This is a genomic window from Halomonas halophila (assembly GCF_030406665.1).
Taxonomy (GTDB): domain Bacteria; phylum Pseudomonadota; class Gammaproteobacteria; order Pseudomonadales; family Halomonadaceae; genus Halomonas; species Halomonas halophila.
The window spans coordinates 1686390-1741832 of record NZ_CP129121.1; the positions used below are offsets into that span (position 1 = coordinate 1686390).

Sequence of the window (55443 nt, forward strand, 5' to 3'; positions counted from 1 at the left end):
GCTTCTCGATGTTGCCGAGCAGACCATGCTCGTCGACGCACACCAGCGATACGGCCTGGCCGTCGTGACCGGCGCGACCGGTGCGGCCGATGCGGTGCACGTAATCTTCGGCCACGTTGGGCAGCTCGAAGTTGACCACGTGGGGCAGCTCGTCGATGTCCAGGCCGCGGGCGGCGATGTCGGTGGCCACGAGCACCTGCAGGTCGCCGGACTTGAAGGCGGTCAGCGCGCGGGTGCGGGCCGACTGGCTCTTGTTGCCGTGGATCGCCATGGCCGAGATGTCACGCTTGTCGAGGTGCTCGGCCAGGCGGTTGGCGCCGTGCTTGGTACGGGTGAAGACCAGCACCTGGAACCACTGGCGGCTGCTGATCAGGTGGGTGAGCAGATCACGCTTGCGTTCGCGGTCGACCCGGTAGACGGCCTGGTCCACGGTCTCGGCGGGAGTGTTGCGGCGCGCCACCTCGATCAGCGTCGGATCGTCGAGCAGCTTGTTGGCCAGCGCCTGGATCTCTTTGGAGAAGGTCGCCGAGAACAGCAGGTTCTGGCGCTGCTCGGGGAGCAGCTTCAGCACCTTCTTGATGTCGTGGATGAAGCCCATGTCGAGCATGCGGTCGGCTTCGTCCAGCACCAGGATCTCGACCCCGGAGAGGTCGACGTGGCCCTGCTGCTGCAGGTCGAGCAGACGGCCGGGGGTGGCCACCAGAATGTCCAGGCCCGGGCGGATGGCATCCACCTGGGGCTGCTGGCCGACGCCGCCGAAGATCACGTGGGAGGTCAGCGGCAGGTGTTGTCCGTAGTCGCGCACGCTGTCGCCGACCTGGGCGGCCAGCTCGCGGGTCGGGGTCAGCACCAGGGCGCGCACGCCGCGCTTGGCCGGGCGACGGCCGTCCTTGAGGCGCTGCAGCATGGGCAGGGTGAAGCCGGCAGTCTTGCCGGTACCGGTCTGGGCGCTGCCCAGCAGGTCGCCGCCGCCGAGGACGGCGGGGATGGCCTGGCTCTGGATAGGAGTCGGGGTGGTATAGCCCTGGGCGTCGATGGCGCGCAGCAGCTCGGGGCACAGGCCAAGGTCGGAAAAGGTCATGCAGTCTCCGCGGCAACGTCCCGCCCGATCCGTCGCGCGGGGCGGTCGGATCGAGGCGGAACGAGGGAATGAGGTGAATCGCGGCGGCGGGAGGCGGCCGCGAGAGGCGTCAGTATGCCATAGCGCTGAAAGCGGCGCAGCCGGCGCGGGGGCGTGTCAGGGTGTCGCGCGGCGCTGCTGGCGCGCGACCGCCGACGCGATCTGCTCGGCGGCGGCGTCCCAGCTGCGGCCCAGGGCCCGGACCAGGGCGGGGTAGCCGTCCTCGGCCAGGGGCGTGGTGACGCGGAAGGTCGCCGCATCCAGCAGCGACTGATCGGCGTCGAGCAGCTGCCAGCGTCCGGCTGCCAGGGCCTGGCCGTCGGGGCGCCCCTGGAAGCGGTCCACCGTGACCCTCAGCTGCAGCGGGTCGGTGGAGATGCCGGCCTCGGTGTCGAGCAGCACTCGGGTATCGGGCAAGGCACCGGTCAGGCGATCGCGCAGGCCGCGCTCGAGCTGACGGCCCAGCGGCTCGGCCCAGCGGTGGCCGCCGGCCTCGCGCAGGGTGATATCGTCGAGCTGAACGACGATGCCCTCGGCGTCCAGCAACGGCGCCAGGCGTAGCGGCCGCAGCACCAGAGCATGCGTGGCGTTCGACCCGGCGGCGGCCGGCGCGTCGGCATCGGGCAGGGTGTAGCGGGTCGCCGGTGTGCCCCCCAGGGCACAGCCGGTGAGCCAGAGCAGGGCCAGCAGGGCCAGCAGGGCGCGCGGCGCGGTCATGGTGAACTCCTGTCGGTCGGGGCGCGGGGCATGGGATCGTCGGCGTCCAGGCTGTCGAACAGCAGGGCGCCGGGATTGTCGCCGAGGCGGCGGGCGGCCGGCTGGAGGTCTCGCAGCAGGCGCTCGAGCTGGTCCAGGGTCTCGGTGATATCCCGGTAGGCGGGAGCCCCGGGGGAGACGCCCTCGAGGGTGCCGCGCAGCGCCGACAGGGTGCTGTTGAGTTCGCCGGGCAGGGCGCGGGTCTCGGGATCGTCGAGCAGCGACTGGACGCCGGCGGTGAGCTGACGTACCTGCTCCAGGGTGGCTTCCGACGTGGCCAGGTTGGTCTCCAGGCCCGCGAGGATCGGTTCGAGCTCCAGGTCGTTGAACTTGTCGAGCAGCGCGGTGACCTGGGCCTGGATCTGTGCCAGCCCGCCGGAAGTGGTGGGGAAGACGGTGCGCTCGGCGAAGGTCTCGGGGGTGTAGTCGTCGGCTCGCTCGGCGTCCAGGCCGAGGTCGACGAACAGCGCCCCGGTGAGCAGGTTGCCGCTCTTGAGCGAGGCCCGCAGGCCGCGCTGGAACAGCCGTTCGAAACGCGCTCGCCACTCGTCCATGTCGAGGGTCTGGCTGTCGATGCCGAGCCGCTGGGGTTCGATACGGATCAGCACCGGGATGGCCAGGCGGGCATCGCGCTCGGGCTGGGGCGATGTGAAGTTCCAGGGCACGCTGGCCACGGTACCGATGCGCACGCCGCGGAATTCCACCGGGGCGCCCCGGGACAGGCCGCGCACCGTGTCCTCGATGAGCAGCACGTACTCCAGGTAGCGGTCGAAGGTGCCCTCGCGCGCGCTGTCCTCGTCGGCGTAGAGGGTGAAGGTGCTGTCGGGCTCGGCCTGAAGGCCACGCGGCAGGTCCTCCGGGACGCCGAAGGTGACGCCGCCGCTGACCATGGCCTCCAGCGAGTCGAGCCTGACGCGCACGCCCTCGGAGTCGAGCCGCAGGTCGACGCCGCTGGAGCCCCAGAAGCGGGTGTTGTCGGTGACCAGTCGGTGATAGGGGCTCTCGATGAAGATGCGGTGGCGCATGCGCCGGGTCTCGACGTCGAACTCGGACTCCTCGACCCGGCCCACGGTGAAGCCCTGGTAGGTCACCGGATCGCCGACGGTGAGGCCGTTGCCCGCCTCGCTGAGCAGGTTGATGCGCAGCCCCTCGGCCCCGGGGGGTGCCACCGGCGGCTGTTCGCTGACCGTGAACCGCTCCGCCTCCTCCTCGCTCTGGCCGGGTTCGAGCTGCAGGTAGGCCCCTGACAGCACGGTATTGAGCCCGCTGATGCCCTCGCGACCGATGCGAGGCTTGACCACCCAGAAAGTACTGTCCTCGACCAGCATTGGCGCAGCCTCGGGCGTCATGCGAGCGGTCAGCACCACCTCGGACAGGTCCTCGGACAGGTTCACCGAGGTCACCTGGCCGATCTCGACGTTGCGGGTCTTGATCAGGGTGCTGCCGGCCTCGATGCCGTCGGCGCTCTCCATGGTCAGGGTGATCAGGGGCCCGCGGCTCAGGTAGCTGTCGTAGACCAGCCAGGCACCGATCAGCAGCGCCACGATGGGCACGATCCAGATCGGCGACAGCGGTGCCTGGCGGGTGGCCCGGGCGCGGTGCTCGTTATCGGGCGCGGCGTCAGGGGGCGTGTCGTTCATTGCGGGGCTTCCTCATCCGCTGTGGAAGTGGGCGTGTCCCAGATCAACCGGGGGTCGAAGCTCATGGCGGCGAGCATGGTGAGCACCACCACGCCGCCGAAGGCCACGGCCGCGGGGCCGGGCTCGACCGCCATCAGGTTGCCGGCGCGGATCAGCGCCACCAGGATCGCGACCACGAAGATGTCGACCATCGACCAGCGGCCGATGAACTCGGTCAGGCGATACATGCGGGTACGCGTCAGGGAGCGGTCGCCGCGGGCGCGCGGCGCCACCAGGCATAGCCAGACCAGCGCCAGCAGCTTGCCGATGGGCACGATCACGCTGGCGACCAGGATCACCAGGGCCACCGGCCAGGAGCCCATCTCGATCAGCTCGACGATGCCGCCGATGATGGTGCTGGGGCTGGCCCGCCCCAGGCTGACGGTGGTCATGATCGGATAGACGTTGGCCGGCACGTAGAGCACCGCCGCCGCGGCCAGCAGCGCCCAGGTACGTTGCAGGCTGTGGGGGCGGCGCGCATGCAGCGGCTCGCCGCAGCGCCGGCACTGGCCATGGCCGGCGGCATCCAGACGGCCCACCAGGCCGCAGGTGTGACAGCCGGTGAGTCCCTGGGGGGCGGCGGGGCGGCCGGTCTGGCTGCCCTCCGGCGCCGGCGGTTCGCCGGCCAGCGCGAACCACAGCCAGTCGCGGTCCACGGACTGGTTGGTCGCCAGCAGCAGCAGCGCGAAGGCGCCGAAGGCCCAGAAGGCCGGCCCGAGCGCGATCTGGGCGAGCCCGACGATCTTGATCAGGCTGACCAGGGTGCCGATCAGGAACACGTCGGCCATCATCCAGGGCTGCAGGTGGGCCAGGGCACGAGCCGCGCTGCGGCTGGCCGGCAGCGGCCTGCCGCCCAGCAGGCCGATCTGCAGCCACACCACGGCCAGCAGGTAGAGGACCGGCAGCACCAGGATGGTCAGCAGCACCACCATGGCTACCAGGGGAGCATGGTGCGCGATCAGGTCGGTGGCGGTCTGGGGCAGGTCGATGCCGTGGCCCACGCCGCGCACGCTGAACGCCAGGAAAGGGAAGGACGCGGCGATCGCCAGGCATGCCAGCGCGGCGATCGCCAGCGCCAGGCTGCGCTGGGCCGGATAACGATGGCGGCGCACCTCGGCGTGGCCGCAGCGAGGGCATACCGCCTGCTCGCCGGAATGCAGCGGCGGCAGCGCCATCAGCCAGTCGCATTCGTGGCAGGCGCGCAGGCGTCGCCGGGTGGCGCGGGCCTCCGGCGGCATGCGGTCGACGTAGGGCGCCTGGGTGGGCAGGGCGAGTTGGCGAAAGGCCGGCCTTGGCACGGCGATGGCGTCCTCCTGACGATCCAGCGGCTTGACCTGAAGTGTGTCACGTTGACGCGGGGGGCACCATAGTCAACCATGCGCGTCTCATTTGTTCCGATGGAGACACCATGATGCTTCCCGCCCTGGCGGTGGTGGCAGGCCTGATCCTGCTGGTCTGGAGCGCCGAGCGCTTCGTTGACGGCGCGGCGGCCACGTCCGCCCGACTCGGTCTATCCCCCTTGCTGATCGGCATGCTGGTGATCGGCTTCGGCACCTCGGCACCGGAGCTGGTGGTCTCGGCCATCGCCGCCGGGCAGGGCAATCCCGGCCTGGCGCTGGGCAACGCCTTCGGCTCGAACATCGCCAATATCGGCCTGATCCTGGGCCTGGTGGCGCTGATCGCACCGCTGGCGGTGCATTCCGGCATGGTGCGGCGCGAGCTGCCGGTGCTGGGCGGCGCGACGGCATTGTCGGCGGTATTGCTGCTGGGTGGCGTGGTGCGCCTCGAGGGCGCGCTGCTGCTGCTGGTGCTGGTGGCCTTCATGGCCTACAGCGTGATTCGCGGCCTGCGCGATGGCACCGATCCGCTGTCGGCGGACACCGAGGCCGAGCTGGCCACGCATCCGATGTCGCTGAAGGCCGCCCTGGGGTGGACGCTGCTGGGTCTGGTGCTGCTGGTGGCCAGCTCGCGGCTGCTGGTGTGGGGCGCGGTGGACATCGCCCAGAGTCTCGGCGTCAGCGACCTGGTGATCGGCCTGACGGTGGTGGCGGTGGGCACCTCGCTGCCCGAACTGGCGTCGGCGATCAGTGCCCTGCGTCGAGGCGAGCATGACCTGGTGCTGGGCAACGTGGTGGGCTCCAACCTCTTCAATACCCTCGGCGTGGTCGGGCTGGCCGCGGTGATCGCGCCGATCGAGACGGGGCGCGAGGTGCTGCTGCGCGACTGGAGCATGATGGCGGCGATGACCATGCTGATGCTGGTCTTCGCCCTGGGGCGCCGCGGTCGCCAGGGGCGCATCAACCGCCTCGAGGGTGGCGTGCTGCTGGCCATGTACGTGGCTTATATCGGCTTCATGGTGCATCTGGTGGTAGACGCCGGCGGCGCATGATGCACTGCGACATCGCGACACACACGAGCGACATCTCGGCGCGATAAGATGACTTCGTTGCCTGTTCCAGCGGCCGGGGATTCGGCTAGGCTGGGACGGGCAAGGGAAGAATGCGGCAGGGCGCGTCGCGCCCGACGATCAAGAGCACGGAGAGTGCCTTCGCATCACGTTCATCGATCCGCAGGAACGAGGTGTACCTCATGGAACTGGATCCTCTGCTGCTGTCTCGGCTGCAGTTCGCCTTCGTGGTGTCCTTCCATGCCATCTTTCCGGTCTTCACGATCGGGTTGGCATCCTATCTGGCCGTGCTCAACGGTCTCTTCTATCGCACCGCCAATCCCGCCTGGGAACGCCTGGCCAACTTCTGGGCCCGGGTGTTCGCCGTGGTCTTCGGCATGGGGGTGGTCTCCGGCATCGTCATGGCCTTCCAGTTCGGCACCAACTGGAGCAACTTCTCGCTGGCGGCCTCCAACCTGCTCGGCCCGATGCTGAGCTACGAAGTGGTGACCGCCTTCTTCCTCGAGGCGGCCTTCCTCGGCGTGCTGCTGTTCGGGCGCGGCAAGGTGCCCCAGGGCGTGCACCTGTTCGCTTCGATCATGGTGGCGTTGGGGACCTTCATCTCGGCATTCTGGATCCTGGTGTCCAACAGCTGGATGCAGACGCCGGCCGGCACCGAGCTGATCGACGGGCGCTTCCACGTCACCGACTGGAGCAAGGCGATCTTCACCGCCTCCTTCCCGTATCGCTTCGTGCACTTCGTGATGGCGTCCTTCCTGACCGGCGGCTTCGTGGTGGCCGGCGTCAGCGCCTGGTATCTGCTGATCGGCCGTGACGTCGAGGCCAATCGCAAGGCCTTCTCCATGTGCCTGTGGATGCTGCTGGTGCTGGCGCCGGCCCAGGCCTGGTTCGGCGACGAGCATGGCCTGAACACCCTGGAACACCAGCCCACCAAGGTGGCGGCCATGGAGGGCAACTGGGAGACCCAGTCGCGGACGCCGCTGCTGCTGTTCGCCTGGCCCGACCAGCAGGCCCAGGAGAACCACCTCGAGATCGGCATTCCGGGGCTCGCCAGCCTGATCCTGACCCATGATCTGGACGGCGAGGTACCGGGCGTCAGCGCGGTGCCGCCGGAGGAGCAGCCGCCGGTGTGGTGGGTGTTCTGGTCGTTCCGCGTGATGGTCGCCATGGGCCTGGCGATGATCGTCGCGGCGCTGATCGGCGCCTGGCTGCGCGCGCGGGGGCGGCTCTATGAGAGTCGCGGCTACCTGCAGTTCATGCGAGTGATGACGATCGCCCCCTTCCTGGCGGTCCTGGCCGGCTGGTTCGTCACCGAGATCGGTCGCGCGCCCTGGCTGGTGTACGGTCTCATGACCCAGGAAGAGGCGGTGACGCCGTCGCTGACCGGTGGCATGGCGCTGTTCACCCTGATCGGCTATGTCCTGGTCTACGCCGTGGTCTTCTACGCCGGCACCCTGTATCTGACCCGGGTCGTGCGTCAGGGCATGCTCCCCGAGCCGCCCCACGACGACGAGGTGGAGCGACCCAAGCGTCCGCTGTCCGCCGCCCACGTGCCCTTCGAAGATGCCGCCAACCAGCCGGGAAGGAGCTGAACCATGGAAATGTTCGATCTGACACTGATCTGGGCCGGCATCATCGGCTTCGGTGTGATCATGTACGTGCTGATGGACGGCTTCGACCTGGGCGTGGGCATTCTCTTTCCGTTCGCCCCGGACGAGGACAGCCGCGACGTGCTGATGAACTCGGTGGCACCGATCTGGGACGGCAACGAAACCTGGCTGGTACTCGGTGGGGCCGGGTTGCTGGCGGCCTTCCCGGTGGTCTACTCGGTGTTCCTGCCGGCGCTCTACATCGGCGTCTTCCTGATGCTGGCGGGGCTGATCTTCCGCGGCATCGCCTTCGAGTTCCGCTTCAAGTCGCATCGCAATCGCCACTGGTGGAACCGGGCCTTCAGCTGGGGCTCCACCGTGGCGGCCTTCGCCCAGGGGGCCGTGGTCGGCGCCTACATCCAGGGCTTTCCGGTCGAGGACTTCGTCTATGTCGGCGGTGCCCTGGACTGGCTGACCCCGTTCTCGGTGCTGACCGGCATCGGTTTGGTGGCCGGCTATGCGCTGCTCGGCGCCACCTGGCTGATCATGAAGAGCGAGGGACACACCCAGGCCTGGGCCTACCGCCTGGCGCCGCGCCTGCTGATCGCGGTGCTGGCGGTGTTCGCCATCATCAGCCTGTGGACCCCCTTCGTGGACGACGCGGTGCGCGAGCGCTGGTTCGGCCACCTGCACCTGCTGTGGGTGTTCCCGGCGCTGGCCCTGCTGTGTGCCTTCTGGCTGTGGCGCTCGGTGCAGGCGCGCCGCGAGGGCCAGCCGTTCATCGCCACCCTGGGGCTGTTCGTCTTCACCTACCTGGGGCTGGTGGTCAGCAAGTGGCCGGTGATCGTGCCGCCGAACTATACCCTCTGGGACGTGGCCTCGGCGCCGGAGTCCCAGCTGTTCCTGCTGCTCGGGGTGCTGTTCGTGATCCCCATCGTGCTGGCCTACACCGCCTGGAGCTATTGGGTGTTCCGCGGCAAGGTCCGCGTGGGTGAGGGGTACCACTGAGACGATGACGCAGGCATCGACATCGCGCGCCTGGCTCGCCGGCCTGGCGCGCGCCGAACGAGGACGATTGGGGCTGGCCGTGGGCTGCGGCCTGATCGCCGGCCTCGCCACCGTCGCTCAGCTGGTGCTGCTGGCCTGGCTGGTGACATCACTCCTGGTGGAGGGCCGCGCACCCTCCACGCTGTTTCCGGCCTTCGCTGTCCTGGCGGGGCTGATGGGGCTGCGCGCCCTGGCCCAGTGGGGCCAGGAGACCCTGGGCCTGGCCGCCAGCCTGCGGCTGCGCCGCAGGGCTCGGCGCGAGTTGCTCGATCACCTGGAACGGCTCGGGCCGGTGGGCCTCACCGGCCATCACAGCGCCAGCCTGGCGCAGCGGGCGGTGGATCAGGTCGAGGCGCTGGACGGCTATGTGGCCCGCTTCCTGCCGCAGCGCTATCTTGCCGTGCTGCTGCCGCTGGTGATCCTGGCGGTGGTGGCCTGGCTCGACTGGCTGGCGGCCGTCTTCCTGCTGCTGGCGGCGCCGCTGATCCCGCTGTTCATGGCCCTGGTGGGCATGGGCGCCGAGCGACTGAACGAGGAGCAGTTCGATGCCGTGGCGCGGCTGTCGCGCCACTTCATCGACCGGGTCCGCGGCATCACCACCCTGCAGCTGTTCGGTCGCACCGCGGCGGCCACCGGGGAGGTGCAGGCCGCCGCCGACGACTATCGGCGGCGTACCCTGCGTCCGCTGCGGCTGGCCTTTCTTTCCTCGGCGGTGCTGGAGTTCTTCGCCGCCGTGTCGATCGCCGTGGTGGCGATCTACGTGGGCTTCGGCCTGCTCGGCTACATCACCTATGGGCCGTCCGATCAGCTGACGCTGTTCTCGGGGCTGCTGGTGCTGCTGCTGGCGCCGGAGTTCTTCCAGCCGCTGAGAAGCCTGGCCCAGCACTATCATGACCGGGCCTCGGCCCTGGGGGCGGCCGAGGGCATGGTGGCGCTGCTCGACGAGACGCCGCGCCGCAGCGGCCTGACGCCGGCCGCGCCCCATACCGCTCGTGCGGTGGCCGAGCTGGAGGCGGTCGCGGTGTCGCATCCCGAGCGAGGGCGGGTGCTGGGGCCGCTGGACCTGGCGCTGGCGCCGGGCGAGGTGCTGGCGATCAGCGGACCCTCCGGCGTCGGCAAGTCGACCCTGCTGCAGCTGCTGGCGGGGTTCCTCGATCCGGACGCCGGCGAGCGTCGCCTCGCCGCGTCGCTTCATGTGGCCTGGATGGACCAGCGCCCGCTGCTGGTGCATGGCAGCCTGGCCGACAATCTGCGCCTGTCGGCACCGGAAGCCGATGATGCGGCCCTGCACCGGGCGCTCACGGCCGCCGGGCTGGGCGAGCTGGTGGCCGGCCTGCCTGACGGCCTCGACACCCGGCTCGGCGAGCGCGGGGTGGGCCTCTCCGGCGGCCAGGCCCAGCGTCTGGCGCTGGCCCGGGTGTTTCTCTCCGAGGCGCGGCTGGTGCTGCTCGACGAGCCCACCGCCAGTCTCGATGCCGAGAGCGAGGTGGTCGTCATCGAGGCGCTGCTGGCCCTGGCCGCCGAGGGACGCAGCCTGGTCATCGCCAGCCATCGGGCCGCGCCGCTGGCCTGCGCCGATCGGCACCTGACGCTGCGCGACGGCCGTCTGGAGGAGGTGACCCATGACTGAGCGACGCGGCGTGATCGCGACCCTCGCGCCCTGGCTGCGCCTGCTCGGCCACCGCCGCGGCCGCCTGTTGGCCGGCGCCGCGCTGATGGCGCTGGCGCTGGCCTCGGCGATCGGCCTGCTGGCGCTGTCCGGCTGGTTCATCACCGCCACCGGCCTGGCCGGCATCGCCCTGGCCGCCGGGGCGGCCATGACCCTGGACGTCTACGTGCCCGGCAGCGGCATCCGCGGCTTCGCCGTGACCCGCACCGTGGCGCGCTACGTCGAGCGGCTCTACAACCACGACACGGTGCTGCGCCTGCTGGCCGACCTGCGCGGGCGGATGTTCGCGGTGCTGGCCGGCCTCGACGCCCAGACGCTGTCGCGGCGCCGGGCCAGCGACTGGCTGAACCGGCTGACCGCCGACATCGACACCCTGGACAGCCTGTTCCTGCGCCTGCTGGCGCCGGCGGCGGTGGCGCTGCTGGCGATCCTCGCCCTGGCCGGCTTGCTGGCGATCTGGTCGCCGGCGGCGGCCCTGGCGGTGGCGGGGCTGCTCGGCGCCGCCTGGGGCTGGCTGACGCTGGGCCAGGCGCGCCTGGGGCTCGCCGCCAGCCGGCAACGGGTCGATGAGCTGGAGCGCCTGCGCGGCCGGCTGATCGAACAGCTCCAGGGGCTCGCCGAGCTCGAGACCTACGGCACCCTGGCCGGCCAGCGGCGGCGCCTCGAGGCCATCGAGGAGCGGCTCTACGCCGATCAGCGCCGCCTGGGGCGGTTCTCGGCCCTGGGCACGGCGGTGGCCGGGCTGGCCGTCGGGCTCGGCTGGCTCTCGGCGCTGTGGCTGGCGGCGCTGGCCTGGCAGGCCGGGACGCTGTCCGGCCCGCTGATGGTGATGATGCCGCTGGCGGTGATGGCAATGAGCGAGGCGCTGGCCGCGCTGCCCATGGCCTTCACCCAGTTCGGCGCCACCCTGGCCGCCGCCGAGCGGCTCAATGCGCTGGAGGACGCCCGTCGCGACGATGCCGCCGCCGAGCGGCTCAATGCGCTGGAGGACGCCCGTCGCGACGATGCCGGCGTGAGCGTGGCATTGCTGAGCTCCGGCGCCCTGGCGCTCGCCTTCGAAGAGGTCGCGCTGCGCTATCCCGGGGCCCTGACGCCGGTGTTCGACGGCTTCTCGCTGGCGCTGGCACCCGGGGAGCGGCTGGCCGTGCACGGCGTCTCCGGCAGCGGCAAGTCGAGCCTGGCGGCGCTGGTCACCGGCCAGCTCGCGCCCGACGCGGGCCGCGTGCGGCTGAACGAGGCGCCGGTCGGCGAGATCGCTCCTGAGGCGCTGGCCGAGCGGGTCGCCTGCCTGACCCAGCATACCGAGTTGTTCGACGACAGCCTGGCGGCGAACCTGCTTCTGGCCGCGCCCGAGGCCGATGACGCGCGGCTGTGGGCCGTGCTCGAGACGGTGGAGCTGGCCGACTGGGCGGAAGCGCTGCCCCGCGGGCTCGACACCCGGGTGGGCGAGGGCGGTCGCCGGCTCTCCGGCGGCCAGGCGCGTCGGGTGGCACTGGCCCGGCTGCTGCTGCGCGCCCCCGGCCTGGTGATCCTCGACGAGCCCTTCGCCGGCCTCGATCCGGCGCTGGCCGTGCGCATCGCCGAGCGTCTCGATGGCTGGCTCGCCGGGCGCAGCGTGCTCTATCTGGTGCACGAGCGGGCCGAACAGACGGCGCTGCCCGGCGTCGATCGCTGGCAGGCCCTGAGCCTGCTGCCGGAGAAGGACTTTGCGCCGCCGCGCGGAATCTTTCAGGATAGGGCAAAGCATTGATACGAGGTGATTCATGCGGGATTTCCTGAAGGCCCTGCCCAAGGCCGAGCTGCATCTGCACATCGAGGGCACCCTGGAACCCGAACTGATGATGGCGCTCGCCGAGCGCAACGGCGTGACGCTGCCCTACGCCTCGGTGGAGGAGGTGCGCGCCGCCTACGACTTCGACGACCTGCAGTCCTTTCTGGACCTCTATTTCCAGGGCATGAGCGTGCTGCTCACCGCCCGGGACTTCGAGGACCTGGCCATGGACTACTTCCAGCGCGCCGCCGCCGAGGGCGTGGTACATGTGGAGATGCACGTCGATCCCCAGGCGCATCTGTCGCGGGGCGTGGCGCTGGAGGCGGTGATGGAGGGGCTCGAGCGTGCCCGCCGTCGCGCCGAGGACGAGCTGGACCTGTCCACGGCGATGATCCTCGCCTTCCTGCGCGACCGGCCCGCCGAGGAGGCCGAGTCGCTGCTGGAGCAGGCCGCGCCCTATCTCGACCGGATCGACGCCGTGGGCCTCGACAGCGCCGAGGTCGGCCATCCGCCGAGCAAGTTCCGCGAGGCGTTCCGCCGCGCCGGTGAGCTGGGCCTGGCGCGGGTCGCCCACGCCGGCGAGGAGGGGCCGCCCGCCTATATTCATGAGGCGCTGGACGTGCTCGACGTCTGCCGCATCGATCACGGCGTGCGCTGCCTGGAAGACGAGGCGCTGGTCGCGCGGCTGCGCGACGAGGCCATGGTGCTGACCGTGTGCCCGCTCTCGAACCTGCGGCTCAAGGTGGTTGAGCGCATGGAGGCGCATCCGCTGCCGGCGATGCTCGAGGCCGGGCTCAACCTGACGCTGAACTCCGACGATCCGGCCTACTTCGGCGGCGGCATGCTGGAGAACTTCCTCGCCTGCCAGCGCGCCTTCGGCTGGTCCCGCGAGACCTTCGCCCGGCTCGCCGGCAACGCCATCGAGGCGGCCTTCATGAGCGAGGCGCGCCGCGCGGAACTTCGCGCCAGGCTCGCTGCCTGCGGCTGATTTCGGCGGCAATCAATGAAAAAAGGGCGGCGCTTCGGCGCCGCCCTTTTCGTACCTGCCTTGCACCTGATGCGTGCCTGGAAGCGCGATCAGGCGTCTCGCTGATGGACCCGGCGGCCGTTGGCCCAGGTGGCGTACACGGTGCGGTCGTCGCCCAGCATCATCAGCGCGAACAGCGTCTCGGCGAGCGTGCGGCAGCGCGCGGTGCGCCGGGCCAGCAGCGGCGTGGCCTGCGGGTCGAGCACCACGAGGTCGGCCTCGCCACCCTGGCGCAGGCGGCCAATGCGGTCGTCCAGATGCAGGGCCCGGGCGTTGCCCAGCGTCAGCCGGTAGAAGCCCTGCCAGGCGGTGAGTGGCTGGCCGCGCAGCTGGCCGACCTGGTAGGCGGCCTTGAGCGTGGCGAGCCCCGAGAGATCGGTGCCGGCGCCCACGTCGCTGGCGAGTGTGGTGGCGAGCTCCGCCTCGCGGCAGGCCAGGCGGTCGAACAGCCCGCTGCCGAGGAACAGGTTGGAGGTCGGGCAGAAGGCGACGTTGGCGCCGGCCTCGGCCAGTCGGCGGCGCATCGGCTGGTCGAGATGGATGCCGTGGGCGAAGGTGCTGCGCGGGCCCACCAGCCCGTAGCGCTCGTAGACGCCCAGGTAGTCCTGGCACTCGGGAAACAGCTCGGCGACCCAGGCGATCTCGCCCTCGTTCTCCGACAGATGGGTCTGCAGGTGCAGGTCCGGGGCATTGCGCAGCACCGCGCCGGTGGCTTCGAGCTGTTCGCGGCTCGAGGTGGGCGCGAAGCGCGGGGTCAGGCTGTAGCCGAGGCGGTCCCGGCCGTGCCAGTCGCCGATCAGCCGCTCGCTGTCGGCCAGCCCCCCGAGGGGATCGTCGACCAGCGCCTCGGGGGCGTGGCGATCCATCAGCACCTTGCCGGCCAGCATCCGCAGGCCGCGCGCCTTCGCGGCGCCGAAGAAGGCATCCACCGAGCCGGGGTGCGAGGTGCAGAACACCTGGGCGGTGGTGGTGCCGGCGCGCAGGGTCTCGTCGAGGAAGGCCTCGGCCACCGCCTCGGCGTGGGCGCGCTCGGCGAAGCGACACTCCTCGGGGAAGGTGTAGTCGTTGAGCCAGTCGAGCAGCTGTCGGCCGTAGGAGGCCATGATGTCGAGCTGGGCGTAGTGCACGTGGCTGTCGATGAAGCCCGGCATCATCAGCTTGTCGCCGTAGTCCACCGTCTCGATGTCCGCCGGCAGGTGGGGGGCCAGCTCGGCGTGGTCGGCCACGGCGTGGATGTGGCCGTCGACCAGCCAGACGGCGCCGTCTTCCAGATGGCGCACGCTGCCCGCGGCCGGGGTGTCGCCTTCGCCCGGATCGGCGTCGAAGCTCAGCAGCGGGCCGCGCAGCAGGCGCATGTGGGGTTGGGGGTCGGTCATCAATCTCTCCGCTGAACGCCGCTTGGCCGGCGCATGGAAAAGTCGGATTCTGTTGGGTCTTGGCGAATGTTCAGGCGATGAGCTTACCCGGCGACAAGCCTTCGCGAGGCGCTGTGAACCCTTCCCTGGGCGCTACTTTTGCCATCCATGGCAAAAACCCTCGCTGCGCCTTATCCCCGGTGCTCATCGGTGTGGCTCTAAGTTCTTGATGGAAACACCTGGCGCAGCGTCTCCGGGGCGACGCCGCGGCGGTCGTCGCGCTCGGTGTCGGGCTCGGTGTCGGGCTTGAGCGTCAGCAGCTCGGCGGCCACCGCCAGGGCGATCTCGCAGGGCCGCTTGCCGTGGGCACCGGGCACGCCGATCGGGCAGCGTACCGTTGCCAGTGCGGCCTCGTCGTGGCCGGCGTCGCGCAGCCGGCTCCTGAAGCTCGCCCACTTGCTGTCGGAGCCGATCATGCCGATCGAGGCGCAGTCGCCGCGCCGGAGCAGGGCGTCGACCAGGGCGCGATCCTCGGCGTGATCGTGGGTCATCACCAGGGCGTGGCAGCCGGCCGGCACCGAGGCCACCGCGGCCTCTACGTCCGCGCCCTCGGCGCCGGCTGCCGGCTGCATGAGATGCAGTCGGTCGCGGTCGCGAGCGTCGTCGGGAAAGGCGTGCTCGCGGCTGTCGAACCACCACACGCGCCAAGGCAGCGGCGCCAGCGCCTGGACCAGCGCCCGGCCGACGTGGCCAGCGCCGAACAGCGCGATGTCCATCTCGGCGCCGGCGAACGGCTCGATCAGCACGTGCACGTAGCCGCCGCAGCACTGGCCGGAGCGCCCGCCCAGCGGGAAGGCCTCCAGCCGGGTGTCGGTGCGGCCGCTGGCCAGCGCCTCGCGGGCGGCCTCGATCACCTGCTGCTCGAAGTGACCGCCGCCCAGGGTGTCATGGACGTCGTCGGCGGTGATCACCATCTTGGCGCCGGGCTCCCGCGGGGTGGAGCCGGCCACGCCCACCACGCTGGCCAGGGCGTGAGGGCGCGCCTCGCGCTGCAGGCGGGCGAGCGCCGCGTACCAGGGTTCAGGCGGGCGCATGGTCAGGCCTCTCGTCACGATCGGCATCCAGGTCGGCATCGGCGGTGGTGTGGGCCTTTCGCAGGGCCTCGGCGGCCATCAGTACCCGCTCCGGGGTGGCGGGCGTGTCCAGCGCCGGGCTGACGCGGTAGTCGGCGAGGCTCGCCAGGGCGTCGCGCAGCGCCGACCACACCGAGATGCCGAGCATGAAGGGCGGCTCGCCCACGGCCTTGGAGCGGTAGATGCTGGCCTGGGAGTTGGGATGGCCCTGCATCAGCTCGACGTTGAAGGTCTCGGGCAGGTCGCCGAAGGCCGGAATCTTGTAGGTGGCCGGGCCGTCGGAGACCAGCCGGCCGGCCTCGTTCCAGACCAGCTCCTCGCTGGTCAGCCAGCCCATGCCCTGAATGAAGCCGCCCTCGATCTGGCCGATGTCGATGGCCGGGTTCAGCGAATCGCCCACGTCGTGGAGGATGTCGGCGCGGCTGACGCGGTACTCGCCGGAGAGCGTGTCGACCTCGACCTCGGCCACGGCGGCCCCAAAGGCGTAGTAGTAGAAGGGGCGGCCGCGGCCGGTGGCGCGGTCGTAGTGGATCAGGGGCGTGGCGTAGAAGCCCTTCTCGGAGAGCGAGACGCGGCCGATATAGGCGGCCTGGACCAGCTCGCCCCAGGGGATACGCGTCTCGGCCTCGCCGAGCCCGGCCACCAGCTGGCCGTCCTCCAGGCGCATGGTCTCGCGGTCGAGCCCGCCCGCCTCCTGGTCGAAGTGGCCGGCGGCGAAGTCGAACAGCCGCTCGCGCAGCTTGCTCGCCGCGTCGCGGGCCGCCTGGCCGTTGAGGTCGGCGCCGCTGGAAGCGGCGGTGGGCGAGGTGTTGGGCACCTTGTCGGTGCGGGTGGCGCTGATGCGCACGCGTTCCAGGTCGAGACCCAGCTCCCGGGCCACCACCTGGCACACCTTGGTGTGCAGGCCCTGGCCCATCTCGGTGCCGCCGTGGTTGATCAGTACGCTGCCGTCGGTATAGACGTGCAGCAGCGCGCCGGCCTGGTTGAGGTGCTGGGCGGTGAAGGAGATGCCGAACTTCACCGGCGTCAGCGCCAGGCCGCGCTTCACGATCGGGCTTGTCGCGTTGAAGGCGGTGATCTCGCGGCGCCGGGCCCAGTAGTCGCTGCTTTGTTTGAGCTGGCCGATCAGGTCGTGCAGCAGGGTGAGCTGCTCGACGCGCTGGCCGTAGTGGGTGATATCGCGGGTCACGTCTAGCGGCGTGCCGTCCTCGCCCTTGGCGCGGTAGAGGTTGCGCTTGCGCACGGTCAGCGGGTCCTCGCCGAGATGGCGAGCGATGTCGTCCATGGCGCGCTCGATGATCATCATGCCCTGGGGGCCGCCGAAGCCGCGGAAGGCGGTGTTGGACGCCTTGTGGGTGCGGGCGCGCTGGCCGGTCACCCGGGCCTCGCCCAGCGAGTAGGCGTTGTCGGCGTGGAACATGGCGCGGTCGACGATCGCCTCGGACAGGTCCGGCGAGTAGCCGCAGTCGCCGATCACGGTGATGTCGCCGCCGGCGAGCACGCCGTGCTCGTCGAAGCCGAGCCGATAGCGGTTGTGGAAGGGGTGGCGCTTGCCGGTGGCGCGCAGGTCCTCGGCGCGGGGCAGGCGCAGCTTGGCCGGGCGGTTGGTGCGCCGGGCGATCAGCGCGGCGATGCAGGCCCAGGGCGAGGCCTGGGTCTCCTTGCCGCCGAAGCCGCCGCCCATGCGGCGCATCTCCATGGTCACCGCGTGGAAGGGCACGCCGAGTACCTCGGCGACCAGCTTCTGGCTCTCGCTGGGGTGCTGGTTGGAGGTGTAGACCATCACGCCCTCGTCCTCGGAGGGCACCACCAGGCAGGCCTGGCCCTCGAGGTAGAAGTGCTCCTGACCGCCGACGAACTGCTCGCCCTCCAGCACGTGGGGTGCCCGCTCGAGGGCCGTCTGCCAGTCGCCGCGCTCGTGCACGTGGGTGGGGCGCACGAACTCCTCGCGCTCGGCGGCGGCCACCGGGTCCAGCGACGCCGGCTGCTCGTCGATCTCGACGATCGCCTCCTTGACCGCCAGCCGGGCCTCGCGGTGGCTTTCTGCCGCCACCGCGAACAGGCTCTGGCCGAGGTAGCTGATCTCGTCGTCGGCGAAGATCGGGTCGCCCGGGAACACCGGGCCGATGTCGGTATGGCCGGGCACGTCGGCCAGGGTGATCACGTCCACCACGCCCGGCGCTTGGCGTACCTTTTCCAGGTCGAGCCGGGTCAGGCGGCCGTGGGCCACCGGCGAGAAGCCCACCGCCACGTGCAGGGCGTTGGCCGGCGTGGCGATATCGTCGATATAGGGCGCGCGGCCGGTCACATGCTTGACGGCGCTCTCGTGGGCGCTGGCATGGCCGGACGCCTCCCGGGAAGCGCTGGCCGTAGACGTCTCTGAAGCACGAGCGGCTTCGGGCGAGTTGGAAAGCCTAGTGAGCGTACGCATCGAGAGTCACCTTGGTCGCGGAATCGTTGTTGTCGTTGGCGGCTTGTTCGGCGGCGATCATCAGCCGCAGCCGCTCGAGCAGGTTGCCGGCGGCCAGGCGCCGGTACTCGGCGCTGCCGCGGACGTCGGACATCGGCGCGAGTTCCTCGCCGAGCGCGGCGCGGGCGGCGGCGAAGGCCTCGGCCTCCGGGGCGCGGCCCTCCAGGGCGGCCTCGGCAGCAGGCGCGCGGCGGGGCACGGCCGCCATGCCGCCGAAGGCCAGCCGCACGTCGTGCATCACGCCGTCCTCCAGGCGCCAGGCGAAGGCGGCCAGCACCGCGGAAATGTCGTCCTCACGTCGTTTCGACAGCTTCCAGACCTTGAGATTCTGCGCCGCGCCGGGGCGCGGCAGGAAGACGGCGCCGATGAATTCGTCCTCGGCCAGCGCTGTCTTGCGGTAGTCGAGGAAGAAGTCGGACAGCGGCAGCTCGCGGGGGCCGCGGGGGCCGTCGAGACGCAGCCGGGCGTCCAGGGCCAGCAGCACCGGCGGAGTGTCGCCGATCGGCGAGGCGTTGGCGATGTTGCCGCCGAGCGTGGCGCGGTTTCGGATCTGCGAGGAGGCGAAGCGGTGCATCAGGTGCGCGAAGGCCGGGTAGGGCGCATCCAGCAGCGGTGTCAGCCGGGCCAGGGTGACCGAGGCGCCGATCCACCAGCCGCTATCCACTTCCTCGATGGCATTCAATTCGGCGACTTGGCGCACGTCGATCAGATCGTCCAGCGCCTTGAGCTGCTGGGTGGCCTCGAGCCACAGGTCGGTGCCGCCGGCCACCAGCCTGGCGTCGGGGCGCTCGGCCTTGAGGGAGCGCAGGGCGGCGATGTCCTGGGGCGTGACGTAATGGCTGACGTCGTGGCCCTCGGCGGCGGGCTCGCCGTCGCGGGGCTGGCGCAGCCAGGCGACGTTGCCGGCAAGCCCGGCGTCCTCGGCCCAGGCGGGATTGGCCGCGGGGTAGTCGCCCATGCCGAGGGCGGCGTCACGGATCGGGCGGTAGCCGGTGCAGCGGCACAGGTTGCCGCCCAGGGCCTCTTCCAGGCGCGCCTGGGTGAGCGGGGCAGGCCGGCGACGCTGATCCTCGTAGAGGGTGAACAGCGACATCACGATGCCCGGGGTGCAGAAGCCGCACTGGCTGCCGTGGCAGTCGACCATCGCCGCCTGGGCGGGGTGCAGCCGCTCGCCGGCGGCCAGCCCCTCGACGGTGACCAGGTGGCAGCCGTCGAGCTGGTGGGCCGGGGTCAGGCAGGCGTTGGCGTTGTGATAGACCAGCTCGCCGTCGTCGCCGGGCTCGCCGATCGCCACGGTGCAGGCGCCGCAGTCGCCGGAGGCGCAGCCTTCCTTGGTGCCGGTCTGGCCGAGCCGGTCGCGCAGCAGCTCGAGGGTGCTGGTGTCCGCGCTGACGTCGCGACAGCGCTGGCGCCTGCCGTTGAGGTAGAAGTCGATCATGGGTGTCGGCTCCGATTGTGGTTGTAGTGGCCGGGAATCGTGGAATGACTTAATTCTTGACCATATGGTCAGCTTTGGCAAGTGCCGCGGCGCCTCTCTCCACTTTTTATACGCCGATCGCGCGTTGGCGGTGATGCCGAATTGCCTTGGTGCCGGGCTCTGAGGCACTCTTTGGCCCCAGATCGGTACCGACAGCGAGGGCCCATGGCCAAGGCAGACAACGGCAGTGAACAGGAAGGCGGCGCCATCCGCCGGCGCAACGAGCAGGCGATCCTGGCGGCGGCGGAGCGGGTCTTCGCCCGGCACGGCTATCGCGGGGCCAGCGTGCAGGAGATCGCCGAGCAGGCGGGGCTGCCCAAGTCCAACGTCCTCTATTACATGGGCAGCAAGCGCAGGCTCTACGTGCGCCTGCTGGAACAGGTGATGGAGCGCTGGAACGCCATGCTCGACGACATCTCGGCCGACGACGATCCGGCCGAGGTGCTGTCGGCTTTCATTCGCTCGAAGATGTGGATGTCACGCCGGCACCCCGAGGGCTCGCGGCTGTTCGCCAGCGAGATCATCGGCGGCGCGCCCTTCCTGCAGGAGTATCTGAGCGGCGAGCTGCGCGACTGGGTGCACAGCCGCGCGGCGGTGTTTCGCCAGTGGGCCGAGCGGGGCCTGATGGACCCGGTCGACCCGGTGTGGCTGATCTTCCTGATCTGGTCCTCGACCCAGCACTACGCCGACTTCGAGGCCCAGGTCACCGGCATCACCGGCCGCGAGGCGCTCTCCGACGAGGATATCGAGCGCATCACCGAGTTCCTGACCCGGGTGGTGATCAAGGGCTGCGGGGTGAAGCACCCCGCCGACCGCGCGCCGGCCGACGAGGCACCGCTTACTGAGCGGTGACCAGCAGCAGCACCGACAGCGCCGCCGACACCCACATCGCCGGGCGGATGTCCTCGAGGCGCCCGGTGGCCACCTTGATCAGCACGAAGCTCATGAAGCCGAAGGCGATGCCGAGGGTGATCGAGTAGGTCAGCGGCATCAGGATGATGGCCAGGAAAGCGGGAAAGGCCTGGTCGAAGCGCTGCCAGTCGATCTTTCCGATGGGGGCCATCATGAACAAGCCGACCAGCACCAGCGCCGGGGCGGTGGCGATGCCGGGGACCAGCGACAGCAGCGGCGAGAGGAACAGGAAAGGCAGGAACAGCAGCGCGATCACCACCGCCACCAGGCCGGTGCGGCCGCCCTGGGCGACGCCGGCGCCGGACTCGATGAAGGTCTGGGCGGCGCTGGTGCCCAGCGGTGCGGCGATCATCGAGGCGAAGGCGTCCACCGTCATCGAGCGCTTGAGGTTGCGCGGATTGCCGTCCTCGTCCTTGAGGTCCGCCGATTCCGACAGCGCCATGAAGCACGACAGGGCGTCGAAGAAGTTGGTGAACAGCATCACGAAGATGAACGGCAGGTAGGCCACCTTCAGCGCGCCGAGGATGTCGACCTGCATCACGGCGCTGAAGTCCGGCCAGGCGGCCAGGCCGTTCCAGGCCACCATCACCTCGTCGCCCCACAGCCGTCCCATGGGCGCGGCCAGCAGCGTGGTCAGGGCGATGCCCATGATCAGCGCGCCGTTGAAGCGCAGGATCACGAACACCGCGGTGGCCACCAGGCCGAGGAAGAAGGTGGCGAGATGGGCGTCCATGGTGCCGAGCGATACCAGGGTGGCGTCGCTGCCGACGATGAAGCCGGCGTTCTGCAGCCCGATGAAGGTGATGAACAGCCCGATGCCGCAGGTGATGGCATAGCGCAGCGAGGCGGGTATGGCCTCGATGATGGCGCGGCGGACGTTGAACACCGCCAGCAGGGCGAACAGCACCCCCGACCAGAACACGCAGCCCAGCGCGACTTCCCAGCTGAGGCCGGCGCCCAGCACCAGGGTGTAGGTGAACAGCGCGTTCATGCCCATGCCCGGGGCGACCAGGATGGGGTTGCGGGCGTAGAGGCCCATCGCCAGGCTGCTCATGAAGCTGATCAGCACGGTGGCGGAGAGCGCCGCGGAGAAGGGAATGCCGGCGTCCGAGAGCACGGCGGGGTTGACCACGATGATGTACATCCCGGCCAGGAAGGTGGCGATGCCGGCCAGGATCTCGGTCTTCAGCGTCGAGCCGCGGCGGGTGACGCCGAACCACCGATCGAGGAGAGGCAGGCTGGCCTGCCGCGAGGGTGCGTCCGCGTGGAGCGCCCCGTCGGCGCGGGGGGAAGTCTGTTGCATGCCGATACCCTGTTGTTGTTGTGGGTGGTGTGAGGCAGATTTTTTCTGACCTTTTGGTCAAGATCAGCGAAAACCAAGGCTAGCCGCTGGTTCGCCGGCGTGCAAGCGTCGGCCCGGCGGCACCCGGTCAACGCGTCATATGCCCGGGGCGTCGTGAACCGCGTGCCCCGCGGCGGAAGGCAAGAGCGACGACAGACGAGACGACAAGAGACGAGCATGACCAAAGGCGTGAATGACGCTTCTCCGGCCTGCCTGCCCATCGAGGCGAGGCTTGATGACATCCAGGCCGCGATGGCCGGGCATGCCCGCGCCCTGCTGGTGGCCGAGCCCGGCGCCGGCAAGACCACCCTGGTGCCGCTGGCGCTGCTCGAGGCCGACTGGTGCCGCGGGCAGCGCCTGCTGCTGCTCGAACCCCGCCGCGTGGCCGCCCGGCTGGCGGCGGGGCACATGGCCGATTCCCTGGGCGAAGCCGTGGGGCAGACGGTGGGCTACCGGATGCGCGGCGAGTCCCGCGTCGGGACCGAGACGCGTCTCGAGGTGGTCACCCAGGGCGTGCTGACGCGCATGCTCCAGGAGGACCCGCTGCTCGAGGGCGTGGCCGGGGTGATCTTCGACGAGTTCCACGAGCGCAGCCTCGAGGCCGACCTCGGGCTGGCGTTGACCCTCGACGCCCAGTCGGTGCGCGACGACCTGCGCCTGCTGGTGATGTCGGCGACCCTGGACGTGGCCTCGCTGACCGCCGTGCTCGGCGAGGCAACGCCGGTGATCGAGTGCGAGGGGCGTCAGTTCCCGGTCGCCACCCATCACCGGCCGCCGAATCGCTCGCTCAAGCCCCATGACGAGGCCGCGCGCCATCAGGCGGCGGTGGTCGCCGAGGCGCTGGCGGCCGACGAAGGCGATGCCCTGGTGATCCTGCCGGGCGTCGGCGAGATCCGCCGGCTGGCGCGGGCACTGTCCGATCGGCTGCCCGATGCCGCGATCCACGAGCTTCACGGCCGGCTGCCGCTGGACGCCCAGCGTCGCGCGCTGGCCCCCGACGCCGAAGGCCGCCGCCGGGTGGTGCTGGCGACCGCCATTGCCGAGTCGAGCGTCACCGTGCCCGGCGTGCGGCTGGTGATCGACGCCGGGCTGGAGCGGCTGCCGGTGTTCCAGCCGCGCACCGGCCTGACGCGCCTCGAGACCCGCCGGCTTAACCGGGCCAGCGCCGATCAGCGCCGCGGCCGCGCCGGCCGCCAGGGCCCCGGCGTCTGCTACCGGCTGTGGGCCGAGGAGCAGCCACTGGTGCCGGACCGCGAGCCGGAGATCCGCCAGGCCGACCTGGCCCCGCTGGCCTTCGAGCTGGCGCGCTGGGGCATCACCGAGCCGCAGTCGCTGTCCTGGATCACGCCGCCGCCGGCGGGGGCGCTTTCCGCCGGGCGCGAGCTGCTGCGCGGCCTCGGCGTGCTGGACGATGCCCATCGCCTGACGGCGCTGGGCCGCGCCTGCGCGCGCTGGCCGACCCACCCACGGCTGGCGGTGATGCTTCAGCGCGCGTCCGAGCTCGACGCGGCGGCCCTGGCCTGCGGCCTGGCGGCGCTGCTCGAGGGTCGCGGTGCCGACGACGAGCGCGACCTGGCCGCGGCACTGGAGAAACGCTTCGCCAGCCCCGGCGAGGATCGCGCCTGGCAGCGCGATGCCAAACGCCTGGCGAGCCTGATGGGCTGCCGGCTGTCGTCGCCGCGGTTCGAGGCGCTCGGCGAGCTGCTGGCGCTGGCCTGGCCCGAGCGCATCGCCCAGCGGCTCTCGCCGGGGCGCTTCCGGCTGGCCGGCGGCGGGCAGGGCACGCTGCCCGAGTCGCACCCGCTGGCCCACGCCGAGCTGCTGGTGGCGGTGGCCCTGGACGGCGAGGGCGGCGGCGGGCGGATCTTCCGCGCCGCGGCTCTGGACGAGGCGCGGCTGACGGCGCTGCATCCCGAGGCCGGCCAGTGGCGCGATCATCTCGAATGGTCCGACGAGCGCGGGCGGCTGGTCGGCGAACGCCGCCGTGGGCTCGGTGCCGTGGTGCTCGAGCGCCGGCCGCTGACGTCGCTGCCGCCGGAGGCCGCCCAGCAGGCGCTGCTCGAGGCGGTACGCCGGCGCGGGTTGCCGTTCGACGAGGCCACCGAGCAGCTGCGCGCCCGGGTCGCGCTGCTGCGCCGCACCCTGGGCGACGACTGGCCGGACTGGTCCGACGAGGCGCTGCTCGACGACCTGGACGCCTGGCTCGGCCCCTACCTGGCCGGGCTGTCGCGCCTCGACGAGGTCGAGGCGCTGCCGTTCGCGCGCATCCTCAGAGACGGCCTGGCCGGCGGCCAGTCGGCACGGATCGACGCCCTGGCGCCGACACACCTGACGGTGCCCAGCGGCTCGCGGGTGGCGCTGGACTATCGCGGCGAGACGCCGGTGCTGGCGGTGAAGCTGCAGGAGGTGTTCGGCTGGGAGGCCGCGCCGCGTCTGGTCGACGGCCGGGTCGCGCCGCTGCTGCATCTGCTGTCGCCGGCGCGGCGCCCGCTGCAGGTCACCGCAGACCTGACGAGCTTCTGGGCCAACGGCTACGCCGAGGTGCGCAAGGACATGCGCGGTCGCTATCCCAAGCATCCCTGGCCGGAGGATCCGTGGTCGGCCCAAGCCAGCGCACGGACCAAGCGGCGAAGCTGAGTCGTCCCCGGGGTCAGGCTCGACGGCGCCACAGCGCCTTTTCCCCCTCGACGATCAGCAGTACGGCCAGCGCAGTGGCCAGGATCACGACCCAGTGCATCGGCGCCAGGCCTGCGGCGCCGAACAGGCGTTGCAGGACGGGCACGTAGGTCCAGGCCAGCTGGATGACGGCAATCAGGCCGATGGCCACCCATACCGGACGACTGCCGAACAGGCCCCGCCATGAGAGCACCCCCTGGATCAGGTAGCGGCTGTTGACCAGGTAGGCGGCGGAGCCCGCGACCAACATGTTGACCGCACCGGATCTGGCCTGCTCGAGCGCGCCGCCTTGCATGTCGTGGATCCAGGTGAAAATGCCATAGGTGGCCAGCAGCAGCAGCGTCGAGACGAAGATCACCCGCCACAGCAGGAAGAGGTCCAGCAGGGCGGCGTCCGGTTTCCTTGGTGGGCGTCGCATCAGGTCGTGTTCGCCGGGTTCGAAGGCCAGGGCGAGGCCCAGGGTCACCGCCACGGCCATGTTGACCCACAGCGCCTGGAGCGGGCTCACCGGCAGCAGCGCCCCGCACAGCACCGCGACCATGATGGCCAGGCCCTGGGCGCCGTTGGTGGGCAGCAGGAAGGTGATGGTCTTGCGGATGTTGTCGTAGACCTTACGGCCCTCGCGGATGGCGGCGACGATGGTGGCGAAGTTGTCGTCGGCCAGGACCATCTCCGCGGCCTCCCGAGCCGCCGCCGTGCCCTGTCGCCCCATGGCTACGCCCACGTCGGCGCGCTTGAGGGCCGGGCCGTCGTTGACGCCATCGCCGGTCATCGCGCAGACCTCACCGCATGACTGCAGGGCCTCGACCAGCCGTAGCTTGTGCTCGGGGGTGGCTCTTGCGAAGACGTCTACCGTCATGACGCTGTCGATCAGCGCCGCCTCGGACATGCTCTCGATCTCGTGGCCGCTGATCACCCGGCCCGTGTTGGCGAAGCCCAGCCGCTCGGCGATAGCGCGCGCGGTGACGCCGTGGTCGCCGGTGATCATGACCGGACGAATGCCCGCGGCCCGGCACTCGGCCACCGCGGCGATGGCTTCCTCCCGGGGCGGGTCGAGCATGCCCACCAGACCCAGCAGTACCAGTTCCGACTCGGCGTGCTCGTCGGTCAGCTTCAGGCTTGAGGACAGCGGTTTCTCGGCCAGGGCCAGCACGCGCAGGCCCCTGTCGGACAGGGCATGGAGGCGTTGCTCCCAGAGAGAAAGATCCAGTGAGTCCTCGCCCCGGTCGGTGCGCACCCGGTGACACATCGCCAGCAGCCTGTCCGGCGCGCCCTTGACCAGCAGGCGGGGACTCCCTTCCATGTCGTGGAGGGTGGCCATGTACTGACGTCCGGCGTCGAAGGGGATGGCGTCGTGTCGGACATGATGACGGCGCGCCTGCACCACCGGCAGGCCGGCCTTGGCGGCGGCCACCACCAGCGCCCCCTCGGTAGGGTCGCCATGGATGCGCCATGTCTCGTCTTCGTGGACCAGCTCGGCGTCGTTGCACAGTACGCCGACGTTCAGGAAGTGACGCAGGGCATGCTGGTCATCGAGGTCGAGCGGGGCCGGGCTGGTCTCGCCGTCGTCTACGCGGTGGAATGCGCCCTCGGGGGCGAAGCCGATGCCGTCGAGGTGAAACTCGCCTTCGGGCAGCCAGATCGCCTGGGCGGTCATCTCGTTGCGGGTCAGGGTGCCGGTCTTGTCCGAGCAGATCGTCGATACTGACCCCAGGGTCTCCACCGCGGGAAGACGGCGGATGATGGCTCGCGAGCGGGCCATGGCCTGAACTCCCAGCGCCAGGCCGATGGTGACGATGGCCGGCAGCCCCTCCGGGATGGCCGCGACCGCGAGGCCTACCGCGGCCATGAACATCGTCGGCCAGGGACTCCCGTGCAGCAGCACGCCGACCAGCGCCGTGGCGATCGCGCATGCCAGGATCAGCGTTGCCAGTACCCGTCCGGCGCGGTCGAGCTGGCGCAGCAGCGGCGTGCGCAGTGGCTCGACCCTGCTCAGCAGCGCGGAGATGCGGCCGAGTTCGGTGTCGGCTCCGATCGCCACCACCAGCCCCCGGGCGCTGCCCTGCGCCACCAGGGTGCCGGCATAGGCCATGCTGCTGCGATCGCCGAGCTCGGCGTTTTCCGCCACCGCTGCGGTGCCCTTGTCCACGGGTAACGACTCGCCGGTCAGTGTGGCCTCCTGGTGACGCAGCCGACGTGCCTCCAGCAGGCGCAGGTCGGCAGGCACTCGATCGCCGCTCTCCAGCAGGACGATGTCTCCCGGCACCAGTGCCTCGGCAGGCACTTCCTGGCGGCGGCCGCCGCGCAGTACCTGGGCGCTTGGGGCAAGCAGGTCGCGAATGCGGGCCAGCGCCTGCTCGGCACGGCCTTCCTGGACGTAGCCGACCAGTGCGATGATGGCGACCACGGAGAGGATGGCAATGGCATCCACGATGGCGCCAAGGGCCAGGCTGCCGAGGGCCGCGACGATCAGAATGACGATCAGCAGGTTCGCGAACTGTGACGCCAGCCTGCGCCAGGCGGAGCGAGGGCGTGCCTGGGGCAGGCGGTTGGGACCGAAGCGTCGCTGGCGCTCGGCGACGGCCTCGTCGGTCAGGCCGCGCGGATGGCTCTGTTGGCGATCGAGGGCCTCTTCGGCACTCAGGGCGTGCCAGGATGTGGTCGGGGAGTGATAGGCGACGTCCATGCCTTGGCCTCCGTGGCGAGGGCGTGTGATGAGAATGCTGCAGCGCAGCGGAGGCGGCAAGTGGCGGACACGATTCGCTATCATGTCCGGTTCACCCCTTGACCTGGATCAATGCCATGAAAGACGCCGAACCCTGCCCCTGCGGCACTGGCCTGCCGCTTACGGCCTGCTGTGGCCGCTACCATGACGGAGAGCCGGCGCCGACGCCCGAGGCGCTGATGCGCTCGCGCTACAGCGCCTTCGCCCTGGGCCTGAACGACTATCTGCTGGAGAGCTGGGCGCCCGAGACGCGTCCGACGGCCTTGCCGGACGACGATCCGACCCAGTGGGTGCACCTCGAGATCCTCGATCACGGCGAGGACGGCGATACCGGCAGGGTGCACTTTCGCGCCACCTTCCGTGAGGGGCGCCGCTGGGGCGCTCTGGAGGAGCGGTCGCGCTTTCGGCGCGAGGCGGGCCGCTGGGTCTACGTGGACGGCGAGCCCTCGGTGACCCGGCTCAAGCCGGGGCGCAACGATCCCTGCCCGTGTGGGAGCGGGAAGAAGGGCAAGGCCTGCTGCGTTCGAGGCTAATCCCCCTGTTGGCCGGATGGCCGGCATGAAATACAACAGCCCCGCCGGTATATGCCGGCGGGGCTGTTGTGTCTTTCAGCTTCAAGCTTTCGGCTTGCCGCTCCCGGGCACCGCCCGGGTTCAGAGCATCATGGCGGCGAGCCAGCCGAAGCCGATCAGCGGGATGTTGTAGTGCAGGAAGGTCGGCACCACGCTGTCCCAGATGTGGTCGTGCTGGCCGTCGGCGTTGAGGCCGGCGGTCGGGCCGAGGGTGGAGTCCGAGGCCGGTGAGCCGGCGTCGCCCAGGGCGGCGGCGGTGCCGACCAGGGCGATGGTGGCCATCGGCGAGAAGCCGAAGCCGATCGCCAGCGGCACGTAGATCGAGGCGATGATCGGGATGGTCGAGAACGACGAGCCGATGCCCATGGTGATGAACAGGCCCACCAGCAGCATGACCAGGGCGGCCAAGCCCTTGTGGTCGCCGATCAGGGCGGTGGAGCTTTCCACCAGGCTCTCGACCTGGCCGCTGGCCTGCATGACGCTGGCGAAGCCGGCGGCCGCGATCATGATGAAGCCGACCAGCGCCATCATGCGCATGCCTTCGGTGAAGATGTCGTCCTGCTCGTGCCAGTGGAACACGCCGCTGACGGAGAGTACGGCGAAGCCGAACAGGCCGCCGAGCACCATGGAACCGCTGACCAGCTGTACCACCACGGTGCCGACCAGCGACAGGCCGAGCACGGCGATCTGCCAGGGCTTGAGGTGGCCGGCGGCCTCGGCGGGTGTCTCGTCGCCGTGGGCCAGGTCGCGGTCTTCGTAGCTGCGCTTGCCGCGATAGCTGAACAGGATCGCCACGACCAGGCCGATCGCCATGCCGCCGATCGGCACGATCATCGCCGTGGGCACCATGGCGGCGGTCACGTCGAGGCCGTTGTTGTTGAGGTTGGTCAGCAGGATGTCGTGGAGAAAGATCGAGCCGAAGCCTACCGGCAGCAGCATGTACGGTGCGGTGATACCGAAGGTGATCACGCAGGCCACGGCGCGACGGTCGAGCTTCAGGTGGTTCATCAGCTTGAGCAGTGGCGGCACCAGCACCGGGATGAAGGCGATGTGCACCGGGATCAGGTTCTGCGAGCTGACCGAGAAGGCCAGCAGCACGCCGAGCAGCACATAGACGATGGTGCGGCGGTGGGGGATTCCCTGGTCCAGCCGGAGACCGGCGATGGCCTTCTGGGACAGGAGCTGGGTGATGCCCGAGCGTGACAGGGCCACCGCGAAGGCGCCGAGCACGGCGTAGGAGATGGCCACGGTGGCCCCGTTGCCCAGGCCGTCGTTGAAGGCGTCCATGATCTCGCCGATCGGCATGCCGGCATAGAGGCCGCCGACCAGGGTGGCGGCGATCAGCGCGAAGACCACGGACACCCGCATCAGGCTCAGGGTGACCATGACCAGGATGGCAAGCACGATGGCGTTCATGAGGGTTCCTTGCGGGAGTGTCGGAGGAATGGGCGGAAAATCAAGCCGCCCATTGTAGTCATCTCGGCTGGCGATGCCAGGCATGCCGCGCCGATCGGGCCATCGAGGGCCCGAGAGTGGCGGGGCGAGGGGACGGTTACGATTGCATGGCATCTTTTAGCTTGCTAAAAGAGTTGCTATCATCTCGGCCTTTTGCCCCATCCGGTCGTCCTGGCCGGTGGCATCGACGGGAGCGAGTCCATGACTCCAGATCAGAGTTTCGCGCGCTGGGTCCGGGTCGCGCTGGCGGCCTTCGGCGTGCTGTTCGTCTACTTCATCATCGCCGACACCTTCATGCCGATGACCCCCCAGGCCCGGGTGCTACGCCCCGTGGTGCGGGTCGCGCCGGAGGTGTCGGCCCGCGTCGAGGCGGTGGCCGTGACCAACAATCAACGGGTCGAACGCGGCGACGTGCTGTTCTCGCTCGATCGCGCGCCCTTCGAACTGGCGCTGCACCAGGCCCGGCTTGCCCGAGAGGCGGCGGTCCGCGACAACGCGCTGCTCGAGGCCGATCTCGCCGAGGCGCATGCCGATCTCGATGCGGCCCGGGCCTCCGCCGAGGAGCTGGCCGGGGAGCGCCGTCGAGCCGAGACGATGCTCAGTCGCCACAGCATCTCCCGGCAGCGGGTCGACAGTATCGTGGCCGAGGAGCGCCAGGCGCGTTCCTCGGTGGCGGCGGCCCAGGCCCGCATCCGTCAGCTGGAGGTGCAGCTCGGCGAACGCGGCGACGGCAACCTGCAGCTGCGCCAGGCGGATAACGCCATCGACCAGGCCGAGCTCGACCTGTCGCACACTCTGGTGCGCGCCGAGCGCGACGGCGTGGTGACCAACCTTCAGCTGCGCGAGGGCGATTACGTCACCCGCGGGCAGTCGGCGCTGGCGGTGGTGGGCGAGGGGCTCGACCTGGTCGCCGACCTGCGCGAGAAGAGCCTTCGACACGTGCGCGAAGGGGAATCGGCCCGGGTGGTCTTCGACGCCCTCCCGGGACGGGTGTTCGAGGCGCGTGTGGCCTCGCGGGATGCCGGCGTGCAGGATGGTCAGCTGGCCGCGGACGGCACGCTGGCGGACATTCCGGCGACCGACCGCTGGGTACGCGACGCCCAGCGCGTTCGCCTCCACCTCGAGGTGGAGGATCCGCCCGAGCCGCTGCCCGTCAGCGGCGCGCGGGCCACCGTGCAGCTGTTGCCCGAGGCGAATCCACTGGCGACCCTGTTCGGCGGCCTGCAGATCCGGCTGATGTCCTGGCTGCACTATGTCTATTGATCGGCCAGATCGGCCTGGGCAGGGCGACGACCCTACGGCATCGGAAACGTGGCGCGAGCTGGTGCATCGGGTGAGACGGCTGCTGCTGCGCTCCGCAGGACTGGTGCTGCCGCATCGCGGCCATGGCCCCGAGGAGCAGGAAGCCGGGGAGTCTCGCTTCTCGTCCAACGACATGCGGCAGTGCCTGCGCGTGGCTTTCGCGGGCATGATCGGCTTCGCCATCAGCCACTTCATGCACTGGGACTATGGGGTCTTCTTCACCGTCTATCCCATGTTCCTGGTCGGCATGATACCGGTCTTCAATGCGCACGTGGTGCGCCAGTTCCTGGGCAACGCCTGCCTCAACGTGGTCGAGGTGTCGCTGGTGGTCGGGTTGACCCAGCACATGCCGGTGGTAATGACGGGACTGGCGTTCCTGCTGTTCTATTCGCGTTTCCGGCTGATGGCGAAGGGGCCGCTGTTCCTGTTTGGCGCCAACGGCGTGCTGACGCTCAGCGTGCTGTTGCACTTCGCCAGCTATCCCGAGGTCGATCTCTTCGATCTGCTGACCCATAACGTGGTGGCCAGCGTGCTGGCCGTGTGCCTGGCGGCGTTGATGCACCTGCTGTTTCCCGATCGAGAGGCGCGCCGGCCGCCGCCGACGGTCGACAAGCCGGCTTCCCTGGTGCGACACCAGACGCTGATCGGCGCCATCATCGCCACGCTGTCCTTCGCGGTCTTTCAGATCCTGGACCTGAGGGACTCGCTGTCGGCGCAGATGGCCACCATCCTGATCCTCTTCGCGCTGGGTTACCCCAACGCCAGGGTGTCGGCGGTCAAGCGCGGGGTCGGGGCGCTGCTGGGCTGCAACATGGCGATCCTGATGCAGCTGCTGCTGTTCACCCAGGCCGACCATCTGCTGCTGGTGATGCTCAGCTACTGGGTCGGATTGATGCTCTTCGCGCGCATCCATCTGCTCGAGGGCGGAGGATCGGGCGTCGGCTTCGGTGCCCTGACCACCCTGGGCATCCTCTATGGCCAGTACCTGGGCCCGAATCAGGATTTCGTCTATGCCGCCCTGTACCGGTTCAGTTCCATGAGCGTGGCGATGGTCGTCACCCTGGTGGCGATGGCGGTGCTGCATCGGCTGCTCAACGCTTCGCCGATGACACGAGACACGGCGCTCTGAGGGCATACGGCCTGGAGGCGCGAGGGGCGATGGGGCTATCATCGGCGCGGTTTCATTTGTTCACGCTTTCGCCAGAGGCACGCCATGACCGATGCTCGACGTTACAGCCCTGCCGCGGCCCGCAACCGCCAGCCGATTCTCGAGGTGCTGGCCGAGGCACTGCCCGGCCCGGCCCGGGTGCTCGAGCTGGCCTCCGGGAGCGGCGAGCATGCCTGCCACTTCGCCGCGGCCCGGCCTGACTGGGACTGGCAGCCCAGCGACCCGACCCCGGAGGCTCGGGCTTCCATCGCGGCCTGGCGTGAGGTGGTCGAGCTGCCCAACCTGCGGTCGCCGCTGGCGCTGGATGCTACCGGTGACTGGCCAGCGGGCCGCTTCGAGGCGATCGTCGCCATCAACCTGATCCATATCTCGCCCTGGGCGGTGACCGAGGCCCTGATGGCGCGGGCCGGAGAGCGTCTCGAGGAAGGCGGTACGTTGCTGCTTTACGGCCCCTACCTGCGCGTGGATCAACCGACCGCGGCCAGCAACCTGGCATTCGACGCCGATCTGCGGTCGCGGGACCCGCGCTGGGGGATCCGCGATCTGGCGGACGTGAGCGCGGAGGCAGAGCGATACGGCCTCTGGCTCGAGCGCCTGGTCGAGATGCCGGCCAACAACCTCTGCCTGGTATGGAGAAAGGGGCTGGCGTAGGAGGCGTGAGTCAGGGCGTCGTGGCAGGCGGGTGACGCCCCGGCCGTGCCAACGGCGTTATTCGGGTACTTCGCCCGGCTGGCGATACTGCACGCCTTCGGCGCGCCTTTGCTGGTCGGTCTTGGTCTCGTCTTCGGCGGGCACGCCCCACACCGTCTCGCGGTGGCCATCGGGCCAGGTGTAGGTGGTGCAGCCGCCGAGGGTGGCCAGCAGGGCGAGGCAGAGCAGGGCGGTCGGGACGCGTCGTGGCATGTCGGGCTCCTTCTGAGGAGCGCCCAGCCTATCAGACATGCTCGGGATCGTGGGTCCACACCGAGACGCCGCGTTCTTCACCGGGCACACGGACCGAGAATTCTCCCGGGCCGAGACGCTCCACCTCGTGACCGTCACGGGTCTTGAAGTTCGGCAGGCCACGGCTGATGGCGCCTCCATGCTGTAAGTCCTCCAGGTCGGGCAGGTCGTGGTACTCGTCGATGACGTACTCGTTGCCGTGCTCGTCGAAGCCGATGTGGGTCTGTTCGTAGTGGCGCACGTTGGATCCTCGCATGGCTGGACTTCCTGCAGTATTGCAAGCGGCTAGCCGAAAGGCGAATGGTGCCTTGCAGGCGCCGTGGGTAATCTTGTGCGTCGAGTCATGCGTTTGAAACAGGAGTCTGACATGCCCACTTCCCTGACCCCCGAAGTGCTCGATCACTGGACCGCCGTGGCGGCCGCCAAGAACGAGGCCGAGAAGGCCATTGCCCATTACATGGGTTGAGGCGATCTCGGCCGAGGTCAGACAGGCCAGGCCGACACTCGCCATCGAGCATGTGAACCGGGAGCCCCATGGGGCTCCCGGTTTTCGTTTTGGTATCTCTTCCCCCTGTCGTTCTTCCTGTCGTTCCTGTTGGCTTCCCCTGATCGCCCAGCCTGGGGCCAGCCATGGAGGAGGTGCCATACTCGATACAATATTTGTACAAAAAGAACATATAGTATAATTTTCTGTGCAATATTTTCCTGGCTAGAGATCGAAACGCCATGCTGGCTTCCCTCGTCACGCTTCTCTCGTCCCCCGCGCTCGAATCGCGCAAGCCCCGGTCGCCCCTGGCCGCTGCCCTGCACCGGCATACGGCCACGGTGACGTTCACCCCCGAGGGCATCATCCGTCAGGCGAGCCGGGCTTTCCTGTCGGTTCTCGGCTATCAGGCCTCGGAGGTGCTGGGCCGCCACCATCGGATGTTCTGCGACCCGGAAACGGTGAACGGCCGGGAATACGGAGAGTTCTGGGCGGCCCTGGCCCGAGGCGAGCACCGGGCCGGCACCTTCCGACGCCTCGACAAACGGGGGCGCGAGGTCTGGATCGAGGCCACTTATCTGCCGGTGATGAATCGGAGCGGCAAGCATGTCGACCATGTGATCAAGATCGCCAGCGATGTCACCGAACAGCACCAGGCGGCGATGTCGCGCGCGGCACTGGTCGAGGCACTCGGTCAGTCCATGGCCGTGATCGAGTTCACGCCGGAGGGTGTCGTGCTCGATGCCAACCCCAACTTCCTGGCCGCGACCGGCTATGAGCGTGAACAGGTCCTGGGCCAGCACCACCGCCTGTTCTGCCACGAGGCCTTCTACGAGCAGCATCCGGACTTCTGGCAGCGTCTGGCCCAGGGCGAGTTCCGTCAGGGCAAGTTCGAACGGGTCACGGCCTTCGGGGAGCCGCTGTGGCTGGAGGCCACCTACAACCCGGTCTTCGATGCCGATGGCAGGGTGGTACGGGTCGTGAAGTTCGCCACCGATGTCACGGCCGACGTGCAGGCCGCCGAGGCCACCCGTGCTGCCGTCGTCTCGGCCCGGGAGACATCGGCCCAGACGGAGCAGATCACGGCCAGTGGCATGGCGCAGCTGCAGGATATCGTTCGCGAGTGCATGGCGTCCGTCGACGAGATGGGGAGCGCCCGGGAGGCCGTGCAGGCACTCGTGGCCCAGGCGGAACGCATCAACGGCATCACCTCGGAGATCGCGCGAATCGCCGAGCAGACCAATCTGCTGTCGCTGAACGCCACCATCGAAGCGGCTCATGCGGGAGAGCACGGCAGGGGCTTCGCTGTGGTGGCGGGCGAGGTTCGCCAGCTGGCCCATCGGGCGAGCGAATCGGTGGGGCGGATCGACGACGTGCTCGCCGACAACGCCGCCATGGTGGCCCAGGCAAGCGAGCAGATGCGGTCGGCCGTGGACAAGAGCCAGCAGATCCATGCCCATGTGACGGACATCGAGCGACTGGTCGGCGAGATTCGGCGAGGCGCTTCGGATGTCACCTCGTCCGTCGACCGTCTGATCGCCGACCAGGCCCCAGACGCCTGATGCGGAGCCTGTACAGGGTGGCGCTCGGCCGCCGCTGACGCCTCAGTGGCGGGGCATGCCGCACGTCACCGGCTCGCCTCGGCGCCGAACCCCTCGCTCATGGCATGCAGGAGCCGCTCGGCGGTTCCCTGATCGGTCGACAGCGCGGCCGGTAGGGCCTCGCAAGGCTCTCGTCTTGCGGTGCCTCGTAGATGACGTCGCCGTCATTGATGGTCGCCAGTACCTGCAGCTGATCGAGGGTCTCGGGATCGACGGCAGTCGGTCGCCGGAGAGGATCACGAAATCGGCACGCTTGCCGGGGACGATACTGCCCTTGTCGGCCTCCTCGAACTGCTGCCAGGCGGGCCAGATCGTCATCGCCTTGAGGGCCGTCATCACATCGACCCGTTGGCTAGGGCCGAGGATGTCGCCGGAGTGTGCGTCGGGTGAGCGTGGCATCGAGGATTCGCATGCTGTCGGGAAATGCCACCGGGGCGTCGTGGTGGGAGCCGACAGGTAGAATGGGAAGGCACTGACCCGAGACTAGGAGGTGGGGATGGAAGTCGGAGCAGCTGTTACAGCCATCAAAACGGCGCTCGACGCCGCCAGAGCGGCCAAGGATGTTCATAGCCAGGCACAGCTCGACGCGGCGGTAAGCGAGATCATGGAAAAGCTGACCACTGTACAGACAGACCTGCTATCGATGGTCGTCCAGCAGCAGGAACTGGTGGAGGAAGAACAGGCAATTGAAGGAGGAGTTGGCTAAGGAAGCGCGGTTCGAGCGCTTACGTCTAGAGCGCACCCCAACTGGTGACATAGTCATGCCTCTCAAAGATGAGCACATCACCAGCGACGAGCCCGCGCACGTCATCTGCCCCGTGTGCAAGGAAGACAAACGCGTTTCAGTCATGACTGAGGACGAGTACTGGTACAGGTGTCCTTCTTGCAAGTACCTCGCGGGCAAAAAGAAGCGCCCGCCATCCAGTAGGCGAGGACCTATGGTGGTTTAGCTGCTTGTGCCAAAGGTGGCGCTATGCCGCTTCTGCTTCTCTTTTTCCGCCAGTGCCAATTAGGGCGCAATAAAATGCCAAAGGCGCCGCGCGGTTACACTTGGATGCCCAGCAACGAAAAAACGGCCACCGCTCTGATGAGCTAAGTGACCGTTTCTCCTGATGTTCATGGTCGGAGCGACTGGATTCGAACCAGCGACCTTTGCAACCCCATTGCAACGCGCTACCAAGCTGCGCCACGCTCCGACGTTCTCGTTTGGGCTTGTCGCCGTTGGGCGCGTCCCCCGAGAACGAGGCGTATATTACCTCGCTCCCCCGGAAATGAAAAGTCCTTTTTGCGCTTTTTTTCAAAAGGTTGGCTCCCCGCTTGGAGAACTGCCCTCGCGCCACGCGCTTTGTAGAATAGGGGGACACGGACAGGGAGAACGACGATGCCGCTGATATTGGGGATGAGCATGCTGCTGGCGTGCCAGATGTTGGGTGAGCTGCTGGCGCGGGGGCTGGCGGTACCGATCCCCGGGCCCGTGCTTGGCATGGTGATCCTGCTGGTGGCCCTGCTGGTGCGTGGCAAGGTGCCCGATAGCCTGCGAACCTCCGGCGAGGGCCTGCTGCGTTACCTGACGCTGCTGTTCGTGCCGGCCGGCGTCGGGGTGATGGTGCACGGGGCGCTGATCGGTCGGGACATCCTGCCGATTCTGCTGACGCTGGTCGTCTCCACCGCACTGACGCTGGGCGTCACGGCCTGGGTGCTGTCGCGCCTCCAGGGGCGGCTCGGCAAGGGAGGTCGCGGATGAACGTCGCGCGTCTGGACCAGCTGTGGGTCTATCTGTCCGGCAATCCGCTGCTGTCGCTGTTGCTGACCCTGGGGGCTTTCGCCCTCGCGGTGAGGATCAACAAGGCGCTGGGTGGCACGCCGCTGTTGCATCCGGTGATGCTGTCGATCGTCCTGCTGATCGGCAGCCTGCTGCTGCTCGACATGGATTACGCCACCTATTTCGAGGGTGCACAGTTCATCCACTTCCTGCTGGGGCCGGCGACGGTAGCGCTGGCCATCCCGCTTTATGACCATCGCGAGCGCGTCCGTCGCCTGCTGGTGCCGCTGGTGTTGGCCTGTGTGACCGGCATCGTGACCGCGGTCGCCAGCACCCTGGGACTGGCGCTGGTGCTGGGGGCCCGACATGAGACCCTGATGTCGCTCGCGCCGCGGTCGGTGACGTCGCCCATCGCCATGGGCATCGCCGAGCAGATTGGCGGCATACCTTCACTGGCGGCCGGACTGGTGCTGCTGACCGGCGCCATCGGCTGTGCGCTGGGGCCGGTGATCTTCCGCTTGCTGCGTATCCAGGACCCGGCGATACAGGGCTTCGCCATGGGGCTGTCGGCACATGGGTTCGGCACCGCCCAGGCGTTTGCTCGCCTCGGCGCGGTGGCCGGCGCCTTCTCGGGGCTGGCGATGGGGATCACCGGGTTGCTGACGGCCTTCCTGCTGCCGCCGCTGGTGCATCTGCTGGGGCTGGGCTGAGCCAAAAGACATGGGCACCGGAGGGGTGCCCGTTCGGCTGGCCGTTCAGATCTCTTCCCACAGGCGCTTGCGGAAGTCCTCGGAGAGTTCGGTGACTTTCTCGAGCCGCTGCCAATGTGTCCGGGCAACGTCCTGCATGAGCCGCTGATAGCACGCTTGCAGCGCCTGGGGATCCGCCTCTTCGCGGTAGCAGCCGGCCATGCGCTCGCCGCTCTCGGCCAGGGCGCGCAGGCACTTGGCCTCGAACTGCATGGCCTCCGCCAGACTCTCCAGCCAGGCGAACTGCATCCGTACCAGGGGCATCGGGCCCTGGATCAGCTGCGGGTTCCACCACTGCAGCATGGCCTCGCTGGCGGGCGGGAACACATGGGGGGTGTCTCCCGTTGACTGGGTCATCTCGAACCTCCCGAATCGCACGGTGACAGGATGGTGCAGCGCCGTCCGCGACAGTCGCTGCCATGTTCGAAGTATAGGCGCTCCTGGCCCGGTCGAGGTTCATGGCCGGGCTTTCCTTTTTCCACTTGATGCGGATCAGGGAGTGCGCATATCGGCGATCCCTGGTCTACGGTCTAGGGACGAGTCGATCGGAGGGCATGTCCATGTGGCGCGTCATCTCATCGGTACTGGCAGCCTTCTTCGGTGTACAGAAGGAGGCGAGGCGCAAGGAAGATTTCTCCCGTGGCGGGGCGGGGCCCTTTATCGTCGCGGGTGTGCTGCTTGCCGCCGCGCTGGTGGTGCTGATCGCCGTGGTGGCGATGCTGGCGGCTCGCTGAGGGATCCCGGCTGCGTTGAAGGGCTCGTTGGTGAACAGGGCACTGGCCTCGCGGTCAGCGAGCAGCGGGAACCTATACTCGATCCAGGCGTGGTGGATGCACGTCGACGTTCAGGAGGGGGCGATGCGGATGCGCAAGCGGCTCGTTTGGACGATGAGCGGGGCCGTCCTGGTCATGCCGGCCACGGCGGCGTTGGCCAACGGCTGGAACATGCCAGTCGGGGTCACCGATCTGAGCCGTGATATCCATGGTCTGCACATGGCCATCTTCTGGATATGCGTGGTCATCGGCATCGTTGTCTTCGGAGCGCTCTTCTATTCGCTCTTTCGCTATCGCCGCTCCCGCGGCGCCCAACCCGCGCGTTTCCACGAGCACACCACGGTCGAGGTGATCTGGACGGTCGTGCCACTGCTGATCCTGGTGGCGATGGCGGTGCCTGCGACGGCCACGCTCAAGTCGATGTACGACTCCTCCGAGGCCGACATGGAGGTGATGATCACCGGCCAGCAGTGGCGCTGGCGCTACGAATACCGCGACGATGAGGTTGCCTTCCTCTCCAGCCTGGCGACTCCGCGCGAGCAGATCGCCGGCCAGCAGGCCAAGGGCGAGCACTATCTGCTCGAGGTCGACCGGCCGCTGGTACTGCCGGTCGACCGCAAGGTGCGCCTGCTGCTGACCTCCGATGACGTGATCCATTCCTGGTGGGTCCCGGAACTCGGCGTCAAGCAGGATGCCATTCCGGGCTTCGTCAACGAGAACTGGGTACGCATCAACGAGCCGGGCATCTACCGCGGCCAGTGCGCCGAGCTATGTGGCCGCGACCACGGTTTCATGCCGGTCGTCGTCGAGGCGGTGGAGCCCGAACGTTTCGATGCCTGGCTGGCCGAGCGCCAGGCAGAGGCCGCCGAGGCCGCCATGGGGCTCGATCGGGAGTGGGCCATGGAGGAACTGATGGCGCGCGGCGAGCAGGTCTACGGCACCATCTGCGCGTCCTGTCACCAGCCCGATGGCAGTGGCAACCCACCGGTGTTCCCGGCCCTGGCCGGCAACCAGGCGCTGCTGGATGACCGTGAGCGACACATCGAGACGGTGATCGATGGCATCGCGGGCAGCGCCATGCCGGGCTTCGCCAACACGCTGGATCCGGCGGAGATCGCCGCCGTGATCACCTACGAGCGCAACGCCTGGGGCAACGAGGCCGGCGACAGCGTTCAGCCCTCGGCGATCGCCGAGCGGCTCGCCGACTAGACACGGTGGCGGTACTTCTTTCGACGGGCGCGTCCTCGGGGCGCCAACCAGGGGGAACCACGATGGCTTCGCACCTGCCTCCCAAGTCGACCACGCAGCACAGCCAGCCCGCCTCCGCGGGGGTGGCCGCCGAGCCGCACTCGCCGCCGGGGGGGCTCAAGCGCTGGCTGCTGACCACCAACCACAAGGACATCGGCACGCTCTACATGCTGCTGTCGCTGGCGATGTTCTTCATCGGCGGCCTGTTCGCCATGGTCGTCCGCGCCGAGCTGTTCCAGCCGGGGCTGCAACTGGTCGAACCCGAGTTCTTCAACCAGATGACCACCATGCACGGGCTGATCATGATCTTCGGCGCGGTGATGCCGGCCTTTGTCGGGCTGGCCAACTGGATGGTGCCGTTGCAGATCGGCGCACCGGACATGGCGCTGCCGCGGCTCAACAACTTCAGCTTCTGGCTGCTGCCGGTGGCCTTCTCACTGCTGCTGTCGACCTTCTTCATGCCCGGCGGGGCGCCCAACTTCGGCTGGACCTCCTACGCGCCGCTGTCCACCACCTATTCGCCGCCGTCCACCACCTTCTTCATCCTCTCGCTGCACCTGGCGGGCATCAGCTCGATCCTCGGGGCGATCAACATCATCGCCACCATTCTCAATCTGCGAGCGCCGGGCATGCGGCTGATGGACATGTCGCTGTTCGTGTGGACCTGGCTGATCACCGCCTTCCTGCTGATCGCGGTGATGCCGGTGCTGGCCGGGGTGATCACCATGATGCTGCTGGACATCAACTTCGGCACCAGCTTCTTCGATGCCGCCGGCGGTGGCGACCCGGTGCTGTTCCAGCACCTGTTCTGGTTCTTCGGCCATCCGGAGGTCTACATCATGATCCTCCCGGCCTTCGGTATCGTCTCGGTGATCATCCCGACCTTCGCGCGCAAGCCGCTGTTCGGCTACGCCTCCATGGTCTATGCCACGGCCTCCATCGCCATCCTGTCGTTCCTGGTCTGGGCGCACCACATGTTCACGGTGGGCCTGCCGCTGGTGGCCGAGCTGTTCTTCATGTACAGCACCATGCTGATCGCGGTGCCGACCGGGGTGAAGGTCTTCAACTGGGTGACCACGCTGTTCCGCGGCTCGATCACCTTCGAGCCGCCGATGCTGTTCGCCCTGGCCTTCGTGGTGCTGTTCACCATCGGCGGCTTCTCGGGGCTGATGCTGGCGATCTCCCCGGCGGACTTCCAGTATCACGACACCTACTTCGTGGTCGCGCATTTCCACTACGTGCTGGTGCCCGGCGCGGTGTTCGCGATCATGGCCGGCGTCTACTACTGGCTGCCCAAGTGGACCGGCCACTATCCGCACCTGCGGCTGTCCCAGTGGCACTTCTGGCTCTCGGTGATCGGCGTCAACCTGACCTTCTTCCCCATGCATTTCGCCGGGCTGGCCGGGATGCCGAGACGGATCCCCGACTACGCGCTGCAGTTCGCCGACTTCAACATGATCACCAGCATCGGCGCCTTCCTGTTCGGGCTGTCCCAGCTGCTGTTCGTGGTGGTGGTGGTGATGTGCGTGCGCGGCGGCGAGAAGGCGCCGGCCTGCGCCTGGGATGGCGCCGAGGACCTGGAATGGACGGTGCCGAGTCCGGCGCCGCTGCACACCTTCGAGACGCCACCCGATTTCGAGCCGCGGCGTCACTGAGCCGGCTCCGGCGGAGGAGGTCGAACATGAGCGGTGGAAGCTACTACGTGCCCGCGTCGAGCAAGTGGCCGGTGCTGGCGTCGCTGGCACTCGGCGCGATGATGGTCGGCACCGGCACCCTGCTGGTCTTCGGGGTGGCCGGCATGCCGGTGATGGTGGTCGGCCTGCTGGCCGTGCTGGGGGTGATGACGCTGTGGTTCCGTGATGTCATCCGCGAGTCGCGCAGCGGGTTATACGACGCCCAGATGGATCGCTCCTTCCGCTGGGGCATGGGCTGGTTCATCTTCTCGGAGGTGATGTTCTTCGCGGCCTTCTTCGGCACGTTGTTCTACGTACGCACCTTCGCGCTGCCATGGCTGGACGGGGAAGGTGCCAAGGGCGTGGCAGCCCTGCTGTGGCCCGACTTCACCGCCTCCTGGCCGTTGCTCGAGCCCCCCGGCGAGGGCATCGAAGGGCCCCGTGCGGTGCTGTCGCCCTGGCAGTTGCCGCTGGTGAATACCCTGATCCTGGTCGGTTCCAGCATCACCCTGACGGTGGCCCACGAAGCACTCAAGGAAGGCTATCGCACCACGGCGCGACACTGGCTGGCCGGAACCGTGCTGCTCGGGCTGTGTTTCATCGTCATCCAGGGGGTCGAGTACTACGAGGCCTACGCCCACTACGGTCTCACCCTGCAGGCGGGTATCTACGGCGCCACCTTCTTCCTGATGACCGGTTTCCACGGCCTGCACGTGATCATCGGCACCATCATCCTGATTGCCATCCTGGTGCGGGTGTCGCGAGGGCATTTCAGCCGGGACGACCACTTCGGCTTCGAGGCGGCGGCCTGGTACTGGCACTTCGTCGACGTGGTATGGATCGGGCTGTTCACCTTCGTCTATGTGTTCTGAGTGCCTGTGTTTCTGAATGCGTGTGTTCCGAGGGCGTGTCCCGAGCCAGTCAGCCGTCTAGGTGGCCGACATGAAAGCCATAGAAGAGCAGGACCAGCAGCAGCGTCGCCAGCACGACGCGCAGCTTGAGGGAGACGAGGACGCGCCGCGAGCGGCCCCCGTCCTTGATCAGGAACCCGGCGCCGGCGACAAGGCTCGCCACCATGGCCAGGAAAACGAGGGCGATCAGGGTCTTGAATAGCATCTCACACTCCGTGAAAGCGTCCGCCCTCCGGGCCGCCGTACGTGGCAGGGGGCGCCGCCTGGGACTCTGGCTCCTGTGCTGGAGCCTGGTGGTGGCGCTCGGACTGGGACTGGGACTATGGCAGTGGCAGCGGGCTGCCGACAAGCGAGAGCTGCTGTTCCGCCATGAGACGGCACCCGAGCTCGAGAATCCCACCGTATTGCCGCCGGACGGGGCACGCTTGACCCTGAGCGGCGAGTATCTCGGCGACGAGACGCTGTTTCTCGACAATCGCACTCACGGCAATCGGCTGGGCGTGGCGGCCCTGACGCCGCTGCGTGACGAGAAAGGGCGGCTGTGGCTGGTGGAGCGTGGCTTCCTGGCCACCGGCCCCCGTCGGGAGACGCCTACGGTGACCACGCCCGAGGGCACGGTGACGATCGGCGGACGCTGGCAGCTCGCCGGAGATAGCGCGCCGCTGTTCGGTCCCAATCGCGAGGGGCGACGGCTGCAGCGCATGACGCTCTCGGCCTGGCCGTCGCTCGACGAATTTGCCCATGACGGCTGGCTGCATCTAGAGACGGGCCCCGGGCGGCTCGAATCCTGGTGGACGCCCACGGTACTGCCGCCGGAGCGCCACCAGGCCTATGCCCTGCAGTGGTGGGGGCTGGCCCTGGCCGCGCTGGTGGTGATGTGGCTGGGCGGCCGGCGCCTGATACGCGATGGTCGTTCGTCGTCTGTGGACGTGAAGCCTGATCCCGAGGAGTGAGCCGATGCCCCACGATGCTGCCGTTGCCTCCGTCTCGTCGCGGCTCAAGCTGCTGGCGCTGTTTGCGGTGTTCCTGCTGCCCATGGCCGTGGCCTGGGGCATGGTCGAGTGGCGACTGGGCATCCCCGAGGGCCGTATCGCCCACGGTCAGCTGACCCCGGACCTGCCGGCGCTGGAGGCCTGGCCCCTCGATGAGGTGGCCAAGCAGGGTGAGGATGACTGGGTACTGGCCTTCGACTGTCCGGCGGCTTGCGACGCCCAGGCCGATCGCTGGTGGCGCCTGCACCGGGCGCTGGGGCGCGATGCCCATCGCATCAGCCGCCTGCGTCTGGGGGGCAGTGGCGAGGTGCTGCCGGGGGCAGCGGCGGCTGACTGGACACAGGCGGCAGCCTGGCGCTCGCCGGGCCGCCTGTGGGTGTTCGATCCCGACGGTCGCGCGGTGCTGGCCTATGCGCCGGATGTCGAGACGGCACAGGTGCTCGAGGACCTCGAGCTGCTGCTCGAACGCAATCCGGAGCCGCCCATGGCGAGACTCCATGCGGAGTGAGCGAGAAGGAGGTTCGTAGCGTTGCAGTGAGCAGTGGCGGACAGTGAGCAAGGAGGATGGCGATGCGACTCTCCCAGACGTCTCCGGCATGGCGAAGCGTTCTGCGACTGAGCCTGGCCGGTACCGGGCTCTGCGCCCTGGTGGTGCTGGCCGGAGCGGCGACCCGGCTGATGGATGCCGGTCTCGGCTGTCCCGACTGGCCGGGTTGCTATGGTGCACCGCTGGTGCCCGATGCCGAGCGGGCCCTGGCGCATAGCCCCCATCTGCCGCTCGAGGCGACCAAGGCCTGGATGGAAATGCTGCATCGCTATCTGGCGGCGGGGCTGGTGATCATGGCGCTGCTGCTGGCATGGCGCGGGCTTGGCCTGCGCCGCCGCCACGACGGCTATCCCTGGCGATTGACGCTGGGGCTGCTGGTCGTGCTCGCGGTTCAGGGCGCCTTCGGCGCCTTCACCGTGACCTTCAAGCTGTGGCCCCAGGTGGTGACCCTGCACCTGCTGGGTGGTCTCTCGGTGATGGCGATCTTCCTGTGGCTGCACCTGCGGCTGCGCCGTCTGGCGTTTGGCGCTCCTGCGGTCATGCGACCCCGCCGCCTGACGTCGCTGTGGCGGGTGACGTTGCTGGCACTGGTGCTGCAGCTGGCGCTGGGCGGCTGGACTTCGAGCAATTACGCCGGTATCGCCTGCCAGGGGTTCCCTTCCTGCAATGGCCGCTGGGTCGAGGCGCTGGACTGGGGGGAGGGCTTTCATCTGACCCAGGCGGTGGGGCCCAGCTATCTCTACGGCCAGCTGCACGCCGAGGCGCGCAGCGCCATCCAGGTGGGCCACCGCCTCGGGGCCGCGGCACTACTGGCCTGCCTGATGGCGCTTGGCTGGCGCTACCGCGGTGAGCGACAGATGCGTCCGTGGCTGGCGCTGGCGGTCGGCACCGGCCTGGCCCAGGCGGCCCTGGGCGTGGCCAACGTGCTGCTGTGGCTGCCGCTGTGGCTGGCGCTGCTGCATACGGCGGGCGCCGTCTGCCTGGTGGCCAGCCTGGCCCTGGCGGCGTGGCGATGGCGCTGGCCGGTGCCGCAGGTGGCGTCGGCCAGCGCTCTTTCGGCCTACCAGAACAGCGTCACCAGCGGATAGGCCAGCAGGCTGACCAGCAGGGTGCCGATCAGGTTGAGGGCGAAGCCGGCGCGGATCATCGACTGGATGCGCAGGTGCCCGGTGGCGAACACGATGGCGTTGGGTGGCGTGGCCACCGGCATCATGAAGGCGCAGCTCGCGGCGATGGCGGCGGGCACGGTGATCAGCAGCGGCGAGATACCCAGCGACACGGCCAGCGCGCCGAGCAGCGGCAGGAAGGCGGCCGCGGTGGCGGTGTTGGAGGTCACCTCGGTGAGGAAGATGATGACCAGCACCACCACCCCGATCAGGACCAGCAGCGGAAAGGCGCCGAAGATCTCGAGGCGCTGGGCGATCCACTCGGCGAGTCCCGAGCGGCTGATGGCGCCGGCCAGGGTCAGGCCGCCGCCGAACAGCAGCAGGATGCCCCAGGGCAGCGACTGGGCCGCGTCCCAGGTCATCAGCCGCTCGCCGCTGCCGTCACCCGAGGGCGCCAGAAACAGCGCGATGCCGGCGGCGATGGCAATGCCGGTGTCCGACAGCCAGTCGAGGCCGGCTTGGTTGAGCAGCGGGCGACACACCCAGGCGAGGGCGGCCAGCAGGAAGATCAGGCCGACCCGACGCTCGGCGGCGCTGGTGCGGCCAAGCTTCGCCAGCTCGCGGCGCACCATGCCGGCGCTGTCTTCGCCGCCCGCCAGATGGAAGCGGCGGCGTGTCAGCCACCACCAGGCGCATGCCATCATCGTCACGCTGACCGGCAGGCCGACCAGCATCCACTGGGCGAAGCCGAGGTCGATGCCGCGGCTGTCGGCCAGATAGCCGGCCAGCAGCGCGTTGGGCGGGGTGCCGATCAGGGTGGCGATGCCGCCGATGCTGGCGGAGTAGGCGATGGCCAGCAGCAGGGCGGTCGCGTAGCGGGCGAGCTCGTCGGGGTCGCTGTCGTCCAGCAGGCTGATCACCGACATGCCGATGGGCAGCATCATGATCGCCGTGGCGGTATTGGAGACCCACATGCTGAGAAAGCCGGTGGCCAGCATGAAGCCGCCGATCTGGCGGCGTGGCTCGTGGCCAACCACGCGCAGCACGTGCAATGCGATGCGTCGATGCAGGTTCCAGCGCTGCATGGCGATGCCGAGCAGGAAACCGCCCAGGAACAGATAGATGATCGGGTTGGCGTAGCTCGCGGCGGCCTGCTTGATGTCGCCGAGACCCAAGGCCGGGATCAGCACCAGCGGCACCAGCGAGGTGGCGGGAATCGGGATCGCCTCGGTCGACCACCAGGTGGCCATCAGCAGCGCCAGCCCGGCGCAGGCCCAGGCGCTCTCGTTCATGCCGCCAGGCGGCGGCAGTGTCAGCGTCATCAACAGCCACAGCGGGCCGAGGATCAGCCCGATGCGGGCCGCGGTGGTGGGGGGACTTTCCGAATCGCTCATGCCTGGCTCCTTGCCGTGAAGGCCCTGGGGGGATTGGGGCCGTGCGGGGCAGAGTATAAAATGCGTGTCCTTACCCTTCGATGTTTCCGGGAGTCTGCATGTCCCTTACTACCGCGCTGATCCTGCTGGGCATTGCCCTGGCCATCGTGGCCGGCCTGGCGGCCTATGCCGTGACACTGTGGCGCGAGGTGCGCCGCCGCCGGGCCTTCCGCGAGGATGAGCTGCGTCGCGCTCATGAGAACTGCCTGGAGAACCTGGAGCTGGTGGCCGCGGCCCTGCAGCAGAAGCAGGTCGATATCACCGAGGGTGCCTGGCGCTGCAAGACGCTGCTCGACATCCTCGACCCGAGCCTGGTCGAGCGCCCGGAGTTTCGCGCCTTCGGTGAGGTGCATGGTCGTACCCGCCACCTGCATACGCACTCCGCGCGCCAGGCACTGACGCCGAAGGCGCGTTTCCAGGAGGACCGTGAGCGCCTGGCCGTGGAGGACGAGATGCGCGAGGCCGTGCTCGAGGCGGCTGGCGCCGTGCTGCAGTTCCGCCGAGACTGGCCCGGTTCGCTTCACTGATGCGTATCTTGTAGGCGATCGCTGACAACGTATGGTTTGCATCCCGCGGTCAGCTTCGGCAAGCTTGTCATCGCACCGTGAATGGCTCATATGCGGAAGGATGCCAGCGTCATATCACGGTCTCTGCTGGCTGAAACCACATTTTCGTGCTTTCTTAACGATGTAGGCGAACGCTGTTCGCTGCCGCTGGCTATGTACCATCGGACCTCCTGGATGGCGTCCCCACGATGGCCATGCAGATTTGTGTGAAGAAGGAGTCTTACATGAAAAAATCTACGACTGGCTTGCTGCTCGGTTCCGCTCTCGTCGTTGGCCTCTCCGGCTGCGCGAGCTCGGCTTCTCAATCTTCCGGCATGGGCGACAGCGCCTCTTCCGATCGTGCCTGGTACCAGCATCCGGCGGTTTGCGGTCTGGCCGGTGGTCTGATCGGTGGCGGCATCGGCTATGCCTCCTCCAGTGAATCCGACGAGGACACCGGTGCGGCCCTGGGCGGCACTGCCGGCGCCACCATCGGCGCCCTGCTGTGCGCCGAGCCCAACAAGGCGGCCGAGCCGGCACCCCGTGACACCGACGGTGACGGCGTGATCGACGCCAACGATCAGTGCCCGGGCACTCCGGCCGGCGTGGCCGTGGATGCCGTGGGCTGCCCGCTGGACTCCGACGGTGACGGCGTGCCGGACTACCAGGACCAGTGCCCGGGTACCCCGGCGGGTGCCGAAGTCAACGCCCTGGGCTGCGTGGAAGACCTGGTGCTGCGTGACGTCAACTTCGAGTTCGACTCCGCGACCCTGACCATGGGCGCCGAGGGCATCCTCGACGACGTCGCCGACAAGCTGGTGGCCAACGAGAACGTCCGCGTTCGCATCGAAGGTCACACCGACGCCGTGGGCAGTGCAGCCTACAACCAGGACCTGTCTCAGCGCCGTGCGGATTCCGTGGCCGACTACCTGGCATCCCAGGGCGTCGATCGCAACCGCATGCGTACCATCGGCTACGGCGAGTCCCAGCCGGTTGCCTCCAACGAGACCGACGCCGGCCGTGCCGAGAACCGTCGCGTCGAGCTGGGCGAGTGGGAGTGATCTCCGACTGAGCCCTCGCCCCGGCCTGCCGGGGCATCTCGAGAGTGAAAGAGGCGCCTTCGGGCGCCTCTTTTCGTTGTGGCAACATGTTTCGCCGCGACGGCATGGCCTCGTGCCGGCGCCGTCTGCTAGGCTAGGCGCGCTTTCGTAAGCGCTTCCGACGACCATTCTTCTTCTGGCGGCATGTGATCCCTGGTATGGATCACCACTGCGCACAAGGAAATTCTTCATCATGCCCATCGTGACCCTGCCGGACGGCAGCCAGAGAACCTACGACGAACCGCTCACCGTGATGCAGGTGGCCGAGAGCATCGGCACCGGCCTGGCCAAGGCCTGCGTGGCCGGCCGCATCGACGGCGAGCTGGTGGACGCCGCGGACGTCATCGACCGTGACGCCGAGGTGGCCATCATCACCGCGCGCGACGAGGCCGGCCTGGAGATCATCCGCCACTCCTGCGCCCACCTGATCGGGCATGCGGTAAAGCAGCTCTATCCCGATGCCAAGATGGCGATCGGTCCGGTGATCGACGACGGCTTCTACTATGACGTCGACTTCGGCCGCTCGGCGACTCCCGAGGACCTCGAGGCCATCGAGCAGCGCATGAAGGCGCTGATCGACACCGGCTACGACGTGGTGCGCGAGTACGTCGACCGCGACAAGGCCATGCTGACCTTCCTGCATCGTGACGAGCCCTACAAGCAGGAGATCGTGCGCGAGATTCCCGATGGCGAGACCATTCGTCTCTACCATCACCAGGAATACACCGACATGTGCCGCGGCCCGCACGTGCCGAACACGCGTCACCTCAAGGCCTTCAAGCTCACCAAGCTGGCCGGTGCCTACTGGCGCGGCGACGCCGAGCGCCCGATGCTGACCCGCATCTACGGCACCGCCTGGGGCGACAAGAAGCAGCTCAAGGCTTACCTCAAGCGTCTCGAGGAAGCCGAGAAGCGCGATCACCGCAAGCTGGCCAAGAAGATGGATCTCTTCCACTTGCAGGAAGAGGCCCCGGGCATGGTCTTCTGGCACCCCAACGGCTGGACCATGTACCAGGCGCTGGAGCAGTACATGCGTCGGGTGCAGATCGAGCACGGCTATCAGGAGATCAAGACGCCCCAGGTGGTCGATCTCTCGCTGTGGAAGGCGTCCGGTCACTGGGGTCACTACAGCGACCTGATGTTCACCACCGAGTCGGAAAAGCGCGAATACGCGGTCAAGCCGATGAACTGCCCCTGCCATGTGCAGGTGTTCAACCAGGGCCTGAAGAGCTACCGCGATCTGCCGCTGCGCCTGGCCGAGTTCGGCAGCTGCCACCGCAACGAGCCCTCCGGCTCGCTGCACGGCCTGATGCGCGTGCGTGGCTTCACCCAGGACGATGCGCACATCTTCTGCACCGAGGGGCAGATCCAGTCCGAGGCCGAGGCCTTCATCGCGCTGACGCTGCAGGTCTACAAGGAGCTGGGCTTCGAGGACGTCGAGCTCAAGCTGTCCACCCGTCCGGATGACTTCATGGGCGAGGCCGAGCTGTGGGATCGCGCCGAGGCCGGTCTCGAGGCCGCGCTGAACAGCACTGGCCTGGACTGGGACCTGCAGCCCGGCGAGGGCGCCTTCTACGGGCCCAAGATCGAGTTCTCGCTGCGTGACTGCCTGAACCGCGTCTGGCAGTGCGGCACCCTGCAGCTCGACTTCAACCTGCCGGGCCGCCTGGGCGCCCAGTTCGTCGACGAGCACGGCGATCGCAAGACGCCGGTGATGCTGCACCGTGCTATCCTTGGGTCCTTCGAGCGTTTCCTCGGCATCCTCATCGAGCACTACGCCGGGGCCATGCCGCTGTGGCTCGCGCCGGAGCAGGCCGTGATCCTCAACATCACCGATTCGCAGCGGGATTTCGTCGAAAATCTCGAACGCCGCTTGCAGAAAATCGGCATGCGCGTCAAGGCGGACTTGAGGAACGAGAAGATCGGCTTTAAAATTCGCGAGCATACGTTGCAGAAGGTCCCCTATCTCCTGGTGGTGGGAGATAAGGAAGTCGAAGCCGATTCCATCGCGGTGCGCACCCGCACCGGCGAAGACCTCGGCACCATGACGGTGGAGACCTTCATCGACAAGGTGCTGGCCGAACGGTTATAACGACATCTTCCAAGACTAAAGTGGAGACGGAACCATCAAGCGAAGCAACCCCAGAGGGCGTCCGCAGGACAAGCGGCCCCCGATGAACGAGCGGATTACCGTAGATGAGGTTCGCCTGATCGACAGCGACGGCGAGCAGCTCGGCGTCATGCCGACTCGCGATGCCCTGGAGCGCGCGGAAGCCGCCGGTATGGACCTGGTCCAGATTTCCAATGCCGATCCGATCGTCTGCAAGATCATGGATTACGGCAAGTTCGTCTTCGAGCAGAAGAAGCAGAAGGCGGCACAGAAGAAGAAGCAGAAGCAGATTCAGGTCAAGGAAGTCAAGTTCCGGCCTGGCACCGACGAGGGCGACTATCAGGTCAAGATGAAGAACCTGACACGTTTCCTCGAAGGTGGCGACAAGGGCAAGGTCACGCTGCGCTTCCGCGGGCGCGAAATGGCCCATCAGGACCTCGGTCGTAAACTGATGGAACGGATCGCCGCCGATCTCGAAGATCTCGGCACCGTGGAGTCCTTCCCGAAGATGGAAGGGCGGCAGATGATCATGATCATTGCCCCCAAGAAGAAGTGATCCGACGGCCCGTCAAACGGATGGCCGGCATCTAGCCGGCCATTGGCCCCGGATTTTCTCAAAAACCTCGAGCGGAGTGTATTCTCATGCCGAAAATCAAGAGCAACAGCGGCGCTGCCAAGCGCTTCAAGAAGACGGCCAACGGCTTCAAGCACAAGCAGTCGTTCCGTAGCCACATCCTGACCAAGAAGTCCACCAAGCGTAAGCGTCAGCTGCGTGGTATGCAGCAGGTCCACGACGCCGACAAGCAGCTCGTGCAGCGCATGCTGCCGAACCTGTAATCCTTGGTAGACCATTTTTAAACGTCAGGAGTAAGCCATGACTCGCGTCAAGCGTGGTGTCGTCGCACGTCGTCGTCACAAGAAGATTCTCAGCCAGGCCAAGGGTTACTACGGTGCCCGTTCACGCGTCTTCCGCGTTGCCAAGCAGGCCGTCATCAAGGCCGGTCAGTACGCCTACCGTGACCGTCGCCAGCGCAAGCGTCAGTTCCGTGCCCTGTGGATCCAGCGTATCAACGCCGGTGCCCGTCAGCACGGTCTGTCCTACAGCCGCTTCGTCGGTGGCCTGAAGAAGGCCGGCATCAAGATCGACCGCAAGGTCTTGGCCGATCTGGCCGTCAACGAAAAGGCTGCCTTTGCCGCTATCGTCGAGAAGGCCAAGGCTGCCCAGTAAGTGATCTCGTGACGGCATGGTGGGCTTCTCGTGAGCGCGCCATGCCACGGATCGTCGCAGGGGAAGAGCAGCCGCTCTTCCCCTGTTTTTTTGGCATGTGACCCCCTGATCAAGACATCGGAGCACAACGGATGGACCACCTTCCCACTCTGGTCGCCGAGGCCCGCGACGCCGTTCAGGCCGCCGAGAGCATGGCCGCCCTGGACGAGCTGCGAGTGCGCTACCTCGGCAAGAAGGGCGAGATCACCGCGCTGCTCAAGGGCCTCGGCAAGCTGCCCCCCGAGGAGCGCCCGGCGGCCGGCGAGCGCATCAACGAGGCCAAGCAGGCGCTGTCCCAGGAGATCGATGCTCGCCGCCAGGCCCTGGAGAAGGCCGCATTGGAAGCGCGTCTGGCCGCCGAGCGCCTCGACGTGACCCTGCCCGGCCGTGGCCAGCCCAGCGGCGGCCTGCACCCGGTGACTCGCACCCTGGAGCGCATCGAGGGACTGTTCACCCGCGTCGGCTTCGACGTGGCGGTCGGTCCGGAAATCGAGGACGACTACCACAACTTCGAGGCCCTCAACATTCCCGCCCATCACCCGGCGCGGGGCATGGCCGATACCTTCTATTTCGACGCCACCCGGCTGCTGCGTACCCACACCTCGCCGGTCCAGGTGCGCACCATGAAGGACCAGGAGCCGCCGATCCGCATCGTCTGCCCGGGCCGCGTCTATCGCAGCGACTCGGACCTGACCCACACGCCCATGTTCCACCAGGTGGAAGGGTTGCTGGTCGACGAGGACGTGCGGTTCTCCGACCTCAAGGGCACCGTCGAGGACTTCCTGCACGCCTTCTTCGAGCGTGACGACCTCTCGGTCCGTTTCCGCCCGTCCTACTTCCCGTTCACCGAGCCCTCCGCCGAGGTCGACATCGAGTGCGTGATGTGCAGCGGCGACGGCTGCCGCGTGTGCTCGCACACCGGCTGGCTCGAGGTGATGGGCTGCGGCATGGTGCACCCCGAGGTGTTCCGCCACGCCGGCATCGACAGCGAGCGCTACAAGGGCTTCGCCTTCGGCATGGGCGCCGAGCGCCTGGCCATGCTGCGCTACGGCGTCAACGACCTGCGGCTGTTCTTCGACAACGACCTGCGCTTCCTCAAGCAGTTCGCCTGATCGACCACCGACTACGCGGAAACAGGAACTGACATGAAATTTTCCGAACAGTGGCTGCGTGAATGGGTCTCCCCGGCGCTGGCGACCCAGGCACTGGCCGACCAGGTCACCATGGCCGGCCTCGAGGTCGATGCCATCGAGCCGGTGGCGGCCGAGTTCACCGACGTGGTGGTGGCCGAGGTCGTCGCCCGCGAACAGCATCCCGACGCCGACAAGCTCAACGTCTGCCAGGTCGAGGACGGCAGCGGCGAGCGCGTCCAGGTCGTCTGCGGCGCGCCCAACGTCGACGTCGGCCAGAAGGTGCCCTTCGCCCGGGTCGGCGCGGTGCTGCCCGGCGACTTCAAGATCAAGAAGGCCAAGCTGCGCGGCGTCGAGTCTCGCGGCATGATCTGCGCCTCCTCCGAGCTCGGTCTCGAGGAAGAGGCGTCGCCGGGCATCCTGGTGCTGCCGGTCGACGCGCCGGTGGGCGAGGGCGTGCGCGACTACCTGGGCCTGGACGACCACACCATCGAGGTCGACCTGACCCCGAACCGCGGCGACTGCCTGAGCGTCAAGGGCATGGCCCGCGAGGTCGGCGTGCTCAACCGCCTGCCGGTCGAAGGCCCGGCCATCGCGCCGGTGGCGGCGAGCCACGACGAGACCTTCCCGGTGCGCGTCGAGGACGCCGACGGCTGTCCGCGCTATCTGGGGCGGGTGATCAAGGGCGTCGACGTGACCGCCGAGACGCCGCTGTGGATGGTCGAGCGCCTGCGTCGCAGCGGCATTCGTACCATCGACCCGGTGGTCGACGTCACCAACTACGTGATGCTCGAGCTCGGCCAGCCGCTGCACGCCTTCGATCGCGCCAACCTCAGTGAAGCCGTGGTGGTGCGTCGCGCCCGTGAGGGCGAGCGGCTGGTGCTGCTCGACGGTCAGGAGATCACCCTGGGCGACGGCACCCTGGTGATCGCCGACGAGCGCGGCCCGCTGGCCATCGCCGGCGTGATGGGCGGTGAGCACTCCGGCGTCAGCGCCGAGACCCGCGACATCTTCCTCGAGGCGGCGCACTTCTCGCCGCTGGCGGTGGCCGGTCAGGCGCGCTCCTACGGTCTGCACACCGACGCCTCCCACCGCTTCGAGCGCGGCGTGGACCCGGCGCTGGCCCGCGAGGCCGCCGAGCGCGCCACCGCGCTGCTGCTGGAGATCGTCGGCGGCGAGCCCGGCCCGCTGGTCGAGGTGGTCGACGCCGAGCGCCTGCCCGGCGACCGTGAGGTGCTGCTGCGTCGCGAGCGTCTGGATCAGGCCCTGGACAAGGTACTCGACGGCGAAGAGGTCGGCGAGATCCTCGAGCGTCTCGGCCTCGCGGTCGAGAGCGTCGAGGCGGGCTGGCAGGCGCGCATGCCGAGCTGGCGCTTCGATCTGGCCATCGAGGAAGACCTGATCGAGGAAGTGGCGCGCATCCATGGCTACAACCGCCTGCCGGTGCGTCGTCCCCAGGCCCGCCTGGGCCTCGAGCCCGATCACGAGGCGCGCACGCCGCTGTCCCGCCTGCGCAACCAGATGGTCGCGCGCGGCTACTTCGAGGCGGTGACCTACAGCTTCGTGGCGCCGGAGCTGCAGTCCACGCTGCTGCCGGAATCGGTATCCCCGACGCTGGCCAACCCGATCTCCAGCGACCTGTCGGTGATGCGGGCGAGCCTGTTCCCGGGCCTGGTGCGTGCGCTGCAGCACAACCTCAATCGCCAGCAGACCCGGGTGCGGCTGTTCGAGACCGGCCTGGTGTTCCGCGGCGAGCTGGACGGCCTGCATCAGGTGCCGATGCTCGGTGCCCTGGTCTGCGGCGCCCGCGATCCGGAAGGCTGGAACGGCGGCAAGGACAAGGTCGACTTCTTCGACCTGAAGGGCGACCTGGAGACCCTGCTGGCCATGGGCGGCGAGCCCGAGGCCTGGCGCTTCGAGCCGGCCGAGCATCCGGCCCTGCACCCCGGCCAGTGCGCGCGGGTGCTGTACCGCGGCGAGGAGGCCGGCTGGATCGGCACCCTGCACCCGGCGGTGCGCGCCGAGCTGGGCCTGAAGGTCGATGCGGTGATGTTCGAGGTTCGCCTCGAGGCGCTGACCCAGGGCCAGGTGCCGGCCTTCGCGCCGCTGTCGCGCTATCCCGAGGTGCGTCGTGACCTGGCCTTCCTGGTCGACGCCGAGCGCCCGGTCCAGGCGCTGCTCGACACCGTCCACGCCCAGGCCGGCGAATGGCTGGTGGATGTGCGCCTGTTCGACGTCTATCAGGGCAAGGGCGTGGCCGAGGGTCGCAAGAGCGTCGCCCTGGGCTTGACCTGGCAGCATCCTTCGCGCACGCTAAATGACGAGGAAATCAACCACTTGGTCGATGCCATCGTCGAGGAGTCGCGGCTGCATCTGGGCGCCGAGCTTCGCGCATGAGGGATTCCGGGCTCGACCAGCAGCGAGAGGGAAGCGACATGGGGGCGTTGACCAAGGCCGAACTGGCCGAACATCTGCACGCCGACCTCGGTCTCTCCAAGCGTGAGGCCAAGTCCATGGTGGAAGCCTTCTTCGAGGAGATCCGTGCCTGCCTGCGCGAGAACGAGCAGGTCAAGCTGTCGGGCTTCGGGAACTTCGACCTCAGGGACAAGAGCGAGCGGCCGGGCCGTAACCCCAAGACGGGCGAGGAGATTCCGATCTCCGCCCGGCGGGTGGTGACCTTCCGGCCGGGGCAGAAGCTCAAGACGCAGGTCGAGGAGTATCAACCCGAGGAGGGCTGATCGCGCCTCCTTCATGCGACACGCCGACGCCACTCTCCGGGGTGGCGTCGGCGTTTCCGGCCTGCCGAAAGGCGCCTAGAGTGCGCCCCTCTCCAGCCACCAGGTGATCACCACCTTGAGCACATAGCCCAGCATGCCGGCGCCGAGAACCACGAACAGCATCAGGGTGCCGAAGCGCCCGGCCTTCGACTGCCTGGCCAGGTCCCAGATGATGAAGCACATGAACAGCATCAGGCCGCCGATCATCAGGGGGGTGATCCAGGCTTCGAAGGTGTGGGTCATGAGGGCTCCCGGAGATGAGGTGGGCGGGGTGGCCAGTATACGGTCTGGCGCCCTGGTCCGCAGTGGGGCGAGGGTGCGGTCATGCCGGCGAGCATGTTAACATCCGATCAAATTTCTCAGGCAAATCCATGACATGCCCAAGCTCAAGATATTCGTCGGCACCATGTATGGCGGCGCCCTGGATGTGGCCGAGCAGGTTCAGCCGCTGTTCGAGGACGCCGGCTATGAGGTCGAGATCTTCGACCAGCCGACCCTGGCCCACCTGACCGACACGCCCACCGATCTGGCGCTGTTCTGCGTCTCCACCACCGGCAGCGGCGACGTGCCCGGCAATATGGTGCCCTTCGTGCGCGAGCTGGATGCCCGTAGCCCCGGGCTCACCGAGCTGCGCTACGGCA

General features: G+C 68.6%; 51 protein-coding genes and 1 tRNA gene (2 of these 52 running past the window's edge). 33 read left to right on the top strand and 19 right to left on the bottom strand.

Annotation, left to right across the window (positions count from 1 at the left end; genetic code table 11):
- The 4 genes from QWG60_RS07755 to QWG60_RS07770 all read right to left on the bottom strand — a co-directional run.
- Window positions 1–1081 carry the 5' portion of a DEAD/DEAH box helicase gene (locus QWG60_RS07755; RefSeq protein ID WP_035598710.1) on the bottom strand. 281 nt of this gene lie to the left of the window's left edge, so the window shows 1081 of its 1362 coding nt (coding positions 1–1081); the start codon lies at window positions 1079–1081; its stop codon lies beyond the left edge, outside the window.
- 156 nt (window positions 1082–1237) lie between these two features.
- Window positions 1238–1837 carry a PqiC family protein gene (locus tag QWG60_RS07760; RefSeq protein ID WP_046080306.1) on the bottom strand — a complete coding sequence of 200 codons (600 nt, stop codon included), beginning with the start codon at window positions 1835–1837 and terminating at the stop codon, window positions 1238–1240.
- Window positions 1834–3516: an intermembrane transport protein PqiB gene (gene pqiB, locus QWG60_RS07765; RefSeq protein ID WP_046080307.1), complete on the bottom strand. Its 1683-nt coding sequence runs from the start codon at window positions 3514–3516 to the stop codon at window positions 1834–1836. Before pqiB ends, QWG60_RS07760 begins: the two co-directional genes overlap by 4 nt.
- The gene (locus QWG60_RS07770; protein WP_046080531.1) at window positions 3513–4793 is read right to left on the bottom strand and encodes a paraquat-inducible protein A; all 1281 of its coding nucleotides are present in this window, start codon (window positions 4791–4793) and stop codon (window positions 3513–3515) included. The genes pqiB and QWG60_RS07770 overlap by 4 nt, the downstream gene beginning before the upstream one ends.
- Window positions 4794–4963: 170 nt before the next feature.
- Between QWG60_RS07770 and QWG60_RS07775 the strand changes: the two genes are divergently transcribed.
- The 6 genes from QWG60_RS07775 to QWG60_RS07800 all read left to right on the top strand — a co-directional run bounded on the left by QWG60_RS07775 (window position 4964) and on the right by QWG60_RS07800 (window position 13026).
- Window positions 4964–5944, top strand: a complete 981-nt coding sequence (locus tag QWG60_RS07775; RefSeq protein ID WP_046080308.1) for a calcium/sodium antiporter — start codon at window positions 4964–4966, stop codon at window positions 5942–5944.
- Window positions 5945–6144: 200 nt separating this feature from the next.
- On the top strand, window positions 6145–7554 hold the full coding sequence (locus QWG60_RS07780) for a cytochrome ubiquinol oxidase subunit I (protein ID WP_146907551.1): 1410 nt from the start codon (window positions 6145–6147) through the stop codon (window positions 7552–7554).
- A gap of 3 nt (window positions 7555–7557) precedes the next feature.
- Complete coding sequence (gene cydB / locus QWG60_RS07785; protein ID WP_146907549.1) at window positions 7558–8559, top strand: cytochrome d ubiquinol oxidase subunit II; 1002 nt, start codon at window positions 7558–7560, stop codon at window positions 8557–8559.
- 4 nt (window positions 8560–8563) lie between these two features.
- The gene (gene cydD, locus QWG60_RS07790; protein WP_146907547.1) at window positions 8564–10228 is read left to right on the top strand and encodes a thiol reductant ABC exporter subunit CydD; all 1665 of its coding nucleotides are present in this window, start codon (window positions 8564–8566) and stop codon (window positions 10226–10228) included.
- Window positions 10221–12017, top strand: coding sequence for a thiol reductant ABC exporter subunit CydC (gene cydC / locus QWG60_RS07795; protein WP_146907545.1), 1797 nt, complete (start codon window positions 10221–10223; stop codon window positions 12015–12017). The genes cydD and cydC overlap by 8 nt, the downstream gene beginning before the upstream one ends.
- Window positions 12018–12030: 13 nt before the next feature.
- A complete protein-coding gene (locus QWG60_RS07800) occupies window positions 12031–13026 on the top strand; it encodes an adenosine deaminase (RefSeq protein ID WP_146907543.1) in 996 nt (331 codons plus the stop codon).
- 89 nt (window positions 13027–13115) lie between these two features.
- Here the strand turns inward: QWG60_RS07800 and guaD are convergent, their stop codons facing one another.
- From guaD to xdhA, 4 genes are all read right to left on the bottom strand, one after another.
- Window positions 13116–14441 carry a guanine deaminase gene (guaD, locus tag QWG60_RS07805; RefSeq protein ID WP_146907541.1) on the bottom strand — a complete coding sequence of 442 codons (1326 nt, stop codon included), beginning with the start codon at window positions 14439–14441 and terminating at the stop codon, window positions 13116–13118.
- A gap of 197 nt (window positions 14442–14638) precedes the next feature.
- Entirely contained in the window at window positions 14639–15514 is an 876-nt protein-coding gene (gene xdhC, locus QWG60_RS07810) for a xanthine dehydrogenase accessory protein XdhC (RefSeq protein ID WP_146907539.1), read from the bottom strand.
- Window positions 15501–17984, bottom strand: coding sequence for a xanthine dehydrogenase molybdopterin binding subunit (xdhB, locus tag QWG60_RS07815; protein ID WP_146907537.1), 2484 nt, complete (start codon window positions 17982–17984; stop codon window positions 15501–15503). Before xdhB ends, xdhC begins: the two co-directional genes overlap by 14 nt.
- Window positions 17968–19461: a xanthine dehydrogenase small subunit gene (gene xdhA / locus QWG60_RS07820; protein ID WP_146907535.1), complete on the bottom strand. Its 1494-nt coding sequence runs from the start codon at window positions 19459–19461 to the stop codon at window positions 17968–17970. The genes xdhB and xdhA overlap by 17 nt, the downstream gene beginning before the upstream one ends.
- A 204-nt stretch (window positions 19462–19665) precedes the next feature.
- Between xdhA and QWG60_RS07825 the strand changes: the two genes are divergently transcribed.
- The gene (locus QWG60_RS07825) at window positions 19666–20352 is read left to right on the top strand and encodes a TetR/AcrR family transcriptional regulator (RefSeq protein WP_146907533.1); all 687 of its coding nucleotides are present in this window, start codon (window positions 19666–19668) and stop codon (window positions 20350–20352) included.
- Here QWG60_RS07825 and QWG60_RS07830 read toward each other — a convergent pair.
- Window positions 20339–21715, bottom strand: a complete 1377-nt coding sequence (locus QWG60_RS07830; protein ID WP_107181981.1) for an NCS2 family permease — start codon at window positions 21713–21715, stop codon at window positions 20339–20341. The two genes, QWG60_RS07825 and QWG60_RS07830, sit on opposite strands and share 14 nt — an antisense overlap.
- Before the next feature lie 216 nt (window positions 21716–21931).
- On the opposite strand from QWG60_RS07830, the gene hrpB reads away from it, so the two are divergent.
- Window positions 21932–24391, top strand: coding sequence for an ATP-dependent helicase HrpB (hrpB, locus tag QWG60_RS07835; RefSeq protein WP_146907531.1), 2460 nt, complete (start codon window positions 21932–21934; stop codon window positions 24389–24391).
- A 13-nt stretch (window positions 24392–24404) separates the two neighbouring features.
- On the opposite strand, the gene QWG60_RS07840 is transcribed toward hrpB, so the two are convergent.
- Window positions 24405–27116 (bottom strand): cation-translocating P-type ATPase, encoded by a 2712-nt coding sequence (locus tag QWG60_RS07840; protein ID WP_146907529.1) that lies wholly within the window; start codon window positions 27114–27116, stop codon window positions 24405–24407.
- Between the two features lie 116 nt (window positions 27117–27232).
- Here QWG60_RS07840 and QWG60_RS07845 point away from each other — a divergent pair, with 116 nt between their 5' ends.
- Window positions 27233–27688, top strand: a complete 456-nt coding sequence (locus tag QWG60_RS07845; RefSeq protein ID WP_046078760.1) for a YchJ family protein — start codon at window positions 27233–27235, stop codon at window positions 27686–27688.
- Between the two features lie 120 nt (window positions 27689–27808).
- On the opposite strand, the gene QWG60_RS07850 is transcribed toward QWG60_RS07845, so the two are convergent.
- The gene (locus QWG60_RS07850; protein WP_146907526.1) at window positions 27809–29143 is read right to left on the bottom strand and encodes a Na+/H+ antiporter family protein; all 1335 of its coding nucleotides are present in this window, start codon (window positions 29141–29143) and stop codon (window positions 27809–27811) included.
- Between the two features lie 240 nt (window positions 29144–29383).
- Between QWG60_RS07850 and QWG60_RS07855 the strand changes: the two genes are divergently transcribed.
- From QWG60_RS07855 to QWG60_RS07865, 3 genes are all read left to right on the top strand, one after another.
- Window positions 29384–30445: an HlyD family secretion protein gene (locus QWG60_RS07855; RefSeq protein WP_107181977.1), complete on the top strand. Its 1062-nt coding sequence runs from the start codon at window positions 29384–29386 to the stop codon at window positions 30443–30445.
- 61 nt (window positions 30446–30506) lie between these two features.
- Complete coding sequence (locus QWG60_RS07860; protein ID WP_052719317.1) at window positions 30507–31613, top strand: DUF2955 domain-containing protein; 1107 nt, start codon at window positions 30507–30509, stop codon at window positions 31611–31613.
- Between the two features lie 84 nt (window positions 31614–31697).
- Window positions 31698–32303: a DUF938 domain-containing protein gene (locus tag QWG60_RS07865; protein ID WP_046078757.1), complete on the top strand. Its 606-nt coding sequence runs from the start codon at window positions 31698–31700 to the stop codon at window positions 32301–32303.
- 57 nt (window positions 32304–32360) lie between these two features.
- On the opposite strand, the gene QWG60_RS07870 is transcribed toward QWG60_RS07865, so the two are convergent.
- Together QWG60_RS07870 and QWG60_RS07875 are read right to left on the bottom strand one after the other, a co-directional pair.
- Window positions 32361–32555 carry a hypothetical protein gene (locus tag QWG60_RS07870; RefSeq protein ID WP_107181976.1) on the bottom strand — a complete coding sequence of 65 codons (195 nt, stop codon included), beginning with the start codon at window positions 32553–32555 and terminating at the stop codon, window positions 32361–32363.
- A 31-nt stretch (window positions 32556–32586) separates the two neighbouring features.
- On the bottom strand, window positions 32587–32850 hold the full coding sequence (locus QWG60_RS07875; protein ID WP_046078755.1) for a hypothetical protein: 264 nt from the start codon (window positions 32848–32850) through the stop codon (window positions 32587–32589).
- A 470-nt stretch (window positions 32851–33320) separates the two neighbouring features.
- Between QWG60_RS07875 and QWG60_RS07880 the strand changes: the two genes are divergently transcribed.
- On the top strand, window positions 33321–34640 hold the full coding sequence (locus QWG60_RS07880) for a methyl-accepting chemotaxis protein (protein WP_107181975.1): 1320 nt from the start codon (window positions 33321–33323) through the stop codon (window positions 34638–34640).
- 42 nt (window positions 34641–34682) lie between these two features.
- Here the strand turns inward: QWG60_RS07880 and QWG60_RS07885 are convergent, their stop codons facing one another.
- Window positions 34683–35078 (bottom strand): amidohydrolase family protein, encoded by a 396-nt coding sequence (locus QWG60_RS07885; RefSeq protein ID WP_311241431.1) that lies wholly within the window; start codon window positions 35076–35078, stop codon window positions 34683–34685.
- A 97-nt stretch (window positions 35079–35175) separates the two neighbouring features.
- Between QWG60_RS07885 and QWG60_RS07890 the strand changes: the two genes are divergently transcribed.
- On the top strand, window positions 35176–35385 hold the full coding sequence (locus QWG60_RS07890) for a hypothetical protein (RefSeq protein WP_046078752.1): 210 nt from the start codon (window positions 35176–35178) through the stop codon (window positions 35383–35385).
- A 413-nt stretch (window positions 35386–35798) separates the two neighbouring features.
- Here QWG60_RS07890 and QWG60_RS07895 read toward each other — a convergent pair.
- Window positions 35799–35875: transfer RNA gene (locus QWG60_RS07895), tRNA-Pro, on the bottom strand.
- A 185-nt stretch (window positions 35876–36060) separates the two neighbouring features.
- Between QWG60_RS07895 and QWG60_RS07900 the strand changes: the two genes are divergently transcribed.
- Together QWG60_RS07900 and QWG60_RS07905 are read left to right on the top strand one after the other, a co-directional pair.
- On the top strand, window positions 36061–36423 hold the full coding sequence (locus QWG60_RS07900) for a CidA/LrgA family protein (RefSeq protein ID WP_035595812.1): 363 nt from the start codon (window positions 36061–36063) through the stop codon (window positions 36421–36423).
- A complete protein-coding gene (locus tag QWG60_RS07905; protein WP_146907524.1) occupies window positions 36420–37151 on the top strand; it encodes an LrgB family protein in 732 nt (243 codons plus the stop codon). Before QWG60_RS07900 ends, QWG60_RS07905 begins: the two co-directional genes overlap by 4 nt.
- Before the next feature lie 45 nt (window positions 37152–37196).
- Here QWG60_RS07905 and QWG60_RS07910 read toward each other — a convergent pair whose 3' ends face one another.
- On the bottom strand, window positions 37197–37547 hold the full coding sequence (locus tag QWG60_RS07910; RefSeq protein ID WP_146907522.1) for a hypothetical protein: 351 nt from the start codon (window positions 37545–37547) through the stop codon (window positions 37197–37199).
- A gap of 203 nt (window positions 37548–37750) precedes the next feature.
- Here QWG60_RS07910 and QWG60_RS07915 point away from each other — a divergent pair, with 203 nt between their 5' ends.
- The 4 genes from QWG60_RS07915 (at window position 37751) to QWG60_RS07930 (ending at window position 41756) form a co-directional block, all read left to right on the top strand.
- A complete protein-coding gene (locus tag QWG60_RS07915) occupies window positions 37751–37924 on the top strand; it encodes a DUF2970 domain-containing protein (protein ID WP_082090853.1) in 174 nt (57 codons plus the stop codon).
- Window positions 37925–38077: 153 nt separating this feature from the next.
- Entirely contained in the window at window positions 38078–39172 is a 1095-nt protein-coding gene (coxB, locus tag QWG60_RS07920; protein WP_246124614.1) for a cytochrome c oxidase subunit II, read from the top strand.
- A 62-nt stretch (window positions 39173–39234) separates the two neighbouring features.
- Window positions 39235–40866, top strand: coding sequence for a cytochrome c oxidase subunit I (gene ctaD, locus QWG60_RS07925; protein ID WP_035595820.1), 1632 nt, complete (start codon window positions 39235–39237; stop codon window positions 40864–40866).
- Window positions 40867–40892: 26 nt separating this feature from the next.
- Window positions 40893–41756 carry a cytochrome c oxidase subunit 3 gene (locus tag QWG60_RS07930; protein ID WP_107181966.1) on the top strand — a complete coding sequence of 288 codons (864 nt, stop codon included), beginning with the start codon at window positions 40893–40895 and terminating at the stop codon, window positions 41754–41756.
- Between the two features lie 49 nt (window positions 41757–41805).
- Here QWG60_RS07930 and QWG60_RS07935 read toward each other — a convergent pair whose 3' ends face one another.
- Window positions 41806–42000: a DUF2909 family protein gene (locus QWG60_RS07935; protein ID WP_107182149.1), complete on the bottom strand. Its 195-nt coding sequence runs from the start codon at window positions 41998–42000 to the stop codon at window positions 41806–41808.
- Window positions 42001–42091: 91 nt separating this feature from the next.
- Here QWG60_RS07935 and QWG60_RS07940 point away from each other — a divergent pair, with 91 nt between their 5' ends.
- From QWG60_RS07940 to QWG60_RS07950, 3 genes are all read left to right on the top strand, one after another.
- Window positions 42092–42748 (top strand): SURF1 family protein, encoded by a 657-nt coding sequence (locus tag QWG60_RS07940; RefSeq protein WP_307725194.1) that lies wholly within the window; start codon window positions 42092–42094, stop codon window positions 42746–42748.
- Between the two features lie 4 nt (window positions 42749–42752).
- Window positions 42753–43295, top strand: coding sequence for a hypothetical protein (locus QWG60_RS07945; protein WP_107181964.1), 543 nt, complete (start codon window positions 42753–42755; stop codon window positions 43293–43295).
- Between the two features lie 62 nt (window positions 43296–43357).
- Window positions 43358–44422: a COX15/CtaA family protein gene (locus QWG60_RS07950; protein WP_107181963.1), complete on the top strand. Its 1065-nt coding sequence runs from the start codon at window positions 43358–43360 to the stop codon at window positions 44420–44422.
- On the opposite strand, the gene QWG60_RS07955 is transcribed toward QWG60_RS07950, so the two are convergent.
- Entirely contained in the window at window positions 44395–45834 is a 1440-nt protein-coding gene (locus tag QWG60_RS07955) for an SLC13 family permease (protein WP_107181962.1), read from the bottom strand. The two genes, QWG60_RS07950 and QWG60_RS07955, sit on opposite strands and share 28 nt — an antisense overlap.
- A gap of 98 nt (window positions 45835–45932) precedes the next feature.
- Here QWG60_RS07955 and QWG60_RS07960 point away from each other — a divergent pair, with 98 nt between their 5' ends.
- From QWG60_RS07960 to QWG60_RS08000, 9 genes are all read left to right on the top strand, one after another.
- Window positions 45933–46400, top strand: a complete 468-nt coding sequence (locus tag QWG60_RS07960) for a DUF2489 domain-containing protein (RefSeq protein ID WP_035595832.1) — start codon at window positions 45933–45935, stop codon at window positions 46398–46400.
- A 263-nt stretch (window positions 46401–46663) separates the two neighbouring features.
- Window positions 46664–47479: an OmpA family protein gene (locus tag QWG60_RS07965; RefSeq protein WP_046078745.1), complete on the top strand. Its 816-nt coding sequence runs from the start codon at window positions 46664–46666 to the stop codon at window positions 47477–47479.
- 232 nt (window positions 47480–47711) lie between these two features.
- Window positions 47712–49610: a threonine--tRNA ligase gene (gene thrS / locus QWG60_RS07970; RefSeq protein WP_046078744.1), complete on the top strand. Its 1899-nt coding sequence runs from the start codon at window positions 47712–47714 to the stop codon at window positions 49608–49610.
- Window positions 49611–49644: 34 nt separating this feature from the next.
- Entirely contained in the window at window positions 49645–50184 is a 540-nt protein-coding gene (gene infC, locus QWG60_RS07975) for a translation initiation factor IF-3 (protein WP_081945830.1), read from the top strand.
- A gap of 86 nt (window positions 50185–50270) precedes the next feature.
- Window positions 50271–50465, top strand: coding sequence for a 50S ribosomal protein L35 (gene rpmI / locus QWG60_RS07980; protein WP_035595839.1), 195 nt, complete (start codon window positions 50271–50273; stop codon window positions 50463–50465).
- Window positions 50466–50502: 37 nt separating this feature from the next.
- A complete protein-coding gene (rplT, locus tag QWG60_RS07985; protein WP_146907515.1) occupies window positions 50503–50856 on the top strand; it encodes a 50S ribosomal protein L20 in 354 nt (117 codons plus the stop codon).
- A 131-nt stretch (window positions 50857–50987) separates the two neighbouring features.
- On the top strand, window positions 50988–52007 hold the full coding sequence (pheS, locus tag QWG60_RS07990) for a phenylalanine--tRNA ligase subunit alpha (RefSeq protein ID WP_035595842.1): 1020 nt from the start codon (window positions 50988–50990) through the stop codon (window positions 52005–52007).
- 33 nt (window positions 52008–52040) lie between these two features.
- The gene (gene pheT / locus QWG60_RS07995) at window positions 52041–54422 is read left to right on the top strand and encodes a phenylalanine--tRNA ligase subunit beta (protein WP_146907513.1); all 2382 of its coding nucleotides are present in this window, start codon (window positions 52041–52043) and stop codon (window positions 54420–54422) included.
- A gap of 38 nt (window positions 54423–54460) precedes the next feature.
- Window positions 54461–54763: an integration host factor subunit alpha gene (locus QWG60_RS08000; RefSeq protein WP_035595846.1), complete on the top strand. Its 303-nt coding sequence runs from the start codon at window positions 54461–54463 to the stop codon at window positions 54761–54763.
- Between the two features lie 75 nt (window positions 54764–54838).
- Here the strand turns inward: QWG60_RS08000 and QWG60_RS08005 are convergent, their stop codons facing one another.
- Window positions 54839–55045 (bottom strand): DUF2788 domain-containing protein, encoded by a 207-nt coding sequence (locus QWG60_RS08005; RefSeq protein WP_016854834.1) that lies wholly within the window; start codon window positions 55043–55045, stop codon window positions 54839–54841.
- Window positions 55046–55178: 133 nt separating this feature from the next.
- Between QWG60_RS08005 and QWG60_RS08010 the strand changes: the two genes are divergently transcribed.
- Window positions 55179–55443: the 5' portion of a flavodoxin domain-containing protein gene (locus QWG60_RS08010; protein ID WP_146907510.1), read on the top strand. It continues 200 nt past the right edge of the window; only the first 265 of its 465 coding nucleotides appear in the window; its start codon is at window positions 55179–55181; the stop codon falls past the right edge of the window.

What these genes read in the sequence shown, in the direction of transcription:
- QWG60_RS07955 (WP_107181962.1), bottom strand. Translation starts at nt 45,834, where the DNA reads ATGAGCGATTCGGAAAGTCCCCCCACCACCGCGGCCCGCATCGGGCTG.
- thrS (WP_046078744.1), top strand. Translation starts at nt 47,712, where the DNA reads ATGCCCATCGTGACCCTGCCGGACGGCAGCCAGAGAACCTACGACGAA.
- QWG60_RS07840 (WP_146907529.1), bottom strand. Translation starts at nt 27,116, where the DNA reads ATGGACGTCGCCTATCACTCCCCGACCACATCCTGGCACGCCCTGAGT.
- QWG60_RS07800 (WP_146907543.1), top strand. Translation starts at nt 12,031, where the DNA reads ATGCGGGATTTCCTGAAGGCCCTGCCCAAGGCCGAGCTGCATCTGCAC.
- QWG60_RS07875 (WP_046078755.1), bottom strand. Translation starts at nt 32,850, where the DNA reads ATGCGAGGATCCAACGTGCGCCACTACGAACAGACCCACATCGGCTTC.
- QWG60_RS07945 (WP_107181964.1), top strand. Translation starts at nt 42,753, where the DNA reads ATGCCCCACGATGCTGCCGTTGCCTCCGTCTCGTCGCGGCTCAAGCTG.
- QWG60_RS08005 (WP_016854834.1), bottom strand. Translation starts at nt 55,045, where the DNA reads ATGACCCACACCTTCGAAGCCTGGATCACCCCCCTGATGATCGGCGGC.
- QWG60_RS07890 (WP_046078752.1), top strand. Translation starts at nt 35,176, where the DNA reads ATGGAAGTCGGAGCAGCTGTTACAGCCATCAAAACGGCGCTCGACGCC.
- hrpB (WP_146907531.1), top strand. Translation starts at nt 21,932, where the DNA reads ATGACCAAAGGCGTGAATGACGCTTCTCCGGCCTGCCTGCCCATCGAG.
- QWG60_RS07870 (WP_107181976.1), bottom strand. Translation starts at nt 32,555, where the DNA reads ATGCCACGACGCGTCCCGACCGCCCTGCTCTGCCTCGCCCTGCTGGCC.
- QWG60_RS07880 (WP_107181975.1), top strand. Translation starts at nt 33,321, where the DNA reads ATGCTGGCTTCCCTCGTCACGCTTCTCTCGTCCCCCGCGCTCGAATCG.
- QWG60_RS07850 (WP_146907526.1), bottom strand. Translation starts at nt 29,143, where the DNA reads ATGAACGCCATCGTGCTTGCCATCCTGGTCATGGTCACCCTGAGCCTG.
- QWG60_RS07855 (WP_107181977.1), top strand. Translation starts at nt 29,384, where the DNA reads ATGACTCCAGATCAGAGTTTCGCGCGCTGGGTCCGGGTCGCGCTGGCG.
- guaD (WP_146907541.1), bottom strand. Translation starts at nt 14,441, where the DNA reads ATGACCGACCCCCAACCCCACATGCGCCTGCTGCGCGGCCCGCTGCTG.
- QWG60_RS07780 (WP_146907551.1), top strand. Translation starts at nt 6,145, where the DNA reads ATGGAACTGGATCCTCTGCTGCTGTCTCGGCTGCAGTTCGCCTTCGTG.
- QWG60_RS07930 (WP_107181966.1), top strand. Translation starts at nt 40,893, where the DNA reads ATGAGCGGTGGAAGCTACTACGTGCCCGCGTCGAGCAAGTGGCCGGTG.
- QWG60_RS07950 (WP_107181963.1), top strand. Translation starts at nt 43,358, where the DNA reads ATGCGACTCTCCCAGACGTCTCCGGCATGGCGAAGCGTTCTGCGACTG.
- xdhC (WP_146907539.1), bottom strand. Translation starts at nt 15,514, where the DNA reads ATGCGCCCGCCTGAACCCTGGTACGCGGCGCTCGCCCGCCTGCAGCGC.
- cydC (WP_146907545.1), top strand. Translation starts at nt 10,221, where the DNA reads ATGACTGAGCGACGCGGCGTGATCGCGACCCTCGCGCCCTGGCTGCGC.
- QWG60_RS07935 (WP_107182149.1), bottom strand. Translation starts at nt 42,000, where the DNA reads ATGCTATTCAAGACCCTGATCGCCCTCGTTTTCCTGGCCATGGTGGCG.
- xdhA (WP_146907535.1), bottom strand. Translation starts at nt 19,461, where the DNA reads ATGATCGACTTCTACCTCAACGGCAGGCGCCAGCGCTGTCGCGACGTC.
- QWG60_RS07900 (WP_035595812.1), top strand. Translation starts at nt 36,061, where the DNA reads ATGCCGCTGATATTGGGGATGAGCATGCTGCTGGCGTGCCAGATGTTG.
- QWG60_RS07915 (WP_082090853.1), top strand. Translation starts at nt 37,751, where the DNA reads ATGTGGCGCGTCATCTCATCGGTACTGGCAGCCTTCTTCGGTGTACAG.
- xdhB (WP_146907537.1), bottom strand. Translation starts at nt 17,984, where the DNA reads ATGCGTACGCTCACTAGGCTTTCCAACTCGCCCGAAGCCGCTCGTGCT.
- QWG60_RS07865 (WP_046078757.1), top strand. Translation starts at nt 31,698, where the DNA reads ATGACCGATGCTCGACGTTACAGCCCTGCCGCGGCCCGCAACCGCCAG.
- QWG60_RS07775 (WP_046080308.1), top strand. Translation starts at nt 4,964, where the DNA reads ATGATGCTTCCCGCCCTGGCGGTGGTGGCAGGCCTGATCCTGCTGGTC.
- QWG60_RS07960 (WP_035595832.1), top strand. Translation starts at nt 45,933, where the DNA reads ATGTCCCTTACTACCGCGCTGATCCTGCTGGGCATTGCCCTGGCCATC.
- QWG60_RS07905 (WP_146907524.1), top strand. Translation starts at nt 36,420, where the DNA reads ATGAACGTCGCGCGTCTGGACCAGCTGTGGGTCTATCTGTCCGGCAAT.
- ctaD (WP_035595820.1), top strand. Translation starts at nt 39,235, where the DNA reads ATGGCTTCGCACCTGCCTCCCAAGTCGACCACGCAGCACAGCCAGCCC.
- QWG60_RS07910 (WP_146907522.1), bottom strand. Translation starts at nt 37,547, where the DNA reads ATGACCCAGTCAACGGGAGACACCCCCCATGTGTTCCCGCCCGCCAGC.
- pheT (WP_146907513.1), top strand. Translation starts at nt 52,041, where the DNA reads ATGAAATTTTCCGAACAGTGGCTGCGTGAATGGGTCTCCCCGGCGCTG.
- rpmI (WP_035595839.1), top strand. Translation starts at nt 50,271, where the DNA reads ATGCCGAAAATCAAGAGCAACAGCGGCGCTGCCAAGCGCTTCAAGAAG.
- pqiB (WP_046080307.1), bottom strand. Translation starts at nt 3,516, where the DNA reads ATGAACGACACGCCCCCTGACGCCGCGCCCGATAACGAGCACCGCGCC.
- QWG60_RS07885 (WP_311241431.1), bottom strand. Translation starts at nt 35,078, where the DNA reads ATGCCACGCTCACCCGACGCACACTCCGGCGACATCCTCGGCCCTAGC.
- cydD (WP_146907547.1), top strand. Translation starts at nt 8,564, where the DNA reads ATGACGCAGGCATCGACATCGCGCGCCTGGCTCGCCGGCCTGGCGCGC.
- QWG60_RS07830 (WP_107181981.1), bottom strand. Translation starts at nt 21,715, where the DNA reads ATGCAACAGACTTCCCCCCGCGCCGACGGGGCGCTCCACGCGGACGCA.
- QWG60_RS07845 (WP_046078760.1), top strand. Translation starts at nt 27,233, where the DNA reads ATGAAAGACGCCGAACCCTGCCCCTGCGGCACTGGCCTGCCGCTTACG.
- cydB (WP_146907549.1), top strand. Translation starts at nt 7,558, where the DNA reads ATGGAAATGTTCGATCTGACACTGATCTGGGCCGGCATCATCGGCTTC.
- coxB (WP_246124614.1), top strand. Translation starts at nt 38,078, where the DNA reads ATGAGCGGGGCCGTCCTGGTCATGCCGGCCACGGCGGCGTTGGCCAAC.
- rplT (WP_146907515.1), top strand. Translation starts at nt 50,503, where the DNA reads ATGACTCGCGTCAAGCGTGGTGTCGTCGCACGTCGTCGTCACAAGAAG.
- QWG60_RS07825 (WP_146907533.1), top strand. Translation starts at nt 19,666, where the DNA reads ATGGCCAAGGCAGACAACGGCAGTGAACAGGAAGGCGGCGCCATCCGC.
- QWG60_RS07965 (WP_046078745.1), top strand. Translation starts at nt 46,664, where the DNA reads ATGAAAAAATCTACGACTGGCTTGCTGCTCGGTTCCGCTCTCGTCGTT.
- pheS (WP_035595842.1), top strand. Translation starts at nt 50,988, where the DNA reads ATGGACCACCTTCCCACTCTGGTCGCCGAGGCCCGCGACGCCGTTCAG.
- QWG60_RS08000 (WP_035595846.1), top strand. Translation starts at nt 54,461, where the DNA reads ATGGGGGCGTTGACCAAGGCCGAACTGGCCGAACATCTGCACGCCGAC.
- QWG60_RS07760 (WP_046080306.1), bottom strand. Translation starts at nt 1,837, where the DNA reads ATGACCGCGCCGCGCGCCCTGCTGGCCCTGCTGGCCCTGCTCTGGCTC.
- QWG60_RS07770 (WP_046080531.1), bottom strand. Translation starts at nt 4,793, where the DNA reads ATGCCGCCGGAGGCCCGCGCCACCCGGCGACGCCTGCGCGCCTGCCAC.